Source organism: Streptomyces fructofermentans (assembly GCF_014651055.1).
GTDB lineage: Bacteria > Actinomycetota > Actinomycetes > Streptomycetales > Streptomycetaceae > Streptomyces > Streptomyces fructofermentans.
Map to the genome: position 1 here is coordinate 1 of NZ_BMWD01000038.1, position 56,128 is coordinate 56,128.

The window sequence follows — 56,128 nt, forward strand, 5'->3', positions numbered from 1 at the left end:
CGACACCGCGTCGGTGCGCGCCGCCCCTTCGGCGTTCTCCGCCGCCCACTTCGCCGCAGGCGACGACACCCGCCAGGCCTCCCGAAGCCGTACGACACCGTGCGGTTCGAGACGCGCCGACCGGAGCCGGACGTACTGGACTACCCTCGGCGCCGCCGACGTTCAGTCTGCGATCCGGGCCCACCGCGGCCGACTGCCACTCGGGAGACGCTGACGCATGGATACGCCACCATCGCCATTCGAAGCGGGGCCGACCGGCACGTCACCGGTCCTGGTCGGTGCGCTCGCCCCGTTGAGCAGGCCCGGCTGGGCCGAGGCGGGCCGGCATCTGCTCGCCGGGCTCGAACTGGCCGTGGAGGAAGCCAACGACGCCGGCGGTATCGGCGGAAGACCCCTGGGACTGGTGGTTCGGGACACCGCGGCCGACCCGCACAGGGCGGCGGCGGCCGTCGACGAACTGGCACGCCTGGGCGTGGCCGCTCTGGCGGGGGAGTACCACAGCGTGGTCGCCCGCGCCGCCGCCACGCGCGCCGACGCCCTCGGCCTGCCGTTCCTGTGCTCGTCGGCGGTGCTCGACGCGCTGACCGAGCAGCCCACGGATCGGGTCGCGCGCCTTGCCCCGGCGCAGTCCCACGGCTGGCGGACCTACGCCGACTTCCTTCTGGCCGCGGGCCACAGCCGCATCGCGGTGGCGGCCGAACCGAGCGTGTACTGGACATCGGGAACCCGCGTCCTGCGGGACCGCCTGGCCCCACGCGGCGGCACGCTCGTCCATCTCGATGCGCACGCGCTCGACCCGGCGGCGTTGTGCGACCGCCTCGCCGAGAGCGGCGCGACAGCCGTTCTGCTCCTGGTCGGCCACCCCGAGCCCGCGGTACCGATCGTCAAGGCCGTCCGCCGCGATCGGCGCCTCGCCGAGATTCTGATCGGTGCGCCGGCCGGGCAACCGGAGTTCGCGGACTGGTCGGCGTCGCTGGGCGACGACGGCACCGGCATCCCGTTCCTGCGCTATATGCCCGAGCGGTTCAGCCCGCTCGGGGTACGGGTCGAGGCGGCCCTGCGTGCGCGACTGGCCGGAACACCCTCGTTCGTCGCCTTCGAGGGCTACGACACGATCGCGGTGCTCGCCGAGGCCCTCCGTTCCCACGGCACGGACCGGGCGCGTACGGCCGCGTCCTGGCCGCAGCTCGCGGTCGAGGGCACCCGCGGGCGGATCCGGTTCTCGCGTACGCCCGGCATCGGCGTGTGGCAGTGGACATGGGCGCCGGTCCAAGTCGTCGACCGGGACCCCGGGGACCCCGGCCGCTTCCGGACCCTCCACGTCGGGCGGGGGAGCGCGGACGCCCCGCGCTCTCGGCCCGGCGGTGGCGGCGGGCCCATCTAGCATGGCGGTCATGACGACGTGGGTCTCCGAAACGACCGGGTCCGGGGCCTCGGCTTCGTGCGGCACGGTTCCCCGTACGGGACCGCGCGGCGTCAACGCGCGTTGTCAACGCGTGACGGGGCAGGGCGCAGTGCGGTGCCTACCGGTCATCGGCGGCCGGCCCGTCCGCGCTCGGTGCGCCGCAGTGCGCGCCGCTGCTTTCCCGGCAGGGTGGCGGCCAACTCGCCCACCGTGCAGACGTCGTGGCCCGGACCGTCGAGGCTGCCCCGGCACCACCACACGGGTGGGCCGTCCGTGCTCGTGTCGCCCGGGAGCCAGTCGGCAGTGGTCCCCGCGGGACGGGGGTGCGTGCCGATCCTGTGCTCAGGGCACACCGGCCACACCTGGGAGAGCAACTCCATGACGGTCGACTGCGCCGCGTCCGCGACCAGGGTCAGGGCCGTTCCCGCGTCGTCCGGCTCCGGCGGGTCGCCGTCCTCCGGGTCGACCGCGTTCACCTGGTCGCCGTGCCAACGGCCGTCCGACATCGCCACGTACACCTGAGGTGTGTCGATCGCGCCCGAGGGCAGGGGCCGACCGGGCGGGGCGACGACGAGGACCAGCGCGTCCCGACCCGGCAGAGTCGCCGACAGATCGCGGTTGACCACGGCGAGGGCGGCCTCCAGCATCGGCCACTCGCCGGGTTCGGCCCTCCTGGGTACGTCGAAGTGCCGCAGGTCGTCGCCGGGTTCTGCCCCGAAGTGCGCGAAGTCGTTCACCGGGACATGGTCCCAGCCGTGCGGATCCCCGGTGCCACCAGCTCACCGACCGGGCGAGGCGTGGTGTCAGGAGTCGCAGCCGACTCCGTCGCCGTCCCGGTCGAGGTGGGAGGCGTATCCGGGTTCGCCGCGGTGGACGGGGGCGGCGCCCGCGGCACGGGCTTCGCCGCAGTTGGCGTAGTGGACGCTGCCGGTGTCGTCGCCACCCGTGGTGCCGCTTCCGCTGCTGCCGTCGTCCTCGGCGGCGGCCCTGGCGGTGACGGTGACTCTGACCTTCACCTTCCGTGTCTCGGTGACGGTGGGAGCGGGCTCCGGCGTGGCGGTGGCGGTGGCCGTCGCCGTGATGGTGACGGTGGGTCGCGGGGCGGCGGCGGCAGGTTCGCTCTTGTCGTCCCTCGGTTGCGGATCGCCCGCTCCGGCGCCGAGGCCGACGAGGAAGGCGAGCGCCAGGGCGGGCAGCAGGTAGCGCTTCCGTGCCCATTTCGGCGCGGGTCTGACCACCGGTGGCGTGGGCGGGTTCGTGTACGGGTTGGCCATTCGCTCCCCCTGGTGCAGACGCGAGGCGATGACAGTAGTACTTCGCCTCTCCGCCGGAGGGGCGAACGGACGCAGCGTCATTCCTTCGTGGGGCAGGGCGGAGCGCCGGCCCCGTGACGGTCGCTGACGACGTGGGGACAACCGGAACGGCGCGGCCGCCACGGACGAACCACCAAGCGCGGCACTTTGTCCCGAGCAGGGAAAAAGTTTCTTGATCCTCTGCGTAATGGGTTACGGAGTTCGACAAAGCTCGCTAACTTCCTTGAAATGAACCGGTCATAAAGCTGCGACCGGCCATGACGGCGCGACGGCGCGCGCCTGTGCACCGCTTGGCAGTCCGGCGAGGGCTGCTGTCATCCCACCCCACACTGGGAGACCTCTGTGCGCTCGAAACCGCTCAGACACAGACGTGTCCGTCATCTGCTGACCGCCCTGGCATGCGCCATCGGCTGTCTGCTGCCCATCTCCCCGGCCGCCGCCCGACCCGCGGAGCCGGCCGACGAACGCGAACCCGCGGCGGCTGCCGTCGAGTTCCAGCAGGTCACGCTCGCCAAGGGCGTGGCGGAGACCGGCGAACCCATGACCCTGGCGGTGCTGCCGGACCGCTCGGTCCTGCACACCGCCCGCGACGGCACGGTCCGGCTGACGAACGCGGCCGGGACCACCTCCGTCGCGGGCAAGCTGGACGTGTACAGCCACGACGAGGAGGGCCTGCAAGGCGTCGCCGTGGACCCCGGCTTCACGTCCAACCGGTACATCTACCTCTACTACGCCCCCAGGCTCAGCACCCCGGCCGGTGACGCCCCCTCCGACGGGACGGCCTCCGACTTCGCCCCCTTCGACGGGGTGAACCGGCTGTCCCGGTACGTCCTCAAGACCGACGGCACCCTGGACCTCGGCAGCGAGAAGAAGATCCTCGACGTGCCCGCCTCCCGCGGCATCTGCTGCCACGTCGGCGGCGACATCGACTTCGACGCGGCCGGAAACCTGTACCTGTCCACCGGCGACGACACCAACCCCTTCGCCTCGGACAGCTACACGCCGATCGACGAGCGCTCCAGCCGCAACCCCGCCTTCGACGCCCAGCGTTCCGCCGCCAACACCAACGACCTGCGCGGCAAGGTTCTGCGGATCAAGGTCAACGCCGACGGCTCGTACGCGATCCCGAGCGGCAACCTCTTCCCGGCCGGCACCGCGAAGACCCGCCCGGAGATCTACGCGATGGGCTTCCGCAACCCGTTCCGCATGAGCGTCGACAAGGCCACCGGAATCGTGTACCTCGGTGACTACGGCCCCGACGCCGGAACGGCCAGTCCCACGCGCGGACCCGGCGGACAGGTGGAGTTCAACCGGATCACCAAGGCCGGCAACTACGGCTGGCCGTACTGCACCGGCGACAACGACGCCTACATCGACTACAACTTCGCCACCGGTTCCTCCGGCTCGGCCTTCAACTGCGCCTCGCCCACGAACAATTCGCCCAACAACACCGGCCTCACCAGCCTGCCTCCCGCCCAGGTCGCCTGGATTCCCTACGACGGCGGATCCGTGCCCGAGTTCGGCAACGGCTCGGAGTCCCCGATGGGCGGCCCTGTCTACCGCTACAACGCGGCCTCCACCTCCGAGGTGAAGTTCCCGCAGGAGTACGACGGAGACTTCTTCGCGGGCGAGTTCGGCCGCCGCTGGATCAAGCGCATCGAGTCCGGCGGCGACGGCACCGTCCAGTCCATCAACTCCGTCCCCTGGAGCGGCACCCAGGTGATGGACATGGCCTTCGGACCCGACGGAGCCCTCTACGTCCTCGACTACGGCACCGGCTACTTCAGCGGAGACGCCAACTCCGCCCTCTACCGCATAGAACACGTCACCGACGGCCTGGCCCCGACCGCCCAGGCGAAGGCCGACGTCACCTCGGGCAAGGCGCCCCTGGCCGTCTCGTTCTCGTCGGCCGGCAGCACCGACCCGGACGGCGGCACCCTCGGGTACGCCTGGACGTTCGGCGACGGCGGCATCTCGACCGCCGCCAACCCGTCCCACACGTACAGCGCCAACGGCCAGTACACGGCGACGCTCAAGGTCACGGACACCACCGGCAAGTCGGCGACGGCCTCCGTGCAGATCACGGTGGGCAACACCGCGCCCACGGTCCGGCTGGACCTGCCCCTCGACGGAAGCATCCACGACTACGGCGACGCCATCCCGTTCAAGGTGACGGTGACCGACCCCGAGGACGGCACCATCGACTGCACCAAGGTGAAGGTCACCTTCATCGTCGGACACGACAGCCACGGCCACCCGCAGACCTCGACCACCGGGTGCAGCGGCACGCTCCAGACCCTCGCGGACGGCGAACACGACCCCAACGCCAACATCTTCGGCGTGATCGACGCCGAGTACACCGACAAGGGAGCCGGCGGCCAGCCCGCGCTGACCACGCACGACCAGCACGTCACCCAGCCCAGCCACCGGCAGGGCGAGCACTACGGGGACTCCGCGGGCGTCGACGTCGTCTCCCACGGTCCCGCACACGGCGGGAAGACCGTCGGCAACATCGAGAACGGCGACTGGATCTCCTTCAAGCCCTACGCCCTCGGCAACGCGACACGGTTCACCGCCCGGGTCTCCTCGGCGGGCGCGGGCGGCACCATCGAGGTCCGTACCGGCTCCGCCACCGGCACCCTGCTCGGCACGGCGACCGTGCCGGTGACCGGCGGCTGGGAGACCTTCCAGGACGTGACGGCCTCCCTGAGCAACCAGCCCACCGCCTCCACCTCCCTCTACCTCGTCTTCAAGGGCGGCAGCGGCGCGCTCTTCGACGTGGACGAGTTCTCCTTCACCACCTCCGGCGGCACCACCCGTACGGGTGAGGTGAAGGGTGTGGGTGGCAAGTGCCTGGATGTGGACAACGCCCAGTCGGCTGACGGTACGAAGGTGCAGATCTGGACGTGCAACGGTTCGGGTGCGCAGAAGTGGTCGGTTCCGGGTGACGGGACTTTGAGGGTGTTGGGCAAGTGCCTGGATGTGTCGGGTGGGGGGAGTGCGGACGGTACGAAGATCCAGTTGTGGACGTGCAACGGGACGGGTGCGCAGTCGTGGGCGGCGCAGTCGGACGGTACGGTCCGCAATCCGCAGTCGGGCAAGTGCCTGGACGCGTCCGGTGGTACGTGGAACGACGGTACCGCGGTGCACCTGTGGACCTGCCATGCCAACGCCAACCAGAAATGGACCCTGCCCTGACGAAGGTCCGACCGACCGGCCGACCACCGGGAGGCGGCCGGGCCGCGTAGGACTCACCTCGCACACCCCGCTCACCCCGCCCGCCCCGTGCACCGGGGCGGGCGGGGTGAGCGGCGTCCGCGTACGCGGAGCCCGGTGCGCGGACCCCCGTGCCGCGGGGCCGGTCCGGGGCGTACGGGCAGGCGGGAAACAGGATGCGGACCGCCGGCTCGGTGGTGTGTGATCGAGCCATGGCGATGGCGCTGGGCACACCGGGGGTCGACGGGCTCGACGACGCCGTGGGCGTACTGCGGGAGTGGCAGTACGAGGGAGCACCGGCGCAGCTGCATCCGGGGGACCTGGGCTGGTACTGGCGGGCGGGCGCGGAGGCGACCGCCGAGGCCGTCAGGACGTGGCGCCGGGACGGGCGGACCGTCGCCGTCGGGCTGCTGGACGGGCCAGGACTGCTGCGGCTGACGACCGCGCCGGACGCCCGGCGCGACGAGGAGCTGGCCCGGCGGCTGGTGGCGGACGTGACCGACCCTCGGCGCGGCGTGCTGCCCGGGGGGCCGGCGGACATCGAGGCGCCGCGGGACGCGCTGATCCACGACCTGCTCACCGACGCGGGCTGGACCGGCGGAGAGCCGTGGACGCCGCTGCACCGGGACCTCACGGCCCCGGTGCGGGAGCCGGGAGCGCGGATCGAGGCGGTCGGACCCGGGAAGGCGCACGTGTACGCCGCCGTGCAGCGGGCGGCGTTCGACGCGTCGACGTTCACGGAGGAGCGCTGGCACGCCATGGCGGCCGGACCCCCGTTCGGGGACGCCCGCTGCCTGGTGGCGTACGACGACCGGGGCGACGCGGCCGCCGCCGTCACGGTGTGGTCGGCGGGCCCCGGCAGGCCCGGCCTGCTCGAACCGATGGGCGTCCACCGGGAACACCGCCGCCGGGGATTCGGCGAGGCGATCTCCCTCGCCGCGGCGGCCGCCCTCCGGGAGCTCGGCGCGTCGAGCGCCGTCGTGTGCACCCCGAGTTCCAACATCGCGGCCGTCGCCACCTACGAGTCGGCGGGCTTCAAGCGGCGCCCCGAGGTCCGGGACCTGCACCGGAACGCCTGAACGGGCCGGCGGGGAGGGCAGGCAGGGCGCGCTGCCCGGTGCGCCCGCGCCCCCGTGGGGCGGCTGCGCGGTTCGGTGGCCCTGCGCGGCCGCGCCTGCCCGCCGCCCCAGGCGTTCCCACGTCCTCAGTTCATCTCTTGTTCAGCACACAACCATCAGCCGTTGCCGCGTGTCTCACAGTCATATTGCACCCGTGCGCGGCTTCGAGGCCGTGTGCTTCTAGGAGGACTTGTGGCCACCCGCCGACTCGCCGTATCGACCGCGGTAGCCGCTGCTCTGATCGGCACGTTCAGCGTGCCGCTCGTTGCGGGCACCGCATCCGCCGCAGACCGTGCCGTCACCGTGCGCGAGGACTTCAACGGCGACGGCTACCAGGACGTAGCCGTATCCGCTCCCGGCGCCACGGTGGGCGGTCACGCCTGGGCCGGCTACCTGACGATCACCTACGGCACGCCGAGCGGCCTCGACACGGCGCACCCCACCGTCATCACCGCGGACACCCCGGGCGTTCCCGGCGAATCCCACGAAAACGGGGTCTTCGGTGCCGCGCTCGTGGCCCGCGACCTGGACGGCGACGGCCTGACGGACCTCGTCCTGGGGGGCCGCGAGTACCGTGCCGAGGAGAACGTCAGCGGATCGGTGATCGTCCTGTGGGGCCGCACGGCCGGCATCTCCGGGCAGGACGCCGTCCGCATCGGCGCGGCGGCGAACGCCGAGGTCGGCGAAGACCTCACCGCGGGCGACTTCAACGGCGACGGTCACACCGACCTGTTCATGCGCAGCGGTGACGACTACGACTACCGGGCCGTCCTCTACGGCCCCTTCGACCGCACCGGTGCCCCCGCGAGCGAGCAGCAGCTGATGGTGTTCAGCACCGACAACACGCTCAACTCCACCGCGGCCGGCGACTTCAACGGTGACGGCATCGAGGACCTCGCGACCTTCTTCGTCTACGAGAACCACGCCGAGGGCGGCAAGCTCTGGCTCGGGACGAAGGACGGCCTGGCCACCGTCCCGCAGCGGCTGCCCTCCGCCAGCGCCACCGCCGTCGCCGACTTCGACAAGGACGGCTACGCCGACCTCGCCACGCGTGTCTTCCCGGGCGGCGACACCGAGCTGGTCGACGACCCGGGCACCGTCAAGATCTACTACGGTTCGTCCTCCGGCCCGAGCCAGACCCGCACCAAGACCTTCACGCAGCAGACCGCGGGCGTGCCCGGCGTGAGCGAGAAGAACGACCACTTCGGGGCGCGCCTGAGCGCCGGTGACGTGAACGGCGACGGGTACCCCGACCTGGCCGTGGGCGTCCCCGGCGAGGCGATCGGCTCGGTGACCAAGGCCGGCTCCGTGGTGCTCCTCAGGGGCGGCAAGGGCGGACTCACCGGCACGGGCGCGCAGGCGTTCCACCAGGACACCGCGGGCGTTCCCGGGGTCGCCGAGAAGGGCGACCTGTTCGGCGGCTCGCTGCGGCTGCTCGACGTGACGGGTGACGGGAAGGCGGACCTGACCGCGGGCGCGCCCAGCGAGGACCTCGGCACCGTCAAGAACGGCGGCGCGGTGTGGGTGCTGCGCGGTGCGGCGTCCGGCCTGACGGCCTCGAAGTCGGTCGCGCACAACCCCGTGGACCTCGGGGCGCCGTCGGCGAACGCGCAGTACGGCGCGAACCTCAGCGGAGACAACGGCCCGGGCGTCAACTTCCCGTAACCGCTCGACCGCTGTGCCGGCACGGGCGCCGTCCGTGCACCGTACGTGTCAAGCCCTTCCACCGCCCGTGCCGGTCCGTCCGGCACGGGCGGCGGAGGGCCGCCGGGCCGCGTCACGCGACGGCGGTCCCCTCCAGCTCGACCAGCTGGCCCGGCACCGCTAGCCGTGCCACCCCGAGCAGCGTGCTGGTCGGCGCCACCCCGGCGGCGCCCAACCGCGCCGCCAGCCCGCCGTAGTGCCGCAGGAGGAGATCGACGTCGGTCGTGTAGACGTTGAGCCGGACGAGGTTCGCGACGGACATCCCGGCCCCGGCGAGCACGGCCTCCAGGTTGTCGATGCTCAGCGTCAACTGCGCCGCCATGTCGCCCTCGTGCAGGGGCTTGCCGTCGGCGCTCATCGCGGTCTGCCCCGAGACGTACAGGGTCCGCGTGTGCCCGGAGACGACCTCGCCCTGGTTGAATCCCAACTCCACCGACCACGGCACCGGGTTGACCGCCGTTCGTTGCATTCCCACGCCGACTCCATTCGATTCACGGGCTGTTCGCACGCCGCCCGGCCCTGCCGGCTCGGCCGGCCGCCGGTCCCGACGTCGTGCGAACGAGCCTGCCCGCGATACATGACACCCTCGGTCATGTATTCCGTTAGCGTTTCCGCATGCGCGCCGATCGGCTGGTCTCGCTCGTACTCCTGCTGCGTCAGCGCGGCCGGCTGACCGCGGGCACACTCGCTCGCGAGCTGGAGGTGTCCACCCGCACCGTGCTGCGCGACATCGAGGCACTGTCCGCGGCCGGAGTCCCGGTCTACGCGGAGCGCGGCCGGCACGGCGGATTCTCGCTGATGCCCGGGTTCCGCACCGAGCTGACCGGACTGAACCACGACGAGGCACTCGCCCTGCTCGCCGCGGGGCCGGTGCGCGGCGAGCAGGTGTTCGGTCTCGGCCCCGCGCTCAGCTCGGCCATGCGCAAAGTGGTCGACGCGCTGCCCGAACCCCACCGCGCCACCGCGAGCGACGCGGCCCGGCGGTTCCTCGTCGAACCGGAGACGGACCTCCTCTCGCGCCCGCGCGCCACCGACGAGGTGCCCGACGCCGTGATGATCGAGGTCCGGCGCGCGGTGCTCGCGGGACACAGGCTGCGCATCCACTACACGCCCGCGGGCCGTGCCCCGCAGTGGCGCACCGTGGACCCGATCGGGCTGGTCACCGTACGCGAGCGCGGCTACCTGCTGGCCACGCGGTCGGGCGAGGACCGTACCTACCGGCTGTCGCGGGTGACGGCAGCCGAAGAGCTCCCCGAGGCGGCGCAGAGGCCCGACAGGGTCGATCTCGACCGCGTCTGGCGGGAGCGGTCCGCGCGGTTCCTCGGCGACGGCCACATCACCGTGCTGGTACGGGTGGACCCGGCGAGGCGGCGGGACCTGCTGGACACGGCGGTGGCGGTCCGCGCCGAGGAACCCGGCGCGGACGGATGGCCGCGCCTGGAGCTGACCTACCAGGACGCGCGGCACGCCGAATGGGCCCTGTGGCAGCTCGGCACGGACGCGGAAGCGCTGACTCCGCAGTCGCTGCGCGCCGCACTGCGAGACCGCGCCACCGAAATGGCAGCCCACTACGGCACCCCGCCCTGAGCCCGTCCGCCGCCGCGAGGTCCGAGCCCTTCCGCGGCCGTGGGGACTGAGCCCCGAGCCCGTCCACGGCCGCGACGTCCGACCGGGCACCCGCGGGCGGAGTCCCGGGGAGGGCCGGCGGCGTCAGCCCCTCGTCGCGGCCGGCGGCACCGGCGTCAGCAGGCCCCGTGCCTTGACGGCCGGGAGGGACAGCGTGCGGTAGCCCACGCTCGCGAACAGGACCGTGACCCTGTCCCCCTCCTCGCTCATCACCTCGCCCTCGCCCCAGGTACTGTGCCCCACCCGCGTACCGGGCGGGAACAGGCCGTCGGCCGCCACCGATTCCTGCGGTTCGGGACCAGTACCGGACAGGATGTCCCCCGTGCGGGCGGGGGACTCCCTCAACTCCTGGGTACGGGCGCAGTTGTCGCAGCCCGCGCAGTCGCCCTCGGCCAGGCTCTCACCGAAGTACCCGAGCATGTGCCGCCGCCGGCAGCCGTTCGTCTCGGCGTAGGCGCGCATCATCTCCACCCGGGACCGCTCCAGGTCGACGCGGGCGGAAGCGATCCGCATCGCCTCGCCGACGCACTCGTCCCGGCGCGCCCCGGGCACCGCCCGTACGCCGCGCTTGTGCGTCGTGACGGCTCCGGCCTCCTCCAGCAGATGCAGCATCGACGTCAACGGCGTCTGGGACAGACCGGTCCGTTCGCGCAGCACGGTCGCCGTGACCGGCCCGCCGTGCTCGCGCACGGTGTCGACGAGCGAGCCCAGCACCTCCGGGTCGGGGTGGGCGCCCGTCCGGAACCGCTGCACGCCGAGGTCCTCGGGCCGGTACGCGAGGATCGCCGTCGACGGTTCCCCGTCACGGCCGGCCCGGCCGATCTCCTGGTAGTAGGAGTCGAGCGAACCGGGCACCGAAGCGTGCAGTACGAAGCGGATGTTCGGCTTGTCGATGCCCATCCCGAACGCGGAGGTGGCGACGACCACGTCGAGTTCGCCGTCCCGGAAGCGGTCGTGCGTCCGGGAGCGCTCGGCCGCCGACAGCCCCGCGTGGTAGGCCGCGCTGTCGAACCCGAGCGCCGCCAGCTCCCGCGCGTACTCCTCGCTCTCGCGCCGCGTCCCCGCGTAGACGATGCCCGGCTTGGCCTCGGCCGCCGCCCGTTCCACCACCCACCGGCGCTTCCCCGTGTTCTCCCGGTGGCGTACGACCTCCAGGGTGATGTTGCGGCGGTCGAACCCCGCGACCACCTCGTGCGCGTCGCGCATACCGAGCCGCTCCACGATGTCCGCCCGCACGGGCGCGGCCGCGCTGGCGGTGAGGGCGAGGAGGGGAGGCCGGCCGATGCGTTCGCGCACCCGGCCCAGGGACAGGTAGTCGGGCCGGAAGTCGTATCCCCACGAGGACACGCAGTGCGCCTCGTCGACCACCATCAGCGCGGGGGCCGCCGCCGCGATCTGCTCCACCACCTCGTCCTTCGCGAGCTGCTCCGGCGAGACGAACAGGAAGTCCAGCCTGCCCTCGCGTACGCGCTCCCACACTGCCTCGTTGTCCCGCGCCCGCTGCGCAGAGTTGACGGCCGAGGCACCCGACCCCTCGATGCGGGCGAGATTGGCGACCTGGTCCCGCTGGAGTGCTATCAAGGGCGAGACCACGACGGTCGGCCCCTCCAGCAGCACACCCGGCACCTGGTACACGGCGGACTTCCCCGCACCTGTGGGCATGACCACGATGGTGTCGCGCCCCTCCATCACGGCGCTCATGGCCGCGAGTTGGGAGGGGCGCAGCTTCTGCCAGCCGAACACCTCACGGGCACAGCGGTCAAGGCGCCTCCTGAGCGACCTGGTCCTGAAGTATCCGACCTTGATGCGCATGGCACTCCTGACGCGACTCTCCAGCGGGTTCGGCGTCCGTGTACCCCCCGGCAGGACGAAAAACGGCCCGCCCGTACGAAAGTTGTCGCTCCGTGTCCTCGTCCGGCGCTCCGCGGGGGCCGACGGCGACGGCTCGGGCCCCGTGACGAGGGTGCCTGCCGCCCGGCGCCGTCGCTCCCCGCCCGCCTGCGGCACCCACCGGCGGCCCCCCTGGGTGCTCGCGGGCACCCAGGGGCGACCCCTTCGAGCGGCCGCCCCCGACGGCCCTCGGTGGGACGGCCGTCTTCAAGCCCCGGTCGGTCAGGCCCTGTTCGCCGGGTGGGGCGACCCGGACCTGCGGACGTGCAGAACGCTGCCGTCCAGCGGAAGGGGTGTTCGGCCGACCAGAGTGAGTCCCGCGTCGGCGAACAGCCTGGCGTAGTGGTGGGCACGCCGCTCACGGCCGCCGACGTTGCACATCATGTGCAGGTCCCACGCCGTGGCCAGCGAGGCCGAACCGTCCGCCGGCAGGACGCGTTCGACGACGAGCAGATCGGCGTCGTCGGACATCGCCCGGGCGCAGTGGCGCAGGATCTCGCGACAGCGTTCGTCGTCCCAGTCGTGCAGGACGCGGGACAGGACGTACACATCGCCGCCCGCGGGCACGTCGGCGAAGTCGCCCGCCACGAACGCGCACCGCTCGGCGTGGCCGGCCGTGCCGAGGAGGCGGCGTGCGGTCTCCACCGTGTGTGGGCGCTCCAGCAGGAGACCGTGCAGGCGGGGGTGTGCGGAAAGGATTCGCCCGAGCAGTTCCCCGTTGCCTCCGGCGATGTCGACGACCGTGGCCCCATCACCCGCTTCGGTGAGGACCGGGTGGGCGGGCAGCGGGTCGAACATCCGCGAGCCGGCCGCCATCGACTGGTCGAAGAGGACGGCGAGTTCGGGATCTCGGGCGAAGTGGTCGAAGTGGTTCTCGCCGAAGCGCTCCTCGAAGGCGACCCGTCCGGTGCGCACGGTGTCGGCGAGCCCCGCGAAGGACTCGTAGAACGGCCCTCCGTACATCAGCGCCAGTGACCGCATCGATCCTGCGGTGTCGGTGCGCAGCAGACGGCCGGTGTCCGTGAGCCGGAAGCCGTCGCGGTCCTCGTCCACCACGCCGAGCATGGCGAGGTAGCGCAGCAGGGTGGTCAGGTTCGGTGCCAGGACTCCGGTGTCCCGCGCGAGCCGGGTCACGTCGACGCTCCGCTCCCCGTGCATGGCGTCCGCGACCGCCAGCCGCGTGAACGCGGTGAGGGCCTGCGTCGTCCAGGCGCCGGTCAGCAGGCGCAGCAGCGTCTCGGCGGGCTGCCTCCTGCGGTGCTCGTCCAGGTGGGCGTCCAGGATGTCGCGGTGGTCGCCGGGTACGTACAACTCCACGCGCCGGTAACCGGCCTTGGCCTCGGCGGGCGCGGTGAAGTAGAACACCGTGCCGTTCTCGTGCGGGTTGTACCCGCCGCCGTCGGGTGTGGCGCCGTACCGTCCGAAGACGGCGCACAGGCCCCGCAGCACCAAGGGGTCCGGGGCCTCGACCTCGAAGGCGACATGTGCCTCGTGCTGCCGTTCGCGCTCGTGCTCGGCGACCGGGGCCAGGTCCGAGCCGGGAGGCACGGTCAGCGCGAACACCTCGACCATCCGCCGTGTCCCGTCGAGGCACTCCACCGTCGGGCGCAGAATGCTGACGTCGAGCTCCGCCGCCGCACGGTGGCCGTGCCGTACCGCGAGGCGCTCGCGCACGACGACACTCGGTCGTGGAGGCGTGTCCGGGACGAGCCCGCACTCGGCGAGCGCGGTGGCCAGCGCCTCCTTGTCGGGCGGGAAGACGAGCAGCGCCGCGTGGGAGAAGTCGCAGCGCTCCACCAGGGCGCGCAGCTCCGGGCCGTCGAGCCCGGGCAGCAGCAGCGGGAGCAGTGTGGCGGTGTCCTGTTCCTTGACGAAGTCGACCGTCGCGCGCAGGCGGGACGTGTCGCCCGACAATGCCGTGATCATTGCGGGGGGATCCTCATTCCGGTGTTCGGATGAACGCGTACGGATGCACGCGGGAAGCGGGGAAGCGGGGGTGCGGGAATCGGGAAGCAGGAAGGGGGGTGAGGGGCGGCGGGCTATACCCCGACGTAGTGCTCGGCGAACCAGTCCTGCTGGCTTCGCGAGGTGCGCAGCGACGCGAGGCGCGAGCGGCGCAGGGAGTTGTGGAACAGCGACTCGCCGTCCGTGCCGGACGGGCCGTGCAGCAGCCCGATCATCCAGTGCGAGAACTCCTGCGCCCGCCAGATGTGTGACAGACAGCGGGACGAATAGGCGTCGAGGCCCGTGGGGTCCCCGGCTGCGAGGTCGTCGATCAGGGCCTGGGCCAGGATCGACGCCTCGAGGACCGCGAGGTTGGCGCCCTTGGCCGCGGAGGGGCTGATGAGCCCGGCGGCATCGCCCACGAGGAACAGGGCGCCGTGGCGCAGCGGTTCGAGCACGTCGGACTCCAGGGCGACGACCGAGCGCTGCACGACGCGGCCCCGGCGCAGTGAGCCGTACTCCCTCGCCCGCATGCGCAGCTCCAGCTCGTCCCAGATCCGCTCCTCGGACCAGCCATCGGCGCGGGTGCCGCGCTCGCACTGCAGGTAGTAGCGGGTGACGTCGCTTGTGCGGGCCATGTGCCCGGCGAATCCGCGCTCGTGGACCGCGTACCCGACCGCGTCGAGACTGGGCGGCGCCTCGGCGAGCAGCCCGAGCCAGGTCACGCCGTGGTCGCGGTGGTGGCGGATCGTGCCGGCCGGCAGTGAGCGCCGGGCGGCGCCGTGACGGCCGTCGCAGCCGGCCACGTACCGCGCCCGCCACCGTCCCTGCCGTCCGTCGGCCTCGCGTACGGTCACTTCCGGCCTGTCACCGTCCGCCTCGAGCACGGCCTCGGCCCGGGTGCCGAAGCGGACTTGTCCGCCGCGTTCCAGGAACCTGGTCAACAGGTCGGTGACCAGGTTCTGTTGGGGGTACACGGTGTGCGGTTCGCCCTGTCCCAGGCCGCTGTAGTCGAGCCGGAACCGGCCGTCCTCGGTACGGAACTCGCAGGTGCTGTGGATCTGTCCGTGCCGGTGCAGTCCGTCGGCGAGACCGTGTCGGCTCAGGACGCGCACCGTGTTGGCGGCCAGGAACCCGGCACGTGCCCGTGTCTGCACATGAGTTCGCTCCGCCCGCTCCAGGACGACACAGTCGATTCCCCGGTCCACCAGGATGTTGCCGAGCACGAGCCCGGCCGGCCCGGCTCCGAGTACGAGTACATCGGTCACGTGGTCCGCCGGTCGCCGCCGACGCTTCCCGTCTGTCACGGAACGAAATACTAAGTAGGCCAAGATCAGTTACTGCGCCGAAATCACCTGAATGCCCGTCTCGAACAGCAAAGTGATCACGTCCGTGGAAGGCCGTTGCGGCAGCGGGCGGCGTGGTCGGCCGCCCGGCGGCGGGGCGAGCGGTCCCGGGACCGCCCGGGCCACCACCGATCGGCCCGCTTCCGCTCACCGTCGGGCCGCGCTCAGGGGCGCTTACCCACGCGTCGTGGGCGAGGGTGACCTATCCCAGCGACACTGTGCGCAGGGGTTCGCCGCTCGCGGTGAGATCGACGAGGTGGACCTGCTTGTCCTCCGCGCTCCCGGTGACCAGGCGCACCCGGTCCGGTCCGGCCCACGAGGCCTTTATCAGGGCGGAGGCATCCCCGTTGATGTGGCCGACGTGCCAACGGCGCTTGGTCAGTCCGGATCCTTCGTCGACGTAGACCCACCACAGCGGATCGATCATCGCCGCCCCTTGCTCCACCACCAGGTGCCGGTCGGCGCGATCGGGGGCCGCGTCGTTCAACGTCACTTCGGGCCCGGCGCCGCCGAACAGCACGAGCGGCACCGCCATGAGCCCGCTGAGTGCCGCCGCCACCACGACCAGTCCCCGAACGACAAGGTTCCGTACGCCGATGATCACAGCGGCCGACAGGGCGGCCAGGGTCAGCAGGCCGAACAGCACCGGATGGTGGAGCACTTGCGCCACGACGAGCAGCCCACCCGATCGGCTGGACCACCAGCCGGCCAGCTCGGCCACCGTGAAGGTGCCCGCGGCCACCACGAGCAGCAGTACCCGTTGCCTGACCGACATTCCCACCACGTCCACTCCTCGATCTGCGCAACTGCTCGCCACGGGCGGAGGACCCTGGAGGTCAGGCATGGATCTCGCGGACCAGATCGCCGTCCCCGCCGTGGAGCTCCAGCGAGTATCGCAGCCCGAAACGGTCCAGCAGGGCGCCGAGTTCATGGAAGCGCCGCGGATCGACCACCCCGCTCAGCAGGAGGTCCGCATTCTCGACGGGGTCGATCTCCACCTGGCACCAGTCGGTCTCCACCTCGTAGCCGTACCAGGAGGACGACCTCGCCCTCCAGCCGGCGGCCACGAAGCGCTCGGCAACCGCCGAAGCACCACGACAACTGCGCAGCGTCCCGTACACGTTGTTCCCGGCGGCCTCGGCATGCTCGGCCCCGATCCACTCAGGAGCGAACCGGGGGCCGCGGTCGGAGATGTCCACACCTGGATCATGAAGCACCATGCCACCCTGGATCACTCCGTTTTCGCGGGGGGCGGCAAGCTCTGACGAGCCGCCAGCCACCCTTTCGGATCATGCCGGAGCGCCAACGCCAGTCTGGCAGCAACCCGACCCGGGCGGCAGGTCGACCATCACAGTGACCTTGTCGTGGCTCCGTAGTGCGGCTACCGGCCTCGCGGGCCTATTACGACAAGAAGATCGCCCAGGGCAAGCACCACACCCAGGCCCTGCTTTGCCTCGCCCGGCGCCGGGCCGACGTCCTGTTCGCGATGCTCGGCGACGGAACCATCCACGAACCTCAACCCGCCAAGTGGGCCTGAACTGCGGTAATTGCACTACGAGGAAGGAAGCCCTCCGAGATGCACCGCGATATCTGAACCAATGCGCCAGCCGGCAAGACGCCGAGGGCTCACGCCATGAAGGTTGTCCTTGTCCGGATCAGCACCGGCCTTGACCAGCAGCGACAACACCACACCTTGGCCTCGGTACGTGAACACGGCCAGCCACAAAGGCGTATTGCCCTGCTCATCGGGTGCGTCCACCTCCACACCCGCCGCCAGGAGAGAGCCAACAGCTGCGGCATCCTGCTCATCCGCGGCGAAGTGCAGCTGCGTCCAGTCCTGGCGGCTCTCACGATCCAAGCCCTGATCCTCATCCGTCATGCCCGTCATCATCACGATTGCTTGGCGAAGGAGATAGGGCCCCGCGGCGCGGCAAGTGGTGGGAATCGCTCAGCGCCTCGTGCGCAGGACGGGGTCGGGCTCGGGGTGCGCGCCCGTCAGTTCCGGTTCAAGGCCGTCGCTCAGCTCGGTCGTACGGCGGCCGATGTCGGCGCGCCACGCCTCGAAGGCCCAGGCGGTCAGGGAGACGACGCCCAGACCGAGGAGCCAGCCGCCCACCACGTCGCTGAACCAGTGCACGCCCAGCGCGACGCGGGTGAAGCCGACGCCCAGCACCGACAGGACGGCGAAGATCCAGCACGCCGCCCGCCAGGCGCGTGGCACCACGGGCAGCAGGACCAGCAGCAGGATCGCGAACGACGTCGTGGCGGTCATGGCGTGCCCCGAGGGGAACGAGAAACCCGGCGCCTGAGCGACCGGGTCCTCCAGCGAGGGCCTGGCCCGCTCGACGACCACCTTCACGAGCAGCCCGATCAGCCCGCCGGCCACCGCGGTCACGGCGGACCAGGCGGCGAGCCGCCACGCCCTGCGGTGGAGCAGCCAGAAGGTGAGCAGCGCGACCACGACCCGCAGCGTCACCGGGTCCCAGACCCAGTCCGACAGGAAGCGCAGCGTGCCGGTCCACGCGGGGTGGTCGAGCGCGGTCTCGTGCAGGCGCCTCGCCGCGCCGGCGTCCAGCCTGCGCAGCGGCTGCCAGTGCCCTTCGACGAGTACCAGCAGCAGGGCGAACGGCACGGCCGAGACCGCGGCCACGGCGGCCGCGCCGAGCAGCCGGGCGCCGAACCTGCGGTCGGTCTCCCGGCGGCGGCGCTCGCGGAGTCGGCGCGTGGTGAACCGCAGAACCATTCAGACTCCCGGGTCGGAGTGGATCGGACCGGGGCGCCTGGCCCGCGCGGCCTCCAGCTGCGCGGAGAAGGACAGTCCGAGGAACAGGGCGATGGAGGTCAGATAGGCCCACAGCAGCAGCGACATGAAGGCGCTGAGCGGACCGTAGACGGTGTCGAAGGAACCGCTGATCCCCAGGTAGAGACTCAGCAGCCAGGTGAGGGCCGTCCACAGCACCAGGTACACCGCGGCGCCGAAGGCCAGCCAGGTGTAGCCGGGCTGCTTGCGGCGGGGCGAGCGGCGGAAGATGGCGCTGGCCGAGATGAGCGCGAGCAGCAGCCCGAGGGGCCAGCGCAGTATCTTCCACCAGGTGAGCGTGCCGTCCTCCAGGTCGTACACCGTCACCGCGGCCGAGGCCAGGTCGGCGCCCGCGACCATCACGATGAAGCCCAGGCCGAGCGGCAGGCCGGCGCTGAGGGACATGACCAGGCCGCGCAGGTACTTGCGGTGGAACGGCCGGTCCCGCTCGTTGCCGTAGATGCGGTTGGCGCCTCGCTCGACCTGGCACATCGCGGTGGTGGTGTTCACCAGGGAGAACAGCAGACCGAACCAGAGGGCCACCTCGGCTCCGTCGCCCGCCGTCCGCTTGCTGCGCTCCAGCGCGTCGTCGACGACCTCGGCGCTGGGGCCCTGGGCGATCCGGTGGATCGTCAGCTCGGTGAGCCTGCCGATGTCCTCCGTGTGCAGGGCGCTGGAGAGCCCGACGAAGGCGATCGCCAGCGGGATCACCGACAGCACCGTCTGCAGGGCCAGGGCGCGGGAGTGCGTGAACCCGTCGGCGTAGCGGAAGCGTACGAAGGAGTCGCGCAGCAGCGGCCAGCGGCCGTAGCGGCGCAGCGACACCAGCGCCTCGTCGGCGGAGAGCTCCTCGCCCGACATGTTCCTGGTCTCGGGGACCTTGGTCGCCGTGCCCATCACTTCTCCCCGGCCGGCAGCAGCATCGTCAGCGCGCCGGGACGCACCTCGGCCGTCAGGCGCCGGCCGGGAGCGACCGGATCCCCGTCGAGTTCACGGGACTGGACGGACCCGAAGACGAGTTCGGCGCGCCGGAAGGTCAGGAACTCCACCGGCACACGGGCTTCGGCACCGTTGGCCGCGGGTGTGTCCGCGGTCGTACGCCGCGATGTCCCCGCACCGCCGCGCAGCAGCGTTCCGAGCGCCCGTATCCAGCCGCCCGGTCCGCGCGGGTCGAGGATCAGCAGGTCGAGGCGTCCGTCGTCGCACCGGGCGGCGGGCACGAGCGTGAGGCCGCCCTGCACGGTGCCGACATTGGCGAGGAGGACCATGCGGGCGGTCCTGCGCACGGCGGGAGCGCCGTCGATCCGGATCGTCACGCGCATCCGGGGCGAGCGCAGGGTGGTGACGCCGGACAGGACGTACGCGGGCCAGCCCAGCAGGGACTTGGTCCGGTCGCCGGTGTTCTCCATGATCGCGGCGTCGAGTCCGGCCCCGGACATCGCGGCGAAGTGGGTCGCCCGCAGGCCGTCGCCCTCGATACGGCCGAGGTCGACGCGGCGCACGGTCCCGCCCAGGGCGGCGTCGAGCGCGTCGGCGGGTGAGAGCGGAAGGCCGAGGTTGCGTGCGAGCAGGTTGCCGGTGCCGCTCGGCACCAGCGCGAGCGGTACGCCACTGCCGGCCATGGCGTCGGCCGCCGCCCGCAGTGTGCCGTCCCCGCCGCAGACCACCACGAGATCCGCGCCTCCGCGAACCGCGCGGGCGGCCTGGCCGCCTCCCGGATCGTCGGCCGTCGTCTCGACGAACTCCGGCGCTGTGCAGCCGTGTTGGCGCAGCACGTCCCGCAGTGCTGCGTGGGTCGCCTCGTCGGTCACGGTGGGGTTGACGACCACGACCGTGCGCCCGGGCGTGAATTCACCACCGCTCGGAGCGGCGGCCGGCGCGGGATGAGCCGAGGCATCCGCCGAGGGGGCGGCCACGACCGTGCCGTCGGTGAACAGGGCGCGCCCGACGATCAGCAGCGACAGGCATCCGTTGGCGAGCCCGCCCGCCAGGTCGGTGGGGTGGTGCATGCCCCGGTAGAGGCGAGCGAGGGCCACCAACAGCGGGACGAGCAGCAGGAGTCCGCCGACGACCTTGCGCCAGGGGCCCCGCATCCGGGACAGCGCGAGCACGGCCAGCCCGACGTACAGCGCCGTGGCGGCTCCGGTGTGCCCGGAGGTGTAACTGGAGGTGGGCGGAGACGCGTCGAGGCGGTCCACCTCCGGCCTGTGGCGGTCCACCGACTCCGTGATGGCGAGGAACACCAGCGCCTGGAGCGAGACCGCGGAGGCGAGGAACGCGGCCTGGCGCCACAGCGGCAGCCGGGGTATCAGGACCAGCCCCAGGCAAGTCGCGAGCGTGATGCCGATCACCGTGAGGGTGTTGCCCGCCTCCGACGCGAACCACGACAGTTCCGTCAGCGCGCCGGTGCGGTTCCGTTCGAAAGCCTCGTTGAGGTCGTCCTCGACGGTCAGTGGCCACACATGGCGGGCGGGACCGGTGATCAGCAGCCCGATGCCCACCATGAACGCGGCCTGGCAGAGTGCCAGGGCCCCGATGCGGGCGGCGGTCCGGCCGGTGCCGCGAGGCAGGGCGGGCAAACGGGCGGGCCCGGCGGACCCAGGTGCATCACCGGTCAAGGCCGTACGCTTCTCCGGCACCGCGGTCGGCATCAGGACTCCCACATATCGGCGCCTCGCGGCGTTCCTCTCGGCCGGGAGGTGCGCCCCCCGACCTCCGCCGTATGCCCTCGAAGTCGTCGTACAGGCCTGCGGACCGGGCACGGCTCCTCCACACCGGCGCGCGAACCTGCGGATCCGCCGCAAACCCTCTACGCCCGTGCCGGCCCGTCCGCCTGCGAGGCGGCTCCCAACTCGGCCGGGCAGTAGGGCCGTTCTCCGGGAGGACGCGCGGCTCGGCGAACCCGTCCGTCGCCCGATGCGTCCCGTCGGCGCGGCCGGAAACGGTTCAAGATCCGTTACGCTGCGGGCCGTAGATCGCAAAGGATGACATGTTCAGCAAGAGACTTCTGGTGGCCGCGATGACGGCAGTCCTGATAGCCGGGCTCGGCGCGTGCGGCGGCGGGGGAGACGCACGCGACACGGCCACGGACCGGACGGCAGACGTCGACCCCGGCAGCGGGAGCGCGTCCGGGAAGGGCGAGCCGGCCGCCCCGAAGGACCCCGCCACCCACGGCCTCCGCGACGAGGTCCGCCACCGCCCGGCCAAGACCACCCGGGCCACCCGGCCGCACATGGTCAAGAAGTGCGCCACGACCACGCGGCGGGTCAAGCACACGTCGAGCAGCGGATCGAAGGGCAAGCGGCACACCCGCACCTGGTACTCCACCGAGAAGTCGAGGCACTGCGAGAAGGTCCGCAGCGGCACCGAGACCTACAAGCGAGTGGTCCGCCCGGAACAGTGGTGCGTCCGTCTGGACGACGTCGACGGCGACACCGCGCGGGACGACACCTGGTTCCAGGTCAGCAGGGCGACCTACGACGAGGCTCTCGCCGCGGACGAGCACGCCCGCCTGGAGTTCACCCCCACGGGCAACGGCTGCTGACCTGCCCGCGACGGGACCCGGACCGTGCGGCGAAGACGGCCGCCACAGGTGGAGCCTGCCCGGGCCCGGAGCCGAAAAGGGCAGGCACGAACCGTCCCCGGGCGGAGATGATCTCCGGGTGAGGAGCCACGAGGACGCGAGAGCCTGGGACGCCCGGCTGGGCTGGGCGCACGGTCTGATCGCGGACGACCCGCAGGTACGGTCGGCCGCGCTGGACCGCCTTGCGGGCGCGCGCAAGGACGTCGATGACGCCGTCGACCGGTTGAACGCGGTCTGGCGCCGGCGGCTGCCGGTGGGGCGCGCCAAGGCGAACAGGGGCTACGACAGGGCCGCGATGCGTTCGCTGCCCGACGGGTTGTGGAACCGCCCTGCCGGCGGGCACGTCACCGCGTGGCCGGGGCTGCCCTACGCGCTGCTCTTCCTGGAGTGGGAGGCCAGGTACCCACTGGAGTGGACTCGCCATGCCAAGCACTGGGGAACCAAGCAGCAGTTGATCCGGGACCTGGCCGTCGCCGGGCACGCCGAGCCGGTGAGGGAGAAGCTCACCGACCTGACCGAGATCGTCGTTCGGCGTCCCCACCGCTGCAAGGACCGCGAGTACGTGCGCGTCGCCCGGGCTGTCGACGGCGACGGCCTGCGCGACAGGCTCGGTGCGGCCGCCCGCTCGGACGACCCGTGGGCGCGCCGTCACGCCGGATACGTGCTCTGGCTCCTCGATCACCCCGAGGTGCCGAACACCCGCCACGTCTGGCGGACATGGCTCGACACCGCGCCGGTCGCGGACGGGTCCGACGCCGGGACCGACTCGGATGCGCCTGACCCGGATGTGCCCGACTCCGTGTCCGACACCGCCTGTTGAGCCCTGTCGGTGTGGTCGAGCCCTCGCGGATATGGTGCCTGACGTGACCGACTCGTACGAGGGACTCGATGATGCAGGGGTGGCCGTCGCTGCGGTGGGTGCCGGGGCCGTGGTGGTGCGTGCCCTGTACGGGCAGCGGCTGTCACGTATCGACAAGGGCGGCGGAGACTTCGCGACGGCCGCCGATGTGGCCTCGGAGGAAGCGGTGCTGCGTGTTCTTCGCGCGGCGCGGCCCGGGGATGCCGTGCTCGGCGAGGAGGGCGGGGCGCAGGGTCCTACGGGGGCCGAGCGGCAGTGGCTGGTGGATCCGCTGTGCGGCACGTTGAACTATGCGGTGGGCAACATGCTCGTGGCGGTCAATGTCGCGTTGCGGGGCGGCGCCGCCGCGGTGGCCGACCCGTTCAGCGGCGAGGTCTTCGTCACCGACGGCGTCCGTGCGTGGGTGCGGCACGAGGGTGCGGACTTGCCCTTGGCGCCGACGGCGGCGAGCGGACTCGTGGACGTCAACCTCGATCCGCCGTTCCCCGGCGCACCGGGTTTCCGGGCCGTGGACCTGCTGGCGCGTCCCGTCTTCGTGGAGCGCTTCCGCCCCCGGGTGGTGTCCACCACGCTGGCGTTGGCGTGGGTCGCCGCCGGCAAGCGGGCCGCGTACGTCACGGACGGCGGCGACCTGTCGGGCAGCGTGCACTTCGCCGCGGGGATCGCCCTGTGCCGCGCCGCGGGCTGCGTGGTCACGGGGATCGACGGCGCTCCGATCGGGCGCGAGGGGCGTGGACTTGTCGTGGCCGCCGACGCGGAGACCCACCGGCTGCTGATGTCGATGACCCGGACCTGAACCGGTTTGATCGGCACGCCCTCCGACCGCCGTTCCGTGCGGCGGCCCTCGGAGCTGCCCGGGACCCGGCCGCGGTCCTGGCGGCGGTGTGAGGTGCGGTGTCGCGCTCGCTCGGGACGGCTGTCAGGGACGGCGGTGGCCCCGGGCGGGGTCGCGCGTGCGGTTCTCGTCGAACGCCGCGAACCAGTCGAGGTGCGCCGCGTCGGCGGTGTCCGAGCTGTCGGTGTCGTTGCCGCTGTCCCCGGCGCTCTGCGGTGGTGCGGTGAGGGTGAACAGCCGTTGTACGTCGTGGCGTTCGTCGAACAGCAGGTCGGCGCAGGCGTGCCAGTCGTAGTCACGGGCGGCGGCGGGGAGCCCTTCCTCGGCCCGGGCGAGCAGGCGGGGCCGGTTGCGGTGGATGGACTGCGCCCGGCGGATGCCCAGGTGGAGGGCCGCCTCCTCACCCTGGCAGTGCGGGACGGCATGACCGCGGTCGAGGTCCTCGGCCAGGTCGTCGAAGGCTCGCGCCATCCGCCGACGCCATGCGCCGTCCCGGCTCATGGTGACCGGCGGCAGGGAGCCGAAGAGGCCGCCGGTCCCGTGGGGCAGCGGTTCGTCGCCCAGAGCGGCGGCCTCCCGCCATGCCTCCGTGGAGAGTTGCTCCAGGGACAGCCGGAGCAGGGCTGCCGTGCGGGGGGTGAGTTCCCGGTACTCGCTGTTCTCGAGCCAGTCCTCCTCGGCGAGGTCGTCGCGGTCGACGCCGCCGTGCCGGAACCGGTCGATCAGGCGGTCCCGGACCCGGCACGCGGCCGCCTCGAACGGGCCCGTCGAAGTGTCGGCCACCAGTAGTCGGTCGGTGAACTCGACGGCGTCCAGCACTCTTCCGGCCTGCTCGAGCAGACGGGTGCCGGCGTTGTCGGATGCGCCGCCGCGAGGGAGGACCACGACGAAGTGGTGGTCGGTGAGCCGGTCGACGACGGCGGTGACCACTGCGGCCACGGTCAGGGCGTCGTCCCAGGGCGGCGTCATCCGGCACCGGTCGAGGATCAGCAGGCGGTCGGGCTCGCGGACCAGTTCGTCGAAGTCACTGGTGAACGAACCGTCGGGCTCCATGAGTTGCTGTGCCACCTCGGCGAGGAAGTGCCCTTCGTCGGTGAGCCGCTCGCGCAGTTCGACGGCTTTCCACCACAGTCCCCGGGCTGCCCGCAGGCTGCCCACCGGTCGACCGTCGGCCGTGATGGACACCTGCCAGATCTGCACACCTGCCATGGTCGGGTCCATCAACGGGCCGCCATGACGAAACTCGAGAGCCAACCGTGCCGGGTCCGCAAGCGCGGCGACGGCACGGGGCACACGCGCGCGGTCGGTCATCGGTGTCCTCCCCGGACCACGCCGCACGACAAGGCGAGCAGCCGGCGCGGCCGGACCAGCCTAGTAGGACGACGGCCGGATGTCGGCCGGGGTGGCTCCGCAGTACTGCGGGGCCCCGGGCAAGAGGGCGAACTGCCAGGTCGCGGTCAGCGTCCACGCCGCGGCCGATACCGCGTCCTGCCCGCTGCGATGGCGCCTGTTCCTGCCCGTGGAGTGGGCGTCGGACACCGCGCGCAGGGCCCTCGCCCGCATCCCGCCCGAGGTCACGCACCGCGAGAAGTGGCGCCCGGCCCTGGACATGCTCGACACGCTCGCCGGCTGGGGCATGAAGCCGCCGGTCGTGGTGGCCGACGCCGCCTACGGCACCAACGCTCACGCCTTCCTCACCGAACAGCGCCTGGCTCCAAAAACGCCCGGACCGGCCTCACTCTCCACCAGATCCTCGACGTCCTCCAGGACGTGCTGAGGTGCTGGACCGGAGTCTGCGCCACCTGCCACCGACCCCTGCCCAGCAGGTCACACTCAAAGCCAAGGTCGAGACAGACCTGACGGAGTCCTACTGGAACAGGTGGCGGATGTAGCCCACGACGAGGATGTAACTCAGACAAGAGGCGAAGACCACGCCCAGCATCGCCAGGAGCTTGACCGGCGTCCCGAGCGGCTTGCGGGCGATGGAGAGGTTTGCGAAGAGGCCCAGAGTTGCCATGACTCCGCCTATCGCCCCACCGAGCACCATCAGGAGCATCGGCGCGACCGAGAGGACCGTCTGCCACCAGGTGAGCCCGCGGAACTTGGCCCACCGATCCGGGTTGCCGAGGCCACTGAGCGAGTGCTTGTCGAGTTCTGGGAGCTGCTGCATGTGCGGGAAGCCTTCGTTCTGTTCATCATGATCGTGCCGAACCGTCAGGATGCGGGTGGCGGGCTCGCCGGGCAACGACGCGCCGACAACGGTTTGCCTACGAAACCCGCCGGTCAACGGCGTTGCCGCGAATTCGGTCCCCCTGGGCCATGTCCTCCGGACCAGCACGCGGTGCGCCGGGAACCGCACGCCTGTCCCAGTCCACTCGGCGGAGGCGGAGTCAACGACGTTCCGCACGAGCCGAAGCCGTACTCCTGCGGCAGGACATGGGCCCGGCGGGCCGGTTCCGGTGAATCGCGTCCCGCGCCGAAGTCCCCGTCCGGGACCGTGGCCGCCGCCGGCCCGGGTGAACACAGAAATCTCGTCCGCCGATGGATAGCGGCGGGCGGCCCGTCGCGTCGTGATGGTTGCGAAGAAGGGGAGGGTTGATGAAGCCGTCGAATCACGACGAGTTCCGGGATTTCGTAGCCATGCGCTCCACCGCGCTGCTGCAACTCGCGGTGCTGCTCACTGGCGGGGACAGACATGCCGCGGAAGACCTGCTGCAGATCGCCTTGATGAAGGCGTACGGGCGCTGGGCGCACATCCAGCAGCCCGAGGCGTACGTCCGCCGGATCCTGTACCGCCAGCAGGTCAACCGCTGGCGTTTGCGCAGGCACCGGGCCGAGACGACCGTGCCCGTGCTGCCCGAGTCCGACGGTGGGACCGGAGGCGACTCCGACTCCGAGCTGCGGATCGCGCTGTGGGCGGCGCTCGGCCGCCTGACGAAGAGGCAGCGGGCCGTGGTCGTCCTGCGCTACTTCGAGGACCTGCCGGAGGCCGAGGTCGCGGCGCTGCTGAGGTGCCCGGTCGGCACCGTACGCAGTACGGCGCACCGGTCGCTCGCGAAGCTGCGGGTGCTCGTACCCGAGCTGGGACCGGAAGGGCGGACGGAACAGGTACGGCCGCTCAGCTACTCGTCGAAGGGGATGCAGGGATGACGACCGAGCAGATGGAGGACAAGGTCAGGGAGACGCTCCACTCGGTGGCCCTCGACCGGGTGCGGGCACCGGGGGACCTGGCGGAGCAGGTCGTACGGCGACGCAGCAGACGCCGCTTCTCCCAGGCGGCGGGGGCGGCGGTGGCCGTCGCGGCGCTCTCCGCGGGCGTGGTGTTCGGCCTCGGGGGCGGCGGCGCGGCGGAGCAGGACCGTCCGGTACGGCCGGCGGTGTCGCCGCAGGGCTGGAAGCCGTGGCACAGCGACGTCCCGGGTGTCAGCGAGCGCGGCTGCCTGGCGGACGGGTCCTCGCTCTACTGCGGCGGGTCCGACTTCGACGCGGCGAAGTTCGACGCGAACACAGGCGAGCGGCTGTGGACGGTCGAGGTCAATCGTGAGGGCGACGGCCCCGACCACCCGTTCGCCGCGCGCGACGGTGTGGTCTTCGCCTACCGCAACCACACCGCGCGGAACGAGCCGGGCGGTGACTACATGGGCGGCACGGATCTGATGGCCCTGGACGCCGGCACCGGCGACGTCCGGTGGTCGGTCCGGATGCCGCAGGACGACCGCGGCGACCAGGCCGCCATGCTGATCAACGGCGCGATCTGGGCGAACACCCCGTCGCTGCGCACGATGTCGGCCCTCGATCCGCTGACCGGCGAGGAGAAGTGGCGCCACACGTGGGACAAGGGAATCGTCTGTCAGAGGGCGGTCCTGAGCGGTGTCCCCCACCTCGCGTGCACGCCGGACACCGAGAAGGCTCACGACACCGACGTGTTCCGGCTCGATCCGGTCACCGGAAGCGCCGAGAAGGTCACGACCGTGCCCGGCAGGCAGGCGCTCATCGGGACATCGGGCGACCGGATGGTCCTCGGCGGGCTGAAGGCCGACGCCGACCGGGACCTCCGGGTGACAACGGTCAGCGGTTCGGGGAAGCAGAGCTCGCACACCTACCGGACCGAGGGGCAGGTGGCCAACCGGAACGTCGTCGGTGACCTGCTGATCTCCGTGTCCTGGAAGGGGGAGGCCTCGGTCGCCTCGCTGTCCACGGGGAAGACTCTGTGGACCGCTCCGGTCGGCGTCTCGATGCCCGACGAGGAGACGCTGACGGGCATCGCGCCCCCCGCGGTGTCGGAGGAGCGGGGGATCGTGTACTTCTTCAGCCCGACAGGCGATCTGTCCGGCCTCGACCTGCGCACGGGGGAGCGGGTCTGGCGGGCTCACGTGGACATGGGCCGGACGAAGTTCCGCCTCGCGGACTCGCCCCAGGTCCTGCTCTACGAGGACGTACTGGTGGCCCGCAACGGAACCACGATGGTGTCGCTCCTGCCGAGGACCGGCGACTGACCTGACGGGCCCGGGCGGCGACGGCACCCCCGTCCCGGCCCGGGCCCCCGGCCAGGGACTGCCGGAGCCCTGGCGACAGGCACCCGCAGGGCCGTGGCGGACTCGACGGACTCCGGTGCCGCTCCCGGCTCCGTCAGATGCCCGCTCCGGCGGTGGTCCCGTCGAGCGGGATGTCCAGGTGTCCGGCCACGGTGGTGAGGGCCGTTCCCAGGGGGAGGGCGATCCGGGTGAGGGCATGCCGGTCGCCCCGGGTCGGGTCCCGGTTGACGATCAGTACCGGCTTCCCGGCCTGGGCCGCCTGCCGGACGAACCGCAGCCCTGACATCACGGTCAGCGACGAGCCCAGGACCAGCAGGGAGGCCGCCTCGCCGACCAGTCGGCGGCAGTGCTCGACCCGTGCCGGCGGAACGGATTCGCCGAAGAACACCACGTCCGGCTTGAGGATGCCGCCGCAGGCCGTGCACGGCATCACGCGGAAGTCCCCGACCTGTTCGTCGGTGAGGTCGGCGTCACCGTCCGGATTGATCGTCCCGGTCGACGGATCGAAGCCCGGGTTGGCCTCGTCGAGGCGTACGGCGAGTTCGCGGCGGCTGCTCACGGCGCCGCAGGAGAGGCAGACGACCCGGTCCAGGCTTCCGTGGAGTTCCACGACGCCGTCGCTGCCGGCCGCCTGGTGCAGACCGTCGACGTTCTGGGTGATGACCCCGGAGAGCAGTCCGTGCCGTCCGAATACGGTGACCGCCCGGTGCCCGTCGTTGGGGCGCGCGCGGCCGAAGGTGCGCCAGCCCAGGTGGCTGCGCGCCCAGTACCGCCGCCTGGCCCCCGTGCTCGCGGTGAAGTCCTGGTAGGTCATCGGGGTGTGCCGGCTCAGGCTCCCGCTCTCACCCCGGTAGTCGGGGATGCCCGACTCCGTGGAGATGCCCGCCCCGCTCAGCACCAGTACGCCGCCGGTGCCGAGCGCGTCGGTCACCGGCCCGAGATCCGTGGTGCCCGGCAGCGAGTCGTCGGTGGGGGTCCAGCTCAGAGTGGGGCGCATGCGCATGCTGCAAGGGTACGGATGCGGATCGGCAACCGGCGGCGGGCGCCCGTGCGCGAGGCTCCGCGGCTGCCGTCCACGCGCTGCATCCGCGCGACCTCGCCGAGTGCGCTGCCGTGGGCCGTGAGCGGTGGGCCGTCGACCGTCGGCCCGCAGCCCTGGGCCGGGTGAGTCTGCGTGATCAGCGCCTTCCGCCAGGCTCCGAGCGGGTGCCCGCCGTCGTACGGCCGCGGCGACACGGGCGGCCTCGCCGGGGACGGCCGAACCGATTCGTTCGCGCAGCCCGCCGCAGGCTACGCCACCGGTACGGGACACCTCGCCGCACCTATCGACCAGGTACGGCACCGACCTCGCCGCACCGGCACCGGCGGGCCGCCCCGGAGCGCGGCCCGACTGCCCGCCACGACGACGGCTCCCCCGGGAGGCCGCACGGGCCGCGGGCAGCCCTCCGGGTGATGTTCTCGCGGGTCGCGCGGCGCCGGGCCGACCGCTGAGCACCGCGGGCCGAATACTGCCGATCATGCGACCCACTCGTGCGATTTTCCTACTGCGTCTCACCGCAGTCACCGCCCTGATCGCCCTCGGGGCCCCCACCGCGGCCGCCGGCGCCGCGACGAACGACGGTCACCGCCGCTCCTGCGTCAGTTCCCGGGTGCCCGACCGCGGTCCGGCACGCGACATCCTGCGCATCGCCGAGCAGGCCAAGAAGGAGATGGACCTCAAGTCGGTCATCCTGCGGGTCACCGTCGACGGCCGCGAGGTCGTCACCACCGCGCTCGGCGAATCGATGACGGGCGTGCCGGCCGACCCGGCCATGCACTTCCGCAACGGCAATGTGGCCATCAGCTACATGGGGACGGCACTCCTGCGGCTGGTCGACGAGGGCAGGGTCGGGCTCGATGACCCCGTCGGGCGCTGGCTGCCGGACCTCCCGCACGGACTGGGGGACAGGATCACCCTGCGCATGCTCGGCGCCTCGACCTCCGGGCTCGTCGACTACGTCACGGCTCCGGGCTTCGGAGACGCCGTCGCCGAGGACCCGTTCCGCCAGTGGACGGCCGAGGAACTCGTGGCGATCTCGACCAGCAGGCCCCTGTGGTACGAGCCGGGCACCAACTGGAGCTATTCGCACGCCAACTTCGTCCTCCTCGGTGCCGCGCTGGAGAAGATCACCGGGACCCCGCTCGACGAACTGCTCCAGCAGAAGGTCATGGGCCCGCTCGGCCTGCACGAGACCCGCAACAGCTTCACGCCGGACATCCCGACACCCGTCCTGCACGCCTTCACCGCCGAGCGCGGGACCTACGAGGAGTCGTCCTTCTGGAACCCCTCGTGGACCACCGCGCCCGGCGCCGTGCAGACCACCGACATCTGCGACCTCGCCCGGTCCGCCTCCGGCATCGGATCGGGCGCGTTGCTGTCCCGGTCCGCCTACCAGGAGATGCTGAACCCCGGGACGGTGGGCCTGGGCCGGGCGACCAAGAAGTGCCCGGCGACGGTGTGCATCGCGAACACCGAAGCCACCCACTACGGAATGGGCCTGCTGGTCCTGAACGACTGGGTCTCCCAGCACCCGCTGTTCTTCGGCTACACCGCGGCCCAGGCGTACCTTCCCGGTGAGCGGGTGGCCATCGCGGTCTCGACCACGAAGGGGCGCAGCACGCCCGACGGCCACACCGCGCAGACGATCACGCAGCGCATCGCGGCCACCCTCGTCCCGGACCACCCGATTCCCGACTTCGGCTGACCACCCGTACGTACGGGCGCCCCGTCCCCTTGGCCCTCGCGCCGGCGCGGAACCTCGCGCGCGTGGGGGAAGCCGGCTTCGCGGAGCAGGACGTTCCGGCGAGGGGGACGGCGGCGTGGCGTGCCGGATCACGGCGCGCCGCGTGGCGAGGATGGGAGCACGTCACCTCCCCGAACCGGCCGACGGCCGACGCGTGGGCACCGCCGACGGAGCGGGGTGACGGGTCGCCGGCCGGTGCCCGGCCGGCCCGGACTCTCGGGAGATGGACATGACGGTCAGTCGGGTGGGCGTGGTCGTGCACGGCGGACGTCCGGAAGCCGTGGAGACCGCTCGAAGGGTCCATGTGTGGTGTGCCGAACAGGACATCGCGTGCAAGGACATCGACGTGTGGACCGACCGCGGACGGCTCAGCGCCCGGCAGGAGGTGGCCGCCGCGGGCGATCCGGACCTCATCGTCACCCTGGGCGGCGACGGTACGTTCCTGCGCGGCGCCCGGCTGGCCAACCCCATCGACGCCCTGGTGCTCGGGGTCGACCTCGGCCGGGTGGGCTTCCTGACGGAGGTCCCCATGACGATGGTGCGCGAGGCGCTGGACGCCGTCCGCGAGAGCCGGATCGACGTAGAGCGGCGCATGCTCCTGACCATCCGCGCCTCGAACAGCCTGGAGATGCCCACGGACATCGAGACCTTCATGCAGTACGGCCGCGGTCCGCTGCTGCCGCCGCCGAGCGTGCGCCCCGACTGCGAAGTGGGCGGCGAATGGGGTGTCCCGCTCGATGTGGCGGCCCTCAACGACGTGGTCCTGGAGAAGCTGGCCAGGGACCGCCAGGTCTCGGTCGGGGTCTATGTCGCGGGCCAGCTGCTCGCCTCCTACTCGGCCGACGCGCTGCTCGTGGCCACTCCCACGGGGTCGACGGCCTACAGCTTCGCCGCGGGAGGCCCCGTGCTCTCGCCGCGCGCCGAGGCACTCGTCTTCACGCCGGTGGCACCGCACATGGCGTTCAACCGCTCGGTCGTCGCCGCCCCCGACGAACCCGTGGGGCTCCGCGTGCTGGAGCGCTCGGGGCAGGCGGCGGTCAGCATCGACGGCCAGCCCCGGGGCGTCCTCAACCCGGGGGACTGGATCGGCGTGTACGCGTCACCCCGCAAACTGCGCGTCGTACGCCTGGGGCCCATGGACTTCTACGAACGCCTGCGGGACCGCATGAACCTCACCGATGCCCCCGCCGCTCTCGCCGACGGAACGGCCGCCCCCCTCTGGCCCGTGACCACCGCGCCGCCGGGCGACCTCGCGCACCTGGCCATGCCCCGGCTTTCGGGCGGACCCGGGTGACGCGCCGGGCCGCGTCGGTCGTGCCCACGCGGCTACCGGGGGACGGGCGACGGCCCGGCGACGTTCAGGCCGACTGGTCCCTCGATCTGCGCGGATCCTGGAGGCAGGACGCGACGACCACGAACGGCCAGAACGACTGGACGCCCGTCACGAAGCGCTCCGCCACACCTGCGGCCCCCTGCCGTTCGATCTCGAAGAGAAACCATGCCGCGCCCGCGAGTATGACCGCGGTCGCCATGATCGACGGTGTACGTCTCAGGGCCCAGGGCGCGGAACCACTGCGATTGGCCGCCAGGACGGGCCAGGCCGCGAGAAGGGTGAACCCGACGACCGCCACGGTGCTGTGGCGCAGCGAGCCGCCGGTGAGCGGTGCCGGGATCATGGCCACGAGGAGCGCGGCCACGCCCCCGCCCGCCAGCGCGGCACGTCCGGCGACGGCGGCGGGCCGCAGGCCCCAGGCCGTGAGGAGATGGCAGATCCCCAGGGACACCAGGGCGCCGGTCATCACCCAGGAGCCCGCTGCTCCGTACGCGGCCAGGACGCTGATCGTCTGTGACACCGGGTTGTAGGGCGGCCCCTCCATGCGAGCGGCGACCACCCAGCCCCCGATGAACAGGAGCGGAGCCAGTCCCGACGACAGAAAGACCCATTTGGGAACATTTGACACTCGGCAAGAATAGAAGTGGCAAATCGTGAGGTACGGGAAGCGGCCGGAGGCGGGTCGGGCGTGTCCGCGCACCCGCGGTCGCGGTCGTGCCCCGGGCTTCCATCCGGACCGCGGGACGCCTCGCGGTCACGGGGCCTTGCCCTCGGCCGGGGCCATCCGAGTGTCTTGCGGCTGTGTCGGTCCGCCCGGGCCGAGCCGACTGACGATGCTGGGCCGACCAGGAACACGTCCAGAAGTGAGGATTCGGCATGCCAGACGACACGGTCGGACGCTTCCTTGCGGCCTTGAGCCCCGAGGACCGGGCCGGCGTGGCCGCCAGACCGGCCGAGGAGCAGGAGAGTCTCGCCGAAGCCTGGGAACAGGAACTGGCCGGGGACGACGAACTCGACGTACTCGACGAACTGTCCCCGGCCGAGGCCGAGGCCGAGGCGGCCCGCCGGGTACTCGGCAAGGGCCGCGACTAGACATCACCGGCCACGCCGCGGAAGGGGCCGGAGCCCGGCTCTTCCCCAGTGGCAGGATGCGGGGCGACGGCCCTCCGCGCGCCGCGTTCCGACGCGAATCCGTCCGAGAAGGCCGCGACTCCGTCCGAGAGAAGGCCGCGGTTCCGTCCGAGAAGGGGGAGCGATGACCTCCGCCGCTGATTTCCGTGTACGTCGCGTCTACGAACCGCCCGAGGCGGACGACGGCCGACGGGTCCTGGTGGACCGGCTGTGGCCGCGCGGTCTGTCCAAGGAGCGGGCAGAACTCGACGAGTGGCTCAAGGACGTCGCTCCGTCGGGCGGCCTGCGCAAGGCCTATCACGCAGGGGAACTCGACTTCGAGGCATTCGAGGCCCACTACCGCGCGGAACTCGCGGAACCTGATCACGCGGCCGCGGTCGGTCACCTGCTCGACCTCGCGAGAGCCTCGGCCGTCACCCTCCTCACCGCCACGAAGGAGCCGGACCGGAGCCACGTCACGGTCCTCGTCGAGCATCTGAAGCAGCGGCCCGGACCCGGTCGGTGAGAGCGGTCGGCCCCGCGTCCGGAGCGGCCGTCGGAGGAGTCCCCGATCGGCGGTCGCCCCGGACGCCCCTGTCCGCGGCTCGAAAGCGGGCGGACACAGCCCCCGCCCGTCGGGTCCACCACCCGGATGCGGTACGAAGTCCGGTGTGAACGATCAGACCCAGCCGGCCACACTCCGTGTGTTCGTCGCCCTCGCCCCACCCGACGACGCGAAGCGGGAACTGGCCGAGGAACTGCGCCCCGCCTACGACTCGTACCCGCACATGCGGTGGAACCGGATCGAGGACTGGCACATCACGCTGGCGTTCCTCGGCGAGTTGCCGTCCGGGACGGTTCCTGTGCTGCGGTCGGCCCTCGCCGGCCTCGCGGCGGACCGCCGGCCGCTGGGCCTGGCGATGCGGGGGAGCGGGAGCTTCGACGACCGTGTGCTGTGGAGCGGGATCGACGGCGACCTCGACGAGCTGTACCGGCTCTCCGCCGATGTGCGCGGAGTCGTACGGGAGTGTGGTGTCGCGTTCGTGGAACGACCCCTGCGCCCCCATCTGACGCTGGCCCGCGCACGCCGCGGCGACCTGACATCGGCCGGCGAGATCGCCGAGGGGATCGCCGCGTTCAGTGGTCGCGGATGGTCCACCGAACGCCTTCACCTGGTCGGCAGCAACGCCGCGCGCGGCCGCGGACCGATCCACTACCGCGACATCGAGGCCTGGTCGTTCGGCGCCCGTGACTCCACCGGATCCCGACCCGACGTGCGGTGACTCCGGGCGGCGCGACCGGGGGGGCCGGCGCCGTGCGCGGGTCGCCCCCTCCTGGTGCCGGCCGGGGCCCGCACGGACCCCGGCTGCGGGGCGCGGCAGTGTCCGCCGCCGCGCCCGCGGGGCTCAGCGGAGGGACGAGCCGAACCGGGCCTCCAGGCCCGGCGTGCCGAGGCTCGCGGGGTTGAAGGTCGCGATGTTCTTCGTGACCGGGCCGTTCTTCGAGCCGCGCAGGACCCAGGCGGCGCCGGAGTCGACCTGCGGGGCGTCCTCCCACGGGGCGGCGACGATCAGGTCCGCACGGTTGTTGTTGTTCACATCGGCCAGCAGCACTTCCTCGCCGAACTGGTCGTCCCGCTCCGAGGCGCCCGGAACACCGGACGTGGACTGCGAGAACGCGAGCGCGCCGCTGCCCGTCGGGCCCTTCGGCCCGCCCTTGAGGAGCACCACGCTGCCCGCGCCGCGGGTCGACCCGATGGCCTCCCCCGGCACACCCACCGCGAGGTCCGGGTAGCCGTCACCGGTGACGTCGCCCGCGGCCAGCGCGCGGCCGAACTGGTCCCCGGTCTCATTGACGCCGGGCACTCCCGGGGTGTTCTGGGTGAGCTTCGTCGTGCGGGTGGACAGGCCGGAGGGCGATCCGAAGCGGATCTCGACCGTGCCCGGGAGGTTCGGGATGTCCTCGTGGCTCGTACCGAACTTGAACGTGGCGAAGTCGCCGTAGCCGTCGCGGTCGAAGTCGGCGATCACACCCTCCGAGGACGGGGTGATCGACCCGGGGATGCGGGTGACCGAGTTGTCCTTGCCGCCCTTCCACAGGCGTGTGCCGTGGCCGTGGTCCTCGAAGCCGTGGGTCGTGACGATGTCGTCGGCGCCGTCACCGGTCACGTCGCCCACGATGAAGTCGTAGCGGCCGTCCTCGTCGTCCTCGTCGAACGGGACGATCGTGCGGGACGCGGACGCGCCGGACCGGTCGAACGGGCCGAACTCCACGCCCACCACGCCGGTGCCGACGACCAGGTCGGCGTGCCCGTCACCGTTTACGTCACCGGCGGCCATGGGGCCGTTGTGCGCGGGGAGCGACAGGGCGACAGCCTCCTTGAGGCCCGCCGCGGAGCCCCACATGATGAACGTCGGACCGTTCTCGGAACCGATGGCGAGATCCGTGTAGCCGTCGCCGTCGAAGTCACGGGCGGCGCTCGTCCGGCCGAAGGAGTCGTAGTCCACGACGTCACCGGGCACACCCGGGGTCCCCCTGTTGATGACCTGGGGGTGGGCCGTGTCGGTGCCGGCGGCCGATCCGTACAGGACGGTGGCGTATCCGGCGTCGTCCCGGCCGGAGACGGTGGCGGCGGGCGCCGTGAGGACGAGGTCCGCATAACCGTCGGCGTTGAAGTCCGTGACCGGTACGGGCGCGGCGGGAGCGGCCCCGGCCGTGCCGGTGGAGGACACCGCGCCGGTCACGAGAGCGGTGACCGCGATGGCGATGGGAAGGGAACGGCGCACGGACATGCCTCCGGGAACGAGCTGGTGAAACAACTGACAAACACATGACGAACAACCCCGCCTTTGGGTTGTACGCGCTCTGGAAGTTATCCCAACGGGCGGGGGGCGACGCGGGCCGGCCGGTGGCGCGCGCCCCGAAGGGCGCTCGGACGCCGGGCCCGCCCGCACATCACCTGTGCGGTGCGGTCTCCCGTTCGATGTGTGACAGCTCGACGGGATGGCGTACGGCGTACATGCACGTGAGGGGACCGCCGGTGACATGTACAGCCATCAAGGTGTCGATCCCGTCGTCGAGCCGCAGTACCAGCGCCGCGCGGGGTGTCCGTGGATCCGCACCGGCCGGAGCGGAGCCGCCGGGCCGAGGCCGCCGGCCCGATCCCGACGGCCCTGCGGAACGCGTCGAGCACCTGCCGGGTCCCGGCCGCTGCGGCGACCGCGTGCGGATGCCCGTGGTCCGCCGCCCGTCCGTCGCCCGCGGGAGGCGGCTTCAGAACGGGGGCACATCGTCGGGGACAGTGGGTCGTACCGGCTCGACCGGCACGGGCGCGCGCCGCCGAAGCAGGGCCACGGCGTCCTCGACGCGGCCGGCGTCGAGGAGATACCGGGCCAGGACGCCGCTGTTGTCGTCGCCATGCTGTTCGAGGACGGTGAGGGCCTCCTCCACGCGGCCGGCGTCCGCGAGCAGTCCGGCCAGCGGCCGGGCCGCGTACCAGGTGGTGCCCTCGGGATGGGCCCGTGCCTGCGCGATCGCCTCCTCGCGCAGACCGCACGCGCTGAGGAGCGGGAGCCGCATCCGGAAGAAGTCCCAGTCCTCCCCGCCGTGGCGTGCCTTGAGGGTGTCGAGGTGGGCGAGGCCCTCCTCGGCGCGGCCCTGCTCGGCGTAGAGGGTGCACAGCGTGTCGACGAGCCAGTCCTCCGCGCCGCCCGGCGAGTCGACGAGCGCGCGCATCACCGTGATCGCCTCGTCGCCCCGGCCGTGCCGTGCGAGGAGCCGGGAGAGGTGCACGGCTCCGTGGCTGCGGGGTGCCTGCGCGTCCCCCGGATGCCGGAAGACCGCGATGGCGCCCTCCACGTCGCCACGCTCCTCCAGCACCTCCGCCAGGCGCTCCGCCGCGTGGCCGTGGTGCTCGACCGCCGCGTACGTCCGCAACTCCTCGATCCGGTCGTGCCGGGCCAGCAGGTCGGCCAGTCGGTCGCGGTTGTCGACCGAGGTGGTGTCCCGGGTGTGCAGCAGCGCGACCGCCTCGTCGACGAGGCCCTGGCGTTCACGTATCGCGGCGAGCAGCTCGACTGCGTTGAAGGGCTCGGTGGTGCGGTTCGTGCACGAAGGATCGCCGCAGCGCGGCCGCCCGCCGAGGCGCGGGGTCAGCAGGGCGGCGGCCTCCTCGTCCAAACCCGCGCTCTCGGCGGCGTCGACCAGCGCGGCGGCCAGGAACCAGTCCTCGACATGCGGGCTCAGCAGGGCGAAGGCCTCGCCGCCCCGTCCGTGCCGGGAGAGCAGGCGGGCGAAGAACTCCAGCGCCGACCGCTTCTCGGCCTCCGCGTGCGGGCGCACCAGCGCGATCGCCTCGTCGGCCCGTCCCCACTCCTCCAGCAGCTCGGCCGCGGTCGCGGCGGCCTTCCACCAGCCCGTGGCGAGGTACGGGGCGAGCACGTCCATCGCCTGCGCCTGCCGGCCCCGCCCGCCCAGCAGCTGTGCCTGCGCACGCGCGCAGAACCAGTCCCCGAGACCGGCCTGGCGCTCGACCTCGTCGGTGTGGCCGAGTTCGAGTAGTCGCGAGACCAGGTGCGGGGGAATGCAGCCGGAGAGCGTGCGGGTCCGGTGGTCAAGATCGTCGGCGTCCATGGGGGCGCACCTTAGGGCCCGCCACCGACATCGGTACTCCGGCCGGACGCCGGCCCGGTCGTGGCACCGCCCCGAGGGTCCGCCGGGCGGCGGGGCCGTTCACGGGTCAGGCGGACGCGGAGGCGCGTAGTCGCTTCACGGGGCGGAGGTGTGCGGGGCGGGAGCGGCTGGGCCCGGAGCGGGCGCGGAGCCACGTCTCGCCCCACGCAGCAGCGCGGCCCCCAGCGGAGTCAGCGTGTGCAGCACGTGGGCGGCCATGCGCTCGGTCGCGATGAGCCCCGCGTCGCGCAGCGCGCGGGTGTGGAAGCTGACGGTCGTCGGCGACACCCCGGCCGCCCTGGCGGCCTCGGTCGAGGTCGCGCCCTGCGCGGACGCGAGCAGTACGGCCGTCCGTGTGCGGCCGAGCAGCACGTCGAGGGCGGGCTGCCCTTCGTCGCGTTCCGGGTCCGGCCGGGCCTTGTGGAGCAGGGGGTACACCAGCACCGGGGGGAGTCCCGGGTCCGCGAGCGTCACCGGGCTGTGCCAGATGAAGTACGACGGGAGGAGCATCAGGCCCCTGCCGTCCAGGCGCAGGTCACCGCCCACCATGTGGTGCTCGACCTCCAGCACGGGGGGCCGCCACCTCATGCGCGGCGCGAGGCTGGCCAGCAGGCCCTCGGCGCCGCCGTCGAGGAAGGCGCGGGCGCGCACGGCCCGGTCCGCGTCGATGCGGGCCTGCATCAGCTCCTCGTACGGCTTGACGGCCGCCTCGTGGTAAGCCCGTAAGGCGTCGGTCAGGGTCCTGCGCTGCTCGGGCTCGGCGAGGCGCGGCAGCCAGGGGTGGCGGGCCGCGCCCGCGACCAGCGACACCTCCCGGAGCACCCGGTCCCGCGGCGTCGCCAGAATCGCGTCGAGGCCGGCGGCAAGGCCCTCCTGTGCCTCCGGGGGCGTCAGGAAGTCGGGGTAGTAGGCCGCGCGCGGGAAGGCGGGGAGCAGCAGGGACCTGACCGTGGGCGCGAGGCCGGACTCGGTCAGCCGCTGTGCCGCCGACCGGTACCAACCGGAGTACGCCCACCTGCCGCGGCGGGTCTGGAAGCGGTGCAGGCTCGACGCGATCTCCCACAGCGGGTCGGGCCGGGATGCCAGGCGGGTCCGGGCGAGGTCGACCTCGGTGAAGTGGATCCGGAGCAACGAATTCTCCCTCGCGGCCTGCGCACTTCGAGCCTGTTCGCAGAGTCTGGGGTCCGCTGTGACCCGCTGGCAAGATGGCGGCCGTCCGCAGCCGCGGACGATGACGGATGGGGGGCGATTCCGTGCAACGAGTACGTGTCAAGGCGGCGATGAGCGCGCTGACCCTGATGGCGGCGACGGGCGCAGTGTGGCTCGGTCTGGCGACACCCGCCCAGGCGGCCACCTGCTCCTGGTACTCCGGTCAGACTGGGACCTCTTCCAACTGCGACAACAAGGACCCCGACGTCCTGGCGTGCGGCTCCGACGGGCAGACGATCTACTCCACGCGCCTGAAGCGCAGTTACGACGGCGCGCTGAACGGTCCGCTGCTCGAACTGCGTTACAGCCCGAGTTGTCGCACGGTGTGGGGGCGCCTGACAGGTGCCTGGGGCACCGACTACGACCAGGCAGGCTGCACCGTCACCGTCCACCGGAACTCGGACGGCCAGGAGTACTCGCGCAAGCCGGCGTTCGGGGCCACGAATGCCACCGTGTGGTCGAACACCGTGTACGACGCCGGCGTGACCGCGTACGTGAAGGCGTACTGCGACACGGGACCCGGCTACCAGTACAACGGGCAGACGGCCAGCTACTGAGAAGCCGGCCCTGCCCGCCCGGGGAGCGGGGTCCGAGAGGCTCCGGTCCGGGCGGTCCTCCATGTACGCGGCTCGAGGGCGGCGGCCCCTCGGCGGCTCGGCGGTGCGAACCGTACCGGGCGTGCCGAGGGGCCCTGTCGTGTGCCCTGCGCTGTGATGGTTCCCGGCGCTTGCCGGGAACAGCAGGTCCGGTCGGCAGTGTTGAGCGACCGAGGGTCCGGCGCCGCACGCGCGGGGACCGCTGGGTCGCCGCCCCGACAGGAATCGGGCCCTCGGTTCCGCGGTGTGCCCGCCGCGCGTTCCGACCGCTACGGATTTCTGCAGAAGGACTGTTCCATGACTGACCGGCCCCTGACCTTGATGGCAGTGCACGCCCACCCCGACGACGAGGCCACCGGGACCGGAGGGGTCCTCGCGCGGTACGCGGCCGAAGGAATCCGTACGGTGCTGGTGACGTGTACCGACGGCGGCTGCGGTGACGGACCGGGAGGTGTCAAGCCGGGCGACCCCGAACACGACCCGGCCGCCGTTGCCCTGATGCGCCGTCAGGAACTCGAGGCCAGTTGTGAAGTGCTGAAGATCAGCGATCTGGAGATGCTGGACTACGCCGACTCCGGGATGATGGGCTGGCCCAGCAACGAGGCCCCCGGAGCCTTCTGGCAGACCCCCGTGGAGGAGGGCGCCGCCCGGCTCGCGGAACTCATGCGGCACTACAGGCCCGATGTGGTCGTCACCTACGACGAGAACGGCTTCTACGGTCATCCGGACCACATCCAGGCCCACCGCATCACGATGGCGGCGCTGGAGATGATCGAGCCGGATCCCAAGGTGTACTGGACGACGATGCCCCGCTCGATGATGGGGCGGTTCGGCGAGATCATGCGCGAGTTCGGCGAGGACATGCCGGAGCCGGATCCCGCCGAGGCCGCCGAGATGGCCAAGATCGGGCTGCCGGACGACGAGATCACCACGTGGGTGGACACCACCGCGTTCAGCGGCCAGAAGTTCGACGCTCTGGCGGCGCACGCCAGCCAGGGCGAGAACATCTTCTTCCTCAGGATGGGCAAGGAGCGGTTCGGCGAGTTCATGGGCGTCGAGACCTTCGTACGCGTCCAGGACGCCACGGGTGCCGCCCTGCCCGAGAACGATCTCTTCGCCGGACTGCGCTGAGCAGCCTGCGGGACCGGCACTCCGCGGCTGTGGTCGGCGGCCGTCCCACTGCGTGATCCAGGGTGCCGGTGTCCGCCGGAACGGAAGCCCGCCCCGGCCGGCCGATCGGGTCACGCGGGGGCGGGCCGACGGGCACTTCCGGGTGGCGGACGTCGAGGGGCCCCTGTCCGAGAGGTCGCGTGACAACTTCCGGGCGTGGCTTGCCGCTTGCCGACCAGGTCCCTCGGGAACACTCGACCCATGAGGGGACGCAGAACCCAGGCCCAGCGGGACGAGGCCACCGTGGAGTCCGTCTACGTTGCCGCGTCCGCGCTCGTTCTGGCGATGGCCGCTTGCCTCGTGGTGGCCAGTCCCGTCCTGCTCTTCGACGCGGTCCATGGTGAAGCCGGACGCACACTCGTCGTCCTCGGCAAGGCGGTCGGAGCGGTCGTCTTCGTCGCGCGGCTGGTTTCGGGCCTGCGGGGCCACTGAGAGGTGGCGTGCGATCGAGCGGAGGGCTGCCGGGCGCAGCCCCGGCTCGGCCCACGCCACTGCCTCGGCCGCGGGTCCGCGCCGTCGAAGTGAGCACTGGTCGTTTTGGGTGTAATGTCGCGAAAGGTCTTGGTCGCGGCACTGGAGGCCGGTGACAGGCACAGCCCGCCGACTCCGCGACCCGACCGAAGCAACCCACGGCCAAGCCTCGATCCGGCGTGAAGCGGAGGGATCTTCCATGGGCACAGTCACCACGAACGACGGCACAAGCATCTTCTACAAGGACTGGGGCCCGCGGGACGCTCAGCCCATCGTGTTCCACCACGGATGGCCGCTCAGCGCGGACGACTGGGACAACCAGATGCTGTTCTTCCTCGAACAGGGCTACCGGGTGATCGCCCACGACAGGCGGGGGCACGGTCGCTCCACGCAGAGCGCGACCGGCCACGAGATGGACACCTACGCCGCTGACGTGGCGGCGCTCACCGATGCGCTGAATCTGCACGACGCCGTCCACATCGGCCATTCGACCGGTGGCGGCGAAGCCGCGCGGTACGTGGCACGCGCGAAGTCGGGCAGGGTCGCCAAGGCCATCCTCGTGGGGGCGGTGCCGCCGATCATGGTGAAGTCGGAGGCCAACCCCGGCGGCCTGCCGATCGAGGTGTTCGACGGCTTCCGCAAGTCGCTGGCCGCCAACCGGGCGCAGTTCTACATCGACGTGGCGTCCGGCCCCTTCTACGGGTACAACCGTCCCGGCGCCGAGACGTCGCAGGGGGTCGTCGACAACTGGTGGCGGCAGGGCATGCAGGGCGCGGCCAACGCGCACTACCTGTGCATCAAGGCGTTCTCCGAGACCGACTTCACCGAGGACCTCAAGCAGATCGAAGTGCCGGTGCTGGTCGCGCACGGCACGGACGACCAGATCGTGCCCTACGAGGACTCCGCGCCGCTGTCCTCCAAGCTTCTGAAGAACGGCCGCCTGAAGACCTACGACGGGCTGCCGCACGGCATGCTGGCGACCCATCCCGACGTGGTCAACCCCGACCTGCTGGCCTTCGTGAAGGAGTAGACCGGCCGTCACGAATCGTTCGAACCGGTCGGCGCGAGTCGGTCGCACCGGCCGGCGAACGAACGCGGAGTGAGCAGGCACGAGCGACCGGGAGGCCACACCTCCCAAGACGTACGGCGCAGCGGCCCGGACACCGTCCGGGCCGCTGCGCCGTCGTGAGCCCGGCTTCGGGGGCGCGGCGTACGACAGTGCCGGGCGGCCGTGTTCGCGCCCGTCGACCATGCCGGCGCGGGCTCCGCGGGCAACTGCTCCGGCCCGGTGACGGCAGCCTTCACCCGGTCGGACAGTTCCGTGCCGCCTCGGCGATGGCGTGCGGGCAGTGTCGGCAGCAATCAGCCTCCACGACCTGGAAGAGTGGTCTGAAGCCCGTTCGACTGCCCAAGCTCGCGTCCCTGGCCGTCCTGCTGCCCGCCGCGGCCCTCATATCCGCCGGCCCGTCCCTGGCCTCCGAGAGCGGAGGCCATCCCGAACCGCATGAAGGCACCAAGCCGACCGTCGTGCTGGTGCACGGAGCGTCTCTGATCAGCTGAGCGATTCCGCGCGGACCGTGAGATTCGGCGCGGGTTCTGCCCACCTGGGCGGGGAAGCGTGAGCGTGGAGATGGAATCCCGCGCCCAGTGCTGCTCCGCGTGGCCGGTGTCGGCTGGTGGTGGGTGTCCTGATCGTGGTCACGCTCTGATGCCGGTGGGCTGCGCGAGGCAGCCGGGTCCGGTCCGTTGGTGCGTGTCCCTCCGGACGCTGACCGGCACGGCCGAGGGGCCGCGTCGGGGAGGGAACCTCACGTCGCCCGGGCGTGAGGCGGGTGGCTCGTGGCCGGGTGGGGCCGGTCTTCGACCGGTCCGTCCGGTGGGCCTTCGGGGGAGTCGTGATGACGGACTTGGCTTCCATCGCGTCCACCACGGTGCGGATCACCATGGCGCCGCTCGTGTGGTCCACAACGGTCTTGGTCTGGTGGGCGAGACCGCGTGCGGCAATACGTCGCCATGCGCCCTGGTCCCGGTCACCCTGCCAGCCGCATCCGGGGCAGATGGCCCACTTCCAGCCCGGCACGGTGGGCCGGTCCGGTGCCTTGCGGTGGCGGAGCGAGGTCAGACACGCGGGGCAGTGCTTGGAGGTGTTGCGCGGCGGCACAGTGACTACGGCCATTCCGACTTCGGCGGCGAGGTGGCGCATGTGGTCGGCGATCTGCCCGCGCACCGTCTGCGAGAGGCGGGTGTTCTGGGTGCGGTCCATGCCACTGGCTTCCATCGACCGCAGGTCTTCCAGGTAGATGACCGTGGCCCTGGCCGCGACAGCTTGGTCCACTGCCCAGCGAGCGGCAGACCATGCCAACGCGTCATTGAGGTTCGAGCGGCGCGCAGAGACGCGCCGGATCTCCTCCGCCAGGGTCGCCGCTCTGCTGTCCAAAGAGGGGTCGGCGAGCCGGTCGTAGTGGTCGCACTTGGCGTGCAGACGCTCCGAGATTCGACGCAGCCGGTACTGCTTGGCCAGCACACCAGCGGCCCGGAACTGCGCGCCTGCCCCGAGATGGCTGATCTGTCCCTCGTCCTGCATCCTGGCCGCGCCCGCGCTGAGAAGGGTGTTCAGGCCCCAGTCCACGCCGAGCGCGACCGTGTGGCCGGTGCGCTGGATCTTGGGCACTGGGTGGGTGTGGGCGAGATCGGCGCGTACCTTCCCGCCCGCGATGCGCAGGGTGGGCAGGTGGATCACCGCGTTCGCCGGAACCGTGGGCGGCAGCGTGATCGAGCACTCGACCCAGGTCCAGTCACGGTATGTCTGCGGGCTTGGCCGAGTGGGGAGTTGCAGCCGCAGCAGGCCCTTCGTCGGCTCGATCGCGGACCGTTCGATGGTGGCCTGCTGCCTGTCGCACGCTGCGAGGAGCAACAAGCGGGCCACGCGTGGTGTGGGTTCCAGCTCGAACACGTCGACCGGACGACGGCCGTGGTTGCGCTCGAAGGAGGTGATCTGCCGGGTGCGGGAACGGATGATGCTGGACGGCAGGTGCTCGCCGCCCGGTATCGCGGCACGCACCGCGTCCCACTCCTCGCCGGTGCGCTTCTTCGGGTCTTCGGGCCAGACGGACAGCACACCGGCCACCAGATCGGCGCGCCACTTTACCGACCGCAGTGCACGACCCGCCTGCTCCTGCGCCATGCGCACGATCCGATCGTTGACCTTCACCTTGCAGGAGACCGTCCAGCCCAGGCGGCGCAGTGCCATCCACGCGTTTGACGGCAGCTTCCGGCCGCCCGGGTCCTGCCCCCCGGCCAGCTCATCCACGTCAGTGGTGTTCCAGTGTCCGGCCAGCAGCGCGCCGGTCATCCCGGCCACCAGGTCAGCACACCAGCCCACCCGTTCCGCCAGAGCGGCACATGTGAGGACTTCGCCGGTCTTCTCATCCACGCCCGACCGGATCAGGACGCGGGCGCAGGCGGTGCGGCAGGTCTCGCCCTCAGCCAGGGGCAGCTTCCGGCTCACGCAGCGCCGCCTTTGTCGCCGCTCTGGCCGGACTCGGCCAGCAGCCGCTTACGGTTCTCCGCATCACGCATCGCATCGAACCGGGCCGGCCGGTCCTCATGCGTGACGCGCAGGACAGTGACAGAGCCGTCAGCTACCATCGCCAACACCCGTTTCAAACCACGACGGTTCTCCTTCAGACCCAGACCCGAGCCACGATCCTGGACGATTCTGACGACCTCGCCCGTCGAAACGGCCCGCAGCCCGGCCTCCTGCATCTCCAGCGAGGACTCCCGCCCGGACGAGCCGGACACGCGCACATACAGCAACTCCGCACGCGGGCGCGAAGTTGAAGAGTCTGCCGCGCTTCATGTTCTCCACATCAACCGAGGAGAACCGGCGCTCACAACCGACCGACATGAAGGGAATCCTGCCGTCCAACGCCCACCGACGAAGCGTCATCGGGTCCATCCCGAGACGCTCCGCAGCCTTGGACAGACGCAGCAACCTCATGTCCGCAACCATACGGTGCACAACACCAGCGATGAAAAATGAAGTTGGGGATCCGGGGCCGACGCTTCTGGCTGGAACGAGATCAGCGAGAGCCTTCAGGCCCAGGGCTATCCCGTGGTCGCCACCGCGAACCCGCTGCGCAGCCTCACCAGCGACGCCGACTAGCTGGCCGCCCGGCTGAGGTCGATCAAGGGGCCGATCGTCCTCGTCGGCTACTCCTACGGCGGGGCCGTGATCACGAACGCGGCCGCCGGCAACCCTGACCCCGCTCGACCTGCCGATGGGCCTCCCGACGTGCCCGGGGGCCCCACCGGCAGGCTTGGGACCTTGCAATGGGCGTGTGGACGCAGCTCGTTGAGCCGGCCCAGGGTTCGAGAGCCGGATGCCCCGCGGGGGTTCAGGGCCGCCGGCCCCACGCCATCACCATGCCGGGGCCGAGTTCGGCGGCATGAGGGGAGGCCAGGTAGGACACGGCCTCGTCGATGACCGCGGAGTCCACCCGCCCGGTGTCCTCCAGCGCGGGCCGCATCCGGTTCCACGTCTCGGACCAGAAGCGGGCCAGCGGACCACCCGCGACCAGCGGCGGGCACACGAGTTCCGCCGCCACGTCCTGAAGGCCCTCCTCGCGCAGGAAGTGCGGGTACGCCGGACCCGAGGACGTGTCGGTGCCGATCGTCGACCGCAGCGCCTGCCACATGGCGTCCATGGTCCGCCGGTAGGCCGAGGAGGTGTCCAGGACGTTCGGCAGTTCCACGGCGTCGGCGAGCACCAGCAGGCCGCCCGGATTCAGCCAGCCGGCCAGGCGCGAGATGAGCCGGCGGCGCTCGGGCAGGTGCATCAGCACGAATCTGGTGTGGATCAGGTCGAAGCCGCCCAGCCGCAGGCCCTCGTCCCGGAGGTCGGCGGTGACCAGCCGCAACCGAGGGTCCGCAGGGCCCTCCAGACCGCCGGTGTCCCGGTCGAGGGCGACCACCTCCGCTGCGCCGGCCTCGTCCAGCAGCCAGCGCACCACCGTCCCGGTACCGGCTCCCACGTCCAGACAGCGACTGCCGGGCCCGACGCCGAGGGCGCGCAGACGGCGTGTGGTCAACGGGTCGTACACCAGCGCGGCCGCGTCGATGCGTTCGGATTCCTCGGGGTGTTGCGGCTCGAACAGGTCCTTGCCGTAGTCGCCGCCGGACACCGTGGGGCCGGTCACGGCCGGTCCCCGGTGTCGGTCCCTGCGCTACGTCCAATGCGAATCGGTGCCATGAAACGTCCTGACGCGTGGAGGTCGGGCCGTGTCCAGCGTGGCAGCTTTCGGACCCGGCCGCAGACCGCGCGGACCTGACACCGGGCCCGCCGCGTGCCGCCCGTGACGGGGGAGCCCGCCCTCACCCGCAAGTCGGGACCGCGTCCACGGGCGACCATGGCGACTGCCCGGCCAGACCCTATGATCATTCCGCTCCTGCGCCCGCTGTGGGCACCGATGCCGCGGAGACAGGCCGAGAACGATGACGAGTCCCCGCAAGGCCCCCTGGATACTGGCTCGCTTCGCACAGGCCGCGATCGCGGTGGTCGCCGTGGCGGACGTCCTCCGCGTGATGGCGGTCCGGGACCACTACCCGCAGAACACCGGCGCGTCCCAGCGCACGTCCGCATTGGCCTCCACGGTCTTCGTCAACCTGATGGCTCTCGCGATCGTGCTGTTCCTGGCCTGGCTGGACCGGGCGGGGCGCGGACTGCGCGCTGCGGGAGTCGGCTCTCGCCTTCGCGAGCGGTGCGACGGGCGCACCGCCTCCGAGCGGAACTCCGCGTCGCGGTTCATGACTCCGCGGGCCGGGCCCGGGGCCGGCCTCAGGGGACGGCAGATCGTTGGAGTGCGGAAGGCCCCGCCGGAGCGGGGCCTTCGCGGTGCGGTCGGGCGGGGACCGATGTACAGGTCCTGAACGCCCGACCGACCCGGTTGACGTCGGCTCAGTTCACGTCGACGTAGTCGCCGGTGGAGTTGCTCGCACCGGTGGTGGTGTTGCCGCTGTAGCGCCAGCGCCATGTGCCGTCCTGCGAGGCGGTCACGGTGGTCTTGAGGTGTCCGCTGCTGTTGGCGGTCACCGACTTGACCGTGGTGTACGTGCTGGAACCGGCGGGCTTGAACTGCAGCTTCACCAGTCGGCCGCCGTAGTTGTCGTAGCGGTGTTCGCTCCAGTTGGCGCGCTGCACGGTGCCGGTGACGGTGATCGGCTTGCCCTTGGTGACGGGCTCCGGAGTGGCGTTCGCACTCTGGATGCGCGAGGCACGCTGGAGGCGGACCGTCGGGGAGAGCAGGTCGGTGTCGTAACCGCCGCCCTTCTTGATGGCCGTGCCGAGCGTCTTCCACGTGCTGGCGTCACTGTTGACGAGGTTGTTGCCGTTGCCGCCCGGCATGTTGTCCGGGTCGACGGTCATCGTCTCGTCGCAGTCGCGGAAGGTGTAGCCCCCCGCCGAGGAGGTCCGGCAGCTCCACCGGGTCGTGAAGACCGCGAGCAGGTACTCGTTGGACCCGTAGGTGCCCCGGTACGCCTCGACCCACCAGCTGTCGAGCGCCACCTTGCTCTTCACCGTGTACGTCAGCGGAGCCTCGACCTCGGCGCTGATGCCGACGACGATGGGCTTGCCGTTGTTGATCACGATGTTCGAGAACGAGACGTCGCTCTCGGCCGCGTGCGCGGCGGGGGCCGTGAGCCCCACGCCGGCCAGCGCCATGCCGCCGGCCAAGGCCGCGGCGGCCATGCGCCGCAGGGTCACCGGTCTGTGCCGCGGTGCCGCGGCAGCTGATATTGAAGTGATCAATCCCCACCCCTGAATCGAGTGTCTGTGCGCGGGGCGATTGCCCGCCGCGGGAACTCTAGATCATCCGCGGAAGGCGACCGGCGCCGCTCCACCTGCCGGAACGGGCCGCGGTCTGCTCGGCGGGACGGGAGGACGACAGGCCTTCGCGCCGGCGGCCCTCACGGCCGCTTCCGGCGTCCTGGACGGCGGCTGGCGGCCCCGTGGACCGGGCACGGGCGGCGCGGACGCGTCGGACCGATCGGCGATCGGGCGCGGGCACGGTGCCTTGCCGTCCGGGCGGTCCGGACGCGCCGCAGCCCTTCGCGGTGCTCGTCGGACCATTCGTCGGGCAGGCGTACCAGGACCCGGACGGACGACCCGGACGCGGCAGCGTCCGCCACCACGAACACGGCGGACCCGGCCCGACCGGACTGCTCGAACCGGATCTCGGGATTGCGCCCGCCGTTCATCCAGACGGCGTCCCGCCCGCCCGCGAGCGCCTCCACGGCCTCCGACCAGCGCTCCAGGTCGTCCGGCGCCATGCGGCCGTACTGCTGTCCTCGCCCACGCCCGCTCCCCGTTCTCGCAACGACCGTCGCCGCCATGCCCGTGTGTCGGCACTCGCCCGGACGGGGCGTCGCGCCAGGAGTGCCTGGTCCGCTCATCGACGATGTGGGACGAGTGGGACCGCCGAGCCGTCCTCAGTGACCGGCACGGGTGTCGGCGACCTGCCCGCCGGGCGCCGGCCCGGACTCGCGGGTAGGAGCGGAAGCCGCGTGCACGGCCGGCTAGCGCGCCGCCCGTTTCGAGGCCGCGTTGGACGTGAGCAGCGCGGTTCCCAGTGGGGTGAGGGTGTGGAGCACCCGGTTGTGGTGCCGGGTGGAGACGATCAGGTCCGCCTCGCGCAGTGCCGTGGTGTGCTGGCTGGCGGTCGGCGGGGTGACACCGATGCGGCGGGCCAGTTCGCCGGTGGTGCAGCCGTCCTCGATCACGCGCAGTGCGGCGGCCCGGGTGGATCCCAGCAGTCGGCTCAGCGTGCCGTCGGGGACGCGGTCGGCCGACCGGGTCCCCCAACCGGGCGGCTGGGCGATGGGGTAGACGAGGACGGGCGGGAGTTCGGGGTCGATCAGGGTGACGGGGGTGCGATGGCAGAACACGGAGGGCACCAGGAGCAGGCCCCGGCCGGCGAGGTGGAGGTCGCGGTCGACGGGGTAGTCCGCTTCGAGCACCGGTGGGGACCATCGGAGGGTCGGGCGCAGGCTGCGCAGCAGTCCGTCGGTGCCGTGGTCGAGCAGGGCGCGGGCGCGTACGGCCCGGTCCGCGTCGATCAGGGACTGGAGGCGCGTCCAGATGGGGGCCAGTGCGGCCCGGTGGTAGTTGCGCAGCGCCTCGCCGAGTTCGGCGAGGGTGTTGCGGTCGCCGTCGGCCAGCGGGCGGGCCCAGCCGGGCGGACCGGGCAGGACGGCCAGGTCCTGGCGCAGTCGCCGGCGGGGCGTCGACAGAGTCGCCTCGATGCCGCTGGCCAGGTCGGGGGCCGTCTGCGGCGGCGTGAGGAAGTCGGGGAAGTCGCCCACGGGAGGCGCGAGGTAGCGGATCAGTCTCGACTGCGGCCCGGGCAGGCCGCGTAATCGGGTACGGGTCTGCGCCCGCCACGGGCCGAACACCGCCCTGCCTTCGGTGCGGGCCAGCTGACTGGCGCTGAGCACGATCTCCCACATGGCGTCCGGCCCCCTGGCGACCCGCACCCGGGACAGGTCGTCCGCCGTGAAATGCACCCTGAGTCCCATGATTCCCCCTACGCGTCCGGCTCTCCTCCACATTTTCGACGCCCCGCACGACCCCTGAGCGGCCTCTTTTGGCCAAGGTGAAACGTTCTTGTAGGAGCACGGCGCACCACGCGACGCTGGGGGCGGCAGAACGGGATGCGGCTCGGGCCGGCCCTCGTCCTCCCGGGCCCCGCCGGAGACTGCGGGACCGGGAGACGACCGGCGGGGCTGGCCCGTGACCGACGGGTGGGGGACGACGGCAGTCGGGGCCGCCCGGAGGGACGGGAGCGGCAACGGGGAGTGGGACCCACGAGGTTGAAGGGGGATTCGGGTCCATGGGACGTGTGCTCATGTCGATGTGCGCGGTGATGGTTGCCGCCTCGGTCGTCGTCACCGGATGCAGTGATGACGGCGGTCGGGCGCGGCAGGCTTCGGACGAGCGGCCGCCGGCACTGACCTGGCAGCAGGAACTGCGGGTCACCGACGCGCAGCAGCGTCTGACGAAGCAGTGCATGAAACGCCATGGCTTCGCCTACTCCGAGGACCGCGGCCTGTCACTTCGGGAGAGCCGTCCCGTGCGGTACGTCCAGGACGACGTCGCGTGGGCCCGGACGTACGGCTACGGCAGCCGCATCGAGGCGAGGAGCGCGCGGGAGCGGGAGCGCAACCCCAACGGCACGTACCGGCAAGGCCTTTCGGCTCCGAGACGCGCGGCCTTCGACGTCGCCCTGGACGGCGGCGAGGGAGCCCGCATGCTCACGGCCCCACTGCTCGGGGGAGGGGAGATCCGCAAACGCATCGGGGGCTGTACCGAGGAGGTCGAACGCAGGCTCTACGGCGACCCGGCCGAATGGTTCCGCACGGGCAAGGTCGTCACGAGCCTGAACTCCCTTTACGGCGAGCGGCTCATGAAGGACCGGGCGCTCACCGCGGCGGTACGGGCGTGGTCCCGCTGCATGAGGAAGGCGGGGCAGCCCCACGAGGACCCGCAGGCGGCCCGCGATGCCGTGCGGGCCGACACCGGCCGGCTCGGAGCGGCCCGCGGCGACGAGGCGTTCGCCGCCGAGCGCCGGACGGCCGCCGCGGACGCGACCTGTGCTCGCCGCACCTCCCTGCGGGCCGTGGCCACGGCCCGGGAGGCGTACTACGTGGACCGGTTGCGCGACCGGTTCGGCAAGGACATCGACACCTACCGGCGCCTGGGCCACCGGGCCTACGACCGGGCGGTGCGCATCGTTCCGGAGCGCGACTGACCACAGCGCGCGACGGACCGCCGGACGCCGAGGGCGCACCGGCCGACCACGGCGGCACCCGGGGGCCGGCCCCGCCGACCGCCGCCGTACGGATACGAACACCGAGGCACCACCAACGAGGGGAAGACGAACATGCGCAAATTCACCGTCGCGGCCGCGCTCCTGGGGCTCACCGCCCTGGGGGTCGCCGTGCCCGCCACGACGACCCAGGCCGCCGAGAGCGGCGTCACCGGCCCCGTGTGCGACAGCAAGTGGGGTGCGCGCAACGGCAACATGTACGCCTGGGACGGCTTCGACTGCCAGGGCACACTGCTCATCAGCACCCCGGGCAGCAACTCCAACTGGGGCGGCGCCAACGACAGGGCCTCCTCCGTCATGAACCGCGGGTTCACCGGCAGCTACGCCATCGTCGAGTTCTACTACCTGGCGGGCTACACCGGTGGGGAGACCTGTCTCTACCCGGGCGAGCTGTACGCCGACGACCTGTCCGACAACACGTTCACCAACGGCCAGACGGTGAACAACAACATCAGGTCCCACCAGTGGGTGAACGGCGGCTGCGGAGCCACCCTCACCTGATCCATGCGACCGTCGATCCGCAGGACCCTTGCGGGCGGCCCGGGACGACGCTCCCGGGCCGCTCCGCCGTGTGGGCGCACCGGTGCGCACCCGGCCGGGCCGGGGCGGGCCGGTCAGGTGTTCAGGACGCGGTACCTCAGATGGGTCACCGACCCGGTGACGGGTGGCCCTGCCGGGGTCAGCTCGGTCCGCTCCCCGGCGAAGAGCGGAGTGCCTGCTCCCAGCAGCAGGGGGACGAGGTGGAGGCGCACCTCGTCGAGCAGTCCTGCCACGAGCAACTGCCGGGCGGTCTGCGCGCCCAGCACCAGGACGTCCTTGTCCCCTGCGGCATCCTCGGCACGCCGGGCCGCGGCGTGCAGCCCGTCGAAGACGAACATTCCTCCGTTGGCGCCGAGCATGTTCTCCTGGGTGCGGTGGGTGACCACGAAGGTGGGTACGCCGGGCCACGGCGTACCTCCCCAGGGGCCCACGCCGAGGTCGAAGGTGCGTCGGCCGACGATGACCGCCCCCACCGCCGCGTCCACCTCCTCGCGGACGCGGACGTCCACCTCGCCGCCCGGTCCGCTCCCGGCCATCCACGCGTGCAGCCGCTCGCCGCCGTCCCCCATGGGCTCGGCCTCCCGGACGTTCGGTCCGGCCGTGAACCCGTCGAGGGACACCGACACGTCGAGCACCACCTTGCCCATCGCAGGTCCCTTCCGTTCCGCCATTCGTACGCCGACCCCGAGGACCCGGGCCTTCCCGTGAGGGGCGGGCGCGGGCGGCGCGGCCGGAGTGCCGACAAGACCGGTCGCACTCCAGCCTGGGCCATGGACCGGACAGGTGCCCGCGGAGCGGGAGAACGCTCGGGCGATCGAGTGGCGGACCCTTCGCGGCACGCCGGGGGACACCGGGAGACGCCCATGGAACTCAGCCCCGCGTCGCCGCCGCGGGAGGGGGAGCCGAGCCCGGTGGCGCCGCGTGCGCCGGACGTGCGCTTCGCCCCGTACCTGCCGCGATGGCGCCGGCCTCCCGGCCTCCGGTGTGCGCGGGATCGGCCCGCCGCGCACCCGGCCCGCGTCAGACGGCCAGGGACGCCTGTGTGAAGTGCCGTACGTGAAGGGGCTCCAACAGGTACTCGTCCTCGCCCGGGAGTACGACGGGCTGGTCACGCCAGTGCTCACCGGCAAAGCCGACCAGGTCCTGCTCGCTGCGCCAACGGCTCACGTACAGCAGGGAGTCCGGGGGTGCGACCAGCACCTCGTGGTCCAGCAGGCCCGGATGGCGGCCGGGGAACCCGCGCACCGCGGAGACGATCAGCTCGCGGAACTCCTCGAAACGTTCAGGACGTACGTGTGCCTCACTCACCCTGACGATCATGTCCGACACAGTGCCACACAGGCGCCCGCGGTGAGGCGCTTTCCTCCGGCGCGTGACGTGGTGGTCGCGGGACGACACTCGGCCCGTGCGCCGGGGCGGCCTCCCCGACCGTCCTTCAACCGCCGCACGCACCGCCCCGGTCGGCGTTCCGGGCGCCCCGGGTCAGATCCACTCCCACGCGGGATCGAAGTCAGGGTGGTCCGACCAGCGCTTGGCCGCCGTCGCCAGGCAGAAGTGCTGCACGCGGACACTGCTCTCGGCCGACGCCTCGGCGGCCCCGGAAATCAGCGACACAAGGTCGGTGAGGGCCTGCGCGGACCTGTACTCGTCCGTGTGGGCGTGCGAGCTGCGCGCCAGGTCGCGAGCACGGTCCTGGATGAATTGCGCGAGCTCCCGCACGTCCTCCAACGTCGGCTGATGACTGCGTGGGTATCCGGTGTCGGCCATGCGGCGAGCCTACTCGTCCGGGCGTGACACGCCGGCGTCGGTTCGGGGAGGGCAGCGGAAGCGAGCGGACCGTCGGGCGAACCGCTCCATGAAAACCCCCGTGCGTCGGCTCGCGCACCTCTGCGACCATCTCCGGATGGTCCACAGTCTTGAACCGCTGCTCGTCCGGCACACTCACCGACTCTCCTCTCCCAAGGGCACCGCCGGTCAAGGCGCCGCCGCCGCGCGGCAGTTCGACGCGGCCCTGACCTCCGTGGGCTTCAAGCTCTCGGCCCGGTTGCTGGAGCGGCTGTCGGGGCTGTCCGAGGCCGCCGTCCTGCACACCGCCAGGCGGACTCTGCGCACCGTGGGCGAGATGGTGGGCGACCACGTCCAGCACAACGCGTACTTCATCGACTTTCCGGCGAACGTGCCGGACACCGAGGAGTTCTGGACGCGGTGCGTGGTGAAGGCGCTCGCCGACGACTCGTCGCGCGAGAACGTGCTCGGCCAACTGGCGCACGGTGTGCTGAACCTGCTCAGCCTTCCCACGTACGGCCGTTACCAGCACACGTACGAGGAGATGCTCGCGGCGCAGGACGAACTGATCGAGTCCGCCGGCGACCGGGTGACCGTCCTGCACCTGGGACGGGACCTGGACACCGAACTGGCGGACCTCTACCTTGCCCTGGCGGGCAGCACGACCCCGCTGGGGGACGAACACCTGCTGGACCTCAGGGCACTTGCCGAGCGGTGCGCGCTCGGACCGCAGCCGGACGCGATCCCGGTCCGGGAGAACCGGGCAGTCGTCAACGAGGCCCGTCTCGCGGTCGGCGCGGACCTCCTGCTGGACACCGTCACCGATGTGCTGCGGCTGGCCTGCGCGCTCTCGGGCGGCGACGTGACGCTGCGGGAACCGACCCGCTTCCGGTCCCTCCCGCGGCCGGTGCGCCGTGCGCTGCTCGCGGGCCTGGACGCCGTCGTCGCGGCGAACCCCGCCAAGCTCGCGGACGTGCACGCGCACCGCGAGCCGTTCAAGCGACTCGGTGAGCGTCTGCACCCGCACGAGTACCCGCGCTGGCCGCACGCCGCCGACGTGTTCGCCGTGGCGCGGGGTGAGAGGGAGGCGAGGTCCTTCGACAGCCGGGTCGAGGAGAGGCTCGACGAGTTCGACGTCCGCGGCGCGGTGCGGATTCTCGAGTCCGCCCCCGGCAAGCTGTTCCGCGCCCTGGACCTCCTGCTGCGCATCGCAGCCGACCAGGAGGAGCGGGACGCGGTGGTGGCCGCCGCCGTCAGGATCGCTCCCGACGTCTCCGGGCGGGTCCTGCTGTCCGTCCGCGAGCACTTCCACAACCGGGGGCGGGAGACCGGCGAACCCCGCATCTTCATCAACGGACGCGGACGTGGCTGGGTCGCGGAGGACGACCGGCCGCCCGTGCCCGCCGCCGTGCGCGACCCGCTGATCGCCGCACTCGACGCGGAGATGCGCGGCAGGCTGCCGGCGCCGGACCGGCTGCTCCTGGATCCCGAAGTGCTCGACGTGGCCCTCCCGCTCAGCGGCCGGGCTCGGTGTCCTGCCGAGAGGGTCCGTATCCGCCGTCGACGGCGAGCAGTTGCGCTTCTTCGTGTACTGGAGGGAAAGCGGGCAGCGGACCGACTACGACCTCGCCGCGCTGCTGCTCAACGCCGACTACAGCACCGACTCCTGGCTGTCCTACACGTCCCTCAAGGCCGTCGGGGGCGAGCACTCGGGCGATGTCACCGAAGCGCCCGAGGGTGCCTCGGAGTTCATCAACCTGGCCCTGGACCGGGTGCGCGGCACCTTCATCGTCCCGCAGGTCAACATCTTCGCGGGTGAGGGCTTCGAGGAGGTCGAGGAGTCGTTCTTCGGATTCATGGTGCGTGACGGCGAGCAGAAGGGCCGTCCGTTCGAGCCGCGGACCGTACGGATGAAGTCGGAGCTGCGCGGGCAGGGCAGGGTGGCGCTGCCGCTCGTCTTCAGGCGTGACGACGACGGTCGGTGGAGTGCCAAGTGGCTGCACCTGTATCTGAAAGGCCTCTCGTCGGACAACCGGGTCGAGGACAACCAGATCTCGGTCGCCAAGGTGGTGCGTGCCGTCGTGGAACGCGAGCAGCTCACCGTGCGGTACCTGGTCGACCTGGTGACCGGCGGCGACACGGTCGTGCGGTTGCTCGACGGCGGGCCCGTGCCGCAGGAGCCGGTGACGTACATCGGCCTCGAACGGCCGGAAGGGCTGCACCCGGACTCCCGGGTCATCACCCTCGAAAACCTGCGCGACTTGATCCCCGGCTGAGTGCTAGCGTTGCCGACGGCGAGGCCATGGAAGGGCTTCCTTCTCAACTCCTCTTGCACAAGTTCTTCCGCTTTCCTCGCCCTCGACATCGCTTCGGGCGGTGCCCGCGCCTACCGCGCGGGCACC

Annotated in this window: 50 protein-coding genes and 4 pseudogenes; 26 read left to right on the top strand and 28 right to left on the bottom strand. The window is 71.9% G+C overall.

All coding sequences use genetic code 11. From position 1 onward, the window contains the following. Nucleotides 1-217: 217 nt before the first annotated feature. Nucleotides 218-1,384: an ABC transporter substrate-binding protein gene (locus IE265_RS34155; protein ID WP_190039653.1), complete on the top strand. Its 1,167-nt coding sequence runs from the start codon at nucleotides 218-220 to the stop codon at nucleotides 1,382-1,384. A 146-nt stretch (nucleotides 1,385-1,530) separates the two neighbouring features. Here the strand turns inward: IE265_RS34155 and IE265_RS34160 are convergent, their stop codons facing one another. After that, nucleotides 1,531-2,142 carry a hypothetical protein gene (locus IE265_RS34160; RefSeq protein ID WP_229916848.1) on the bottom strand — a complete coding sequence of 204 codons (612 nt, stop codon included), beginning with the start codon at nucleotides 2,140-2,142 and terminating at the stop codon, nucleotides 1,531-1,533. Nucleotides 2,143-2,208: 66 nt separating this feature from the next. Next, nucleotides 2,209-2,679, bottom strand: a complete 471-nt coding sequence (locus IE265_RS34165) for an excalibur calcium-binding domain-containing protein (protein ID WP_190039654.1) — start codon at nucleotides 2,677-2,679, stop codon at nucleotides 2,209-2,211. Nucleotides 2,680-3,060: 381 nt separating this feature from the next. On the opposite strand from IE265_RS34165, the gene IE265_RS34170 reads away from it, so the two are divergent. From IE265_RS34170 to IE265_RS34180, 3 genes are all read left to right on the top strand, one after another. Then, the gene (locus IE265_RS34170; RefSeq protein WP_190039655.1) at nucleotides 3,061-5,916 is read left to right on the top strand and encodes a PQQ-dependent sugar dehydrogenase; all 2,856 of its coding nucleotides are present in this window, start codon (nucleotides 3,061-3,063) and stop codon (nucleotides 5,914-5,916) included. Between the two features lie 230 nt (nucleotides 5,917-6,146). Then, nucleotides 6,147-7,013 (top strand): GNAT family N-acetyltransferase, encoded by an 867-nt coding sequence (locus IE265_RS34175; RefSeq protein ID WP_190039656.1) that lies wholly within the window; start codon nucleotides 6,147-6,149, stop codon nucleotides 7,011-7,013. A gap of 231 nt (nucleotides 7,014-7,244) precedes the next feature. Beyond that, nucleotides 7,245-8,717, top strand: a complete 1,473-nt coding sequence (locus tag IE265_RS34180; RefSeq protein WP_190039657.1) for an FG-GAP and VCBS repeat-containing protein — start codon at nucleotides 7,245-7,247, stop codon at nucleotides 8,715-8,717. Nucleotides 8,718-8,829: 112 nt separating this feature from the next. Here the strand turns inward: IE265_RS34180 and IE265_RS34185 are convergent, their stop codons facing one another. After that, nucleotides 8,830-9,225 carry a RidA family protein gene (locus tag IE265_RS34185; RefSeq protein WP_190039697.1) on the bottom strand — a complete coding sequence of 132 codons (396 nt, stop codon included), beginning with the start codon at nucleotides 9,223-9,225 and terminating at the stop codon, nucleotides 8,830-8,832. A 146-nt stretch (nucleotides 9,226-9,371) separates the two neighbouring features. Here IE265_RS34185 and IE265_RS34190 point away from each other — a divergent pair, with 146 nt between their 5' ends. Further along, entirely contained in the window at nucleotides 9,372-10,343 is a 972-nt protein-coding gene (locus tag IE265_RS34190; protein ID WP_190039658.1) for a helix-turn-helix transcriptional regulator, read from the top strand. 123 nt (nucleotides 10,344-10,466) lie between these two features. Here IE265_RS34190 and IE265_RS34195 read toward each other — a convergent pair whose 3' ends face one another. From IE265_RS34195 to IE265_RS34215, 5 genes are all read right to left on the bottom strand, one after another. Beyond that, entirely contained in the window at nucleotides 10,467-12,194 is a 1,728-nt protein-coding gene (locus tag IE265_RS34195) for a RecQ family ATP-dependent DNA helicase (RefSeq protein ID WP_190039659.1), read from the bottom strand. 300 nt (nucleotides 12,195-12,494) lie between these two features. Continuing rightward, nucleotides 12,495-14,198 carry a methyltransferase gene (locus IE265_RS34200; RefSeq protein WP_190039660.1) on the bottom strand — a complete coding sequence of 568 codons (1,704 nt, stop codon included), beginning with the start codon at nucleotides 14,196-14,198 and terminating at the stop codon, nucleotides 12,495-12,497. 113 nt (nucleotides 14,199-14,311) lie between these two features. Next, nucleotides 14,312-15,523, bottom strand: a complete 1,212-nt coding sequence (locus IE265_RS34205) for a 4-hydroxybenzoate 3-monooxygenase (protein WP_229916850.1) — start codon at nucleotides 15,521-15,523, stop codon at nucleotides 14,312-14,314. A gap of 241 nt (nucleotides 15,524-15,764) precedes the next feature. Continuing rightward, nucleotides 15,765-16,346: a hypothetical protein gene (locus IE265_RS34210; RefSeq protein WP_190039661.1), complete on the bottom strand. Its 582-nt coding sequence runs from the start codon at nucleotides 16,344-16,346 to the stop codon at nucleotides 15,765-15,767. 52 nt (nucleotides 16,347-16,398) lie between these two features. Continuing rightward, nucleotides 16,399-16,761, bottom strand: a complete 363-nt coding sequence (locus IE265_RS34215; protein ID WP_190039662.1) for a hypothetical protein — start codon at nucleotides 16,759-16,761, stop codon at nucleotides 16,399-16,401. Between the two features lie 185 nt (nucleotides 16,762-16,946). Here IE265_RS34215 and IE265_RS34220 point away from each other — a divergent pair. Then, nucleotides 16,947-17,099 (top strand): annotated as a pseudogene (locus IE265_RS34220) (IS110 family transposase); the annotation flags it as partial. 15 nt (nucleotides 17,100-17,114) lie between these two features. Here IE265_RS34220 and IE265_RS34225 read toward each other — a convergent pair. The 4 genes from IE265_RS34225 to IE265_RS34240 form a co-directional block, all read right to left on the bottom strand. After that, nucleotides 17,115-17,441, bottom strand: coding sequence for an ankyrin repeat domain-containing protein (locus IE265_RS34225; RefSeq protein WP_190039663.1), 327 nt, complete (start codon nucleotides 17,439-17,441; stop codon nucleotides 17,115-17,117). A gap of 69 nt (nucleotides 17,442-17,510) precedes the next feature. Continuing rightward, a complete protein-coding gene (locus tag IE265_RS34230; RefSeq protein WP_190039664.1) occupies nucleotides 17,511-18,305 on the bottom strand; it encodes a phosphatase PAP2 family protein in 795 nt (264 codons plus the stop codon). After that, nucleotides 18,306-19,259 (bottom strand): YihY/virulence factor BrkB family protein, encoded by a 954-nt coding sequence (locus IE265_RS34235; RefSeq protein WP_190039665.1) that lies wholly within the window; start codon nucleotides 19,257-19,259, stop codon nucleotides 18,306-18,308. Beyond that, the gene (locus IE265_RS34240; RefSeq protein WP_190039666.1) at nucleotides 19,259-21,013 is read right to left on the bottom strand and encodes a bifunctional phosphatase PAP2/diacylglycerol kinase family protein; all 1,755 of its coding nucleotides are present in this window, start codon (nucleotides 21,011-21,013) and stop codon (nucleotides 19,259-19,261) included. Before IE265_RS34240 ends, IE265_RS34235 begins: the two co-directional genes overlap by 1 nt. Before the next feature lie 338 nt (nucleotides 21,014-21,351). On the opposite strand from IE265_RS34240, the gene IE265_RS34245 reads away from it, so the two are divergent. The 3 genes from IE265_RS34245 (at nucleotide 21,352) to IE265_RS34255 (ending at nucleotide 23,600) form a co-directional block, all read left to right on the top strand. Continuing rightward, entirely contained in the window at nucleotides 21,352-21,906 is a 555-nt protein-coding gene (locus IE265_RS34245; protein ID WP_190039667.1) for a hypothetical protein, read from the top strand. Between the two features lie 118 nt (nucleotides 21,907-22,024). Then, nucleotides 22,025-22,765: a hypothetical protein gene (locus IE265_RS34250; protein ID WP_229916852.1), complete on the top strand. Its 741-nt coding sequence runs from the start codon at nucleotides 22,025-22,027 to the stop codon at nucleotides 22,763-22,765. A 31-nt stretch (nucleotides 22,766-22,796) separates the two neighbouring features. Continuing rightward, nucleotides 22,797-23,600, top strand: a complete 804-nt coding sequence (locus IE265_RS34255; protein ID WP_190039668.1) for an inositol monophosphatase family protein — start codon at nucleotides 22,797-22,799, stop codon at nucleotides 23,598-23,600. A gap of 123 nt (nucleotides 23,601-23,723) precedes the next feature. On the opposite strand, the gene IE265_RS34260 is transcribed toward IE265_RS34255, so the two are convergent. Further along, entirely contained in the window at nucleotides 23,724-24,848 is a 1,125-nt protein-coding gene (locus IE265_RS34260; RefSeq protein WP_190039669.1) for a hypothetical protein, read from the bottom strand. Between the two features lie 172 nt (nucleotides 24,849-25,020). Here IE265_RS34260 and IE265_RS34265 point away from each other — a divergent pair. Next, nucleotides 25,021-25,323, top strand: a pseudogene (locus tag IE265_RS34265) (transposase); the annotation flags it as partial. A gap of 183 nt (nucleotides 25,324-25,506) precedes the next feature. Here IE265_RS34265 and IE265_RS34270 read toward each other — a convergent pair. Beyond that, on the bottom strand, nucleotides 25,507-25,809 hold the full coding sequence (locus IE265_RS34270; RefSeq protein WP_190039670.1) for a hypothetical protein: 303 nt from the start codon (nucleotides 25,807-25,809) through the stop codon (nucleotides 25,507-25,509). Between the two features lie 428 nt (nucleotides 25,810-26,237). Here IE265_RS34270 and IE265_RS34275 point away from each other — a divergent pair, with 428 nt between their 5' ends. Together IE265_RS34275 and IE265_RS34280 are read left to right on the top strand one after the other, a co-directional pair. Further along, on the top strand, nucleotides 26,238-26,789 hold the full coding sequence (locus tag IE265_RS34275; RefSeq protein WP_190039671.1) for a SigE family RNA polymerase sigma factor: 552 nt from the start codon (nucleotides 26,238-26,240) through the stop codon (nucleotides 26,787-26,789). Continuing rightward, nucleotides 26,786-28,135 (top strand): outer membrane protein assembly factor BamB family protein, encoded by a 1,350-nt coding sequence (locus IE265_RS34280; RefSeq protein WP_190039672.1) that lies wholly within the window; start codon nucleotides 26,786-26,788, stop codon nucleotides 28,133-28,135. Before IE265_RS34275 ends, IE265_RS34280 begins: the two co-directional genes overlap by 4 nt. A gap of 133 nt (nucleotides 28,136-28,268) precedes the next feature. Here IE265_RS34280 and IE265_RS34285 read toward each other — a convergent pair whose 3' ends face one another. After that, complete coding sequence (locus tag IE265_RS34285) at nucleotides 28,269-29,177, bottom strand: NAD-dependent protein deacetylase (protein WP_190039673.1); 909 nt, start codon at nucleotides 29,175-29,177, stop codon at nucleotides 28,269-28,271. Between the two features lie 514 nt (nucleotides 29,178-29,691). Between IE265_RS34285 and IE265_RS34290 the strand changes: the two genes are divergently transcribed. Together IE265_RS34290 and IE265_RS34295 are read left to right on the top strand one after the other, a co-directional pair. Then, a complete protein-coding gene (locus IE265_RS34290) occupies nucleotides 29,692-30,918 on the top strand; it encodes a serine hydrolase domain-containing protein (protein WP_190039674.1) in 1,227 nt (408 codons plus the stop codon). Between the two features lie 268 nt (nucleotides 30,919-31,186). Continuing rightward, on the top strand, nucleotides 31,187-32,251 hold the full coding sequence (locus tag IE265_RS34295; RefSeq protein ID WP_190039675.1) for an NAD(+)/NADH kinase: 1,065 nt from the start codon (nucleotides 31,187-31,189) through the stop codon (nucleotides 32,249-32,251). A 64-nt stretch (nucleotides 32,252-32,315) separates the two neighbouring features. Here the strand turns inward: IE265_RS34295 and IE265_RS34300 are convergent, their stop codons facing one another. Next, nucleotides 32,316-32,918 (bottom strand): DUF998 domain-containing protein, encoded by a 603-nt coding sequence (locus tag IE265_RS34300; protein WP_190039676.1) that lies wholly within the window; start codon nucleotides 32,916-32,918, stop codon nucleotides 32,316-32,318. Between the two features lie 248 nt (nucleotides 32,919-33,166). Here IE265_RS34300 and IE265_RS34305 point away from each other — a divergent pair, with 248 nt between their 5' ends. From IE265_RS34305 to thpR, 3 genes are all read left to right on the top strand, one after another. After that, nucleotides 33,167-33,382 (top strand): hypothetical protein, encoded by a 216-nt coding sequence (locus IE265_RS34305; protein ID WP_190039677.1) that lies wholly within the window; start codon nucleotides 33,167-33,169, stop codon nucleotides 33,380-33,382. A 163-nt stretch (nucleotides 33,383-33,545) separates the two neighbouring features. After that, nucleotides 33,546-33,926, top strand: coding sequence for a DUF488 domain-containing protein (locus IE265_RS34310; RefSeq protein WP_190039678.1), 381 nt, complete (start codon nucleotides 33,546-33,548; stop codon nucleotides 33,924-33,926). A 145-nt stretch (nucleotides 33,927-34,071) separates the two neighbouring features. Next, a complete protein-coding gene (gene thpR / locus IE265_RS34315; RefSeq protein WP_190039679.1) occupies nucleotides 34,072-34,683 on the top strand; it encodes an RNA 2',3'-cyclic phosphodiesterase in 612 nt (203 codons plus the stop codon). 123 nt (nucleotides 34,684-34,806) lie between these two features. Here the strand turns inward: thpR and IE265_RS34320 are convergent, their stop codons facing one another. The 3 genes from IE265_RS34320 to IE265_RS34330 form a co-directional block, all read right to left on the bottom strand. Continuing rightward, nucleotides 34,807-36,192, bottom strand: coding sequence for an FG-GAP and VCBS repeat-containing protein (locus IE265_RS34320; protein ID WP_190039680.1), 1,386 nt, complete (start codon nucleotides 36,190-36,192; stop codon nucleotides 34,807-34,809). Between the two features lie 481 nt (nucleotides 36,193-36,673). Beyond that, nucleotides 36,674-38,032 (bottom strand): tetratricopeptide repeat protein, encoded by a 1,359-nt coding sequence (locus IE265_RS34325; RefSeq protein ID WP_190039681.1) that lies wholly within the window; start codon nucleotides 38,030-38,032, stop codon nucleotides 36,674-36,676. Between the two features lie 135 nt (nucleotides 38,033-38,167). Further along, nucleotides 38,168-39,202, bottom strand: coding sequence for an ArsR/SmtB family transcription factor (locus tag IE265_RS34330; RefSeq protein WP_190039682.1), 1,035 nt, complete (start codon nucleotides 39,200-39,202; stop codon nucleotides 38,168-38,170). 122 nt (nucleotides 39,203-39,324) lie between these two features. Here IE265_RS34330 and IE265_RS34335 point away from each other — a divergent pair, with 122 nt between their 5' ends. From IE265_RS34335 to IE265_RS34350, 4 genes are all read left to right on the top strand, one after another. Further along, nucleotides 39,325-39,837, top strand: a complete 513-nt coding sequence (locus tag IE265_RS34335) for a DUF2690 domain-containing protein (protein ID WP_190039683.1) — start codon at nucleotides 39,325-39,327, stop codon at nucleotides 39,835-39,837. A 336-nt stretch (nucleotides 39,838-40,173) separates the two neighbouring features. After that, nucleotides 40,174-41,007 carry a PIG-L family deacetylase gene (locus tag IE265_RS34340; RefSeq protein WP_190039684.1) on the top strand — a complete coding sequence of 278 codons (834 nt, stop codon included), beginning with the start codon at nucleotides 40,174-40,176 and terminating at the stop codon, nucleotides 41,005-41,007. A 240-nt stretch (nucleotides 41,008-41,247) separates the two neighbouring features. Further along, nucleotides 41,248-41,478 carry a DUF6332 family protein gene (locus IE265_RS34345; RefSeq protein WP_190039685.1) on the top strand — a complete coding sequence of 77 codons (231 nt, stop codon included), beginning with the start codon at nucleotides 41,248-41,250 and terminating at the stop codon, nucleotides 41,476-41,478. Between the two features lie 238 nt (nucleotides 41,479-41,716). Continuing rightward, entirely contained in the window at nucleotides 41,717-42,547 is an 831-nt protein-coding gene (locus IE265_RS34350) for an alpha/beta fold hydrolase (protein ID WP_190039686.1), read from the top strand. Between the two features lie 522 nt (nucleotides 42,548-43,069). On the opposite strand, the gene IE265_RS34355 is transcribed toward IE265_RS34350, so the two are convergent. Further along, nucleotides 43,070-45,025, bottom strand: a complete 1,956-nt coding sequence (locus tag IE265_RS34355; RefSeq protein ID WP_190039687.1) for a zinc ribbon domain-containing protein — start codon at nucleotides 45,023-45,025, stop codon at nucleotides 43,070-43,072. Continuing rightward, nucleotides 45,022-45,324, bottom strand: coding sequence for a recombinase family protein (locus tag IE265_RS34360; protein ID WP_229916864.1), 303 nt, complete (start codon nucleotides 45,322-45,324; stop codon nucleotides 45,022-45,024). Before IE265_RS34360 ends, IE265_RS34355 begins: the two co-directional genes overlap by 4 nt. Nucleotides 45,325-45,598: 274 nt before the next feature. On the opposite strand from IE265_RS34360, the pseudogene IE265_RS38770 reads away from it, so the two are divergent. Next, a pseudogene (locus tag IE265_RS38770) lies at nucleotides 45,599-45,781 on the top strand (alpha/beta fold hydrolase); the annotation flags it as partial. A gap of 133 nt (nucleotides 45,782-45,914) precedes the next feature. On the opposite strand, the gene IE265_RS34365 reads toward IE265_RS38770, so the two are convergent. Next, nucleotides 45,915-46,715: a class I SAM-dependent methyltransferase gene (locus IE265_RS34365; protein ID WP_190039689.1), complete on the bottom strand. Its 801-nt coding sequence runs from the start codon at nucleotides 46,713-46,715 to the stop codon at nucleotides 45,915-45,917. A gap of 295 nt (nucleotides 46,716-47,010) precedes the next feature. Between IE265_RS34365 and IE265_RS34370 the strand changes: the two genes are divergently transcribed. Then, the gene (locus IE265_RS34370; RefSeq protein WP_190039690.1) at nucleotides 47,011-47,445 is read left to right on the top strand and encodes a hypothetical protein; all 435 of its coding nucleotides are present in this window, start codon (nucleotides 47,011-47,013) and stop codon (nucleotides 47,443-47,445) included. Nucleotides 47,446-47,473: 28 nt separating this feature from the next. On the opposite strand, the gene IE265_RS34375 is transcribed toward IE265_RS34370, so the two are convergent. The 3 genes from IE265_RS34375 to IE265_RS34385 all read right to left on the bottom strand — a co-directional run bounded on the left by IE265_RS34375 (nucleotide 47,474) and on the right by IE265_RS34385 (nucleotide 50,091). Further along, complete coding sequence (locus tag IE265_RS34375; protein ID WP_229916856.1) at nucleotides 47,474-48,265, bottom strand: hypothetical protein; 792 nt, start codon at nucleotides 48,263-48,265, stop codon at nucleotides 47,474-47,476. 218 nt (nucleotides 48,266-48,483) lie between these two features. Further along, entirely contained in the window at nucleotides 48,484-48,969 is a 486-nt protein-coding gene (locus IE265_RS34380) for a DUF5959 family protein (RefSeq protein WP_308434841.1), read from the bottom strand. A 123-nt stretch (nucleotides 48,970-49,092) separates the two neighbouring features. Continuing rightward, on the bottom strand, nucleotides 49,093-50,091 hold the full coding sequence (locus IE265_RS34385; RefSeq protein ID WP_190039692.1) for an ArsR/SmtB family transcription factor: 999 nt from the start codon (nucleotides 50,089-50,091) through the stop codon (nucleotides 49,093-49,095). Nucleotides 50,092-50,405: 314 nt separating this feature from the next. Here IE265_RS34385 and IE265_RS34390 point away from each other — a divergent pair, with 314 nt between their 5' ends. Both IE265_RS34390 and IE265_RS34395 read left to right on the top strand, forming a co-directional pair. Then, nucleotides 50,406-51,323: a hypothetical protein gene (locus IE265_RS34390; RefSeq protein WP_229916860.1), complete on the top strand. Its 918-nt coding sequence runs from the start codon at nucleotides 50,406-50,408 to the stop codon at nucleotides 51,321-51,323. Between the two features lie 132 nt (nucleotides 51,324-51,455). Beyond that, a complete protein-coding gene (locus IE265_RS34395) occupies nucleotides 51,456-51,902 on the top strand; it encodes a hypothetical protein (RefSeq protein WP_190039693.1) in 447 nt (148 codons plus the stop codon). A gap of 113 nt (nucleotides 51,903-52,015) precedes the next feature. Here the strand turns inward: IE265_RS34395 and IE265_RS34400 are convergent, their stop codons facing one another. From IE265_RS34400 to IE265_RS34410, 3 genes are all read right to left on the bottom strand, one after another. Next, a complete protein-coding gene (locus IE265_RS34400) occupies nucleotides 52,016-52,588 on the bottom strand; it encodes a dihydrofolate reductase family protein (protein ID WP_190039694.1) in 573 nt (190 codons plus the stop codon). A gap of 373 nt (nucleotides 52,589-52,961) precedes the next feature. Further along, on the bottom strand, nucleotides 52,962-53,249 hold the full coding sequence (locus IE265_RS34405) for an antibiotic biosynthesis monooxygenase (protein ID WP_229916862.1): 288 nt from the start codon (nucleotides 53,247-53,249) through the stop codon (nucleotides 52,962-52,964). A gap of 174 nt (nucleotides 53,250-53,423) precedes the next feature. Further along, nucleotides 53,424-53,708, bottom strand: coding sequence for a hypothetical protein (locus IE265_RS34410; RefSeq protein ID WP_190039695.1), 285 nt, complete (start codon nucleotides 53,706-53,708; stop codon nucleotides 53,424-53,426). Between the two features lie 136 nt (nucleotides 53,709-53,844). Here IE265_RS34410 and IE265_RS34415 point away from each other — a divergent pair. Continuing rightward, nucleotides 53,845-56,002: pseudogene (locus IE265_RS34415) on the top strand (TerD family protein). Nucleotides 56,003-56,128: the final 126 nt, after the last annotated feature.

Bases quoted from the DNA above. Each gene is read 5' to 3' on its own strand.
- IE265_RS34255 (WP_190039668.1), top strand. From the start codon at position 22,797: ATGGTGCCTGACGTGACCGACTCGTACGAGGGACTCGATGATGCAGGG.
- IE265_RS34155 (WP_190039653.1), top strand. From the start codon at position 218: ATGGATACGCCACCATCGCCATTCGAAGCGGGGCCGACCGGCACGTCA.
- IE265_RS34385 (WP_190039692.1), bottom strand. From the start codon at position 50,091: ATGGGACTCAGGGTGCATTTCACGGCGGACGACCTGTCCCGGGTGCGG.
- IE265_RS34235 (WP_190039665.1), bottom strand. From the start codon at position 19,259: ATGGGCACGGCGACCAAGGTCCCCGAGACCAGGAACATGTCGGGCGAG.
- IE265_RS34370 (WP_190039690.1), top strand. From the start codon at position 47,011: ATGACGAGTCCCCGCAAGGCCCCCTGGATACTGGCTCGCTTCGCACAG.
- IE265_RS34375 (WP_229916856.1), bottom strand. From the start codon at position 48,265: ATGGCCGCCGCGGCCTTGGCCGGCGGCATGGCGCTGGCCGGCGTGGGG.
- IE265_RS34165 (WP_190039654.1), bottom strand. From the start codon at position 2,679: ATGGCCAACCCGTACACGAACCCGCCCACGCCACCGGTGGTCAGACCC.
- IE265_RS34295 (WP_190039675.1), top strand. From the start codon at position 31,187: ATGACGGTCAGTCGGGTGGGCGTGGTCGTGCACGGCGGACGTCCGGAA.
- IE265_RS34410 (WP_190039695.1), bottom strand. From the start codon at position 53,708: ATGGCCGACACCGGATACCCACGCAGTCATCAGCCGACGTTGGAGGAC.
- IE265_RS34395 (WP_190039693.1), top strand. From the start codon at position 51,456: ATGCGCAAATTCACCGTCGCGGCCGCGCTCCTGGGGCTCACCGCCCTG.
- IE265_RS34175 (WP_190039656.1), top strand. From the start codon at position 6,147: ATGGCGATGGCGCTGGGCACACCGGGGGTCGACGGGCTCGACGACGCC.
- IE265_RS34240 (WP_190039666.1), bottom strand. From the start codon at position 21,013: ATGCCGACCGCGGTGCCGGAGAAGCGTACGGCCTTGACCGGTGATGCA.
- IE265_RS34325 (WP_190039681.1), bottom strand. From the start codon at position 38,032: ATGGACGCCGACGATCTTGACCACCGGACCCGCACGCTCTCCGGCTGC.
- IE265_RS34340 (WP_190039684.1), top strand. From the start codon at position 40,174: ATGACTGACCGGCCCCTGACCTTGATGGCAGTGCACGCCCACCCCGAC.
- IE265_RS34345 (WP_190039685.1), top strand. From the start codon at position 41,248: ATGAGGGGACGCAGAACCCAGGCCCAGCGGGACGAGGCCACCGTGGAG.
- IE265_RS34260 (WP_190039669.1), bottom strand. From the start codon at position 24,848: ATGGCAGGTGTGCAGATCTGGCAGGTGTCCATCACGGCCGACGGTCGA.
- IE265_RS34285 (WP_190039673.1), bottom strand. From the start codon at position 29,177: ATGCGCATGCGCCCCACTCTGAGCTGGACCCCCACCGACGACTCGCTG.
- IE265_RS34200 (WP_190039660.1), bottom strand. From the start codon at position 14,198: ATGATCACGGCATTGTCGGGCGACACGTCCCGCCTGCGCGCGACGGTC.
- IE265_RS34270 (WP_190039670.1), bottom strand. From the start codon at position 25,809: ATGCAGCAGCTCCCAGAACTCGACAAGCACTCGCTCAGTGGCCTCGGC.
- IE265_RS34305 (WP_190039677.1), top strand. From the start codon at position 33,167: ATGCCAGACGACACGGTCGGACGCTTCCTTGCGGCCTTGAGCCCCGAG.
- IE265_RS34195 (WP_190039659.1), bottom strand. From the start codon at position 12,194: ATGCGCATCAAGGTCGGATACTTCAGGACCAGGTCGCTCAGGAGGCGC.
- IE265_RS34290 (WP_190039674.1), top strand. From the start codon at position 29,692: ATGCGACCCACTCGTGCGATTTTCCTACTGCGTCTCACCGCAGTCACC.
- IE265_RS34225 (WP_190039663.1), bottom strand. From the start codon at position 17,441: ATGACGGATGAGGATCAGGGCTTGGATCGTGAGAGCCGCCAGGACTGG.
- IE265_RS34350 (WP_190039686.1), top strand. From the start codon at position 41,717: ATGGGCACAGTCACCACGAACGACGGCACAAGCATCTTCTACAAGGAC.
- IE265_RS34320 (WP_190039680.1), bottom strand. From the start codon at position 36,192: ATGTCCGTGCGCCGTTCCCTTCCCATCGCCATCGCGGTCACCGCTCTC.
- IE265_RS34380 (WP_308434841.1), bottom strand. From the start codon at position 48,969: ATGAGCGGACCAGGCACTCCTGGCGCGACGCCCCGTCCGGGCGAGTGC.
- IE265_RS34390 (WP_229916860.1), top strand. From the start codon at position 50,406: ATGGGACGTGTGCTCATGTCGATGTGCGCGGTGATGGTTGCCGCCTCG.
- IE265_RS34190 (WP_190039658.1), top strand. From the start codon at position 9,372: ATGCGCGCCGATCGGCTGGTCTCGCTCGTACTCCTGCTGCGTCAGCGC.
- IE265_RS34230 (WP_190039664.1), bottom strand. From the start codon at position 18,305: ATGGTTCTGCGGTTCACCACGCGCCGACTCCGCGAGCGCCGCCGCCGG.
- IE265_RS34400 (WP_190039694.1), bottom strand. From the start codon at position 52,588: ATGGGCAAGGTGGTGCTCGACGTGTCGGTGTCCCTCGACGGGTTCACG.
- IE265_RS34185 (WP_190039697.1), bottom strand. From the start codon at position 9,225: ATGCAACGAACGGCGGTCAACCCGGTGCCGTGGTCGGTGGAGTTGGGA.
- IE265_RS34275 (WP_190039671.1), top strand. From the start codon at position 26,238: ATGAAGCCGTCGAATCACGACGAGTTCCGGGATTTCGTAGCCATGCGC.
- IE265_RS34245 (WP_190039667.1), top strand. From the start codon at position 21,352: ATGTTCAGCAAGAGACTTCTGGTGGCCGCGATGACGGCAGTCCTGATA.
- IE265_RS34310 (WP_190039678.1), top strand. From the start codon at position 33,546: ATGACCTCCGCCGCTGATTTCCGTGTACGTCGCGTCTACGAACCGCCC.
- IE265_RS34280 (WP_190039672.1), top strand. From the start codon at position 26,786: ATGACGACCGAGCAGATGGAGGACAAGGTCAGGGAGACGCTCCACTCG.